This is a genomic window from Trueperaceae bacterium (assembly GCA_036381035.1).
Classification (GTDB): domain Bacteria; phylum Deinococcota; class Deinococci; order Deinococcales; family Trueperaceae; genus DASRWD01.
In genome coordinates, this window is record DASVDQ010000003.1 from 1 (window position 1) to 54,461 (window position 54,461).

The 54,461-nt window shown below is 73.2% G+C and carries 62 protein-coding genes; 29 read left to right on the forward strand and 33 right to left on the reverse strand.

Translation table 11 applies throughout. From position 1 onward, the window contains the following. Positions 1 to 110: 110 nt before the first annotated feature. The 6 genes from VF202_00120 to VF202_00145 form a co-directional block, all read right to left on the reverse strand. Positions 111 to 998, reverse strand: a complete 888-nt coding sequence (locus VF202_00120; protein HEX7038498.1) for a methyltransferase domain-containing protein — start codon at positions 996 to 998, stop codon at positions 111 to 113. After that, on the reverse strand, positions 998 to 1,561 hold the full coding sequence (locus tag VF202_00125) for an OsmC family protein (GenBank protein ID HEX7038499.1): 564 nt from the start codon (positions 1,559 to 1,561) through the stop codon (positions 998 to 1,000). The genes VF202_00120 and VF202_00125 overlap by 1 nt, the downstream gene beginning before the upstream one ends. 142 nt (positions 1,562 to 1,703) lie before the next feature. Then, entirely contained in the window at positions 1,704 to 1,964 is a 261-nt protein-coding gene (locus VF202_00130) for an Rdx family protein (protein ID HEX7038500.1), read from the reverse strand. A gap of 57 nt (positions 1,965 to 2,021) precedes the next feature. Continuing rightward, positions 2,022 to 4,079, reverse strand: coding sequence for an ATP-dependent zinc metalloprotease FtsH (gene ftsH, locus VF202_00135; protein ID HEX7038501.1), 2,058 nt, complete (start codon positions 4,077 to 4,079; stop codon positions 2,022 to 2,024). A 14-nt stretch (positions 4,080 to 4,093) separates the two neighbouring features. Next, on the reverse strand, positions 4,094 to 5,089 hold the full coding sequence (locus VF202_00140; protein HEX7038502.1) for a hypothetical protein: 996 nt from the start codon (positions 5,087 to 5,089) through the stop codon (positions 4,094 to 4,096). Then, positions 5,089 to 5,724, reverse strand: a complete 636-nt coding sequence (locus tag VF202_00145; protein ID HEX7038503.1) for a hypothetical protein — start codon at positions 5,722 to 5,724, stop codon at positions 5,089 to 5,091. Before VF202_00145 ends, VF202_00140 begins: the two co-directional genes overlap by 1 nt. A 27-nt stretch (positions 5,725 to 5,751) precedes the next feature. On the opposite strand from VF202_00145, the gene VF202_00150 reads away from it, so the two are divergent. Then, entirely contained in the window at positions 5,752 to 6,273 is a 522-nt protein-coding gene (locus VF202_00150) for a DUF1572 family protein (GenBank protein HEX7038504.1), read from the forward strand. Positions 6,274 to 6,355: 82 nt separating this feature from the next. On the opposite strand, the gene VF202_00155 is transcribed toward VF202_00150, so the two are convergent. From VF202_00155 to VF202_00165, 3 genes are read right to left on the reverse strand one after another with little or no spacing between them, the layout of a single operon-like run. Continuing rightward, entirely contained in the window at positions 6,356 to 6,709 is a 354-nt protein-coding gene (locus VF202_00155) for a hypothetical protein (protein ID HEX7038505.1), read from the reverse strand. Then, the gene (locus tag VF202_00160; protein HEX7038506.1) at positions 6,673 to 6,972 is read right to left on the reverse strand and encodes a hypothetical protein; all 300 of its coding nucleotides are present in this window, start codon (positions 6,970 to 6,972) and stop codon (positions 6,673 to 6,675) included. Before VF202_00160 ends, VF202_00155 begins: the two co-directional genes overlap by 37 nt. A 31-nt stretch (positions 6,973 to 7,003) precedes the next feature. Then, a complete protein-coding gene (locus tag VF202_00165) occupies positions 7,004 to 7,366 on the reverse strand; it encodes a hypothetical protein (protein ID HEX7038507.1) in 363 nt (120 codons plus the stop codon). A gap of 124 nt (positions 7,367 to 7,490) precedes the next feature. Here VF202_00165 and VF202_00170 point away from each other — a divergent pair, with 124 nt between their 5' ends. Further along, positions 7,491 to 9,350 carry an ABC transporter ATP-binding protein gene (locus tag VF202_00170; GenBank protein HEX7038508.1) on the forward strand — a complete coding sequence of 620 codons (1,860 nt, stop codon included), beginning with the start codon at positions 7,491 to 7,493 and terminating at the stop codon, positions 9,348 to 9,350. Positions 9,351 to 9,375: 25 nt separating this feature from the next. After that, the gene (locus VF202_00175) at positions 9,376 to 9,807 is read left to right on the forward strand and encodes an OsmC family peroxiredoxin (protein ID HEX7038509.1); all 432 of its coding nucleotides are present in this window, start codon (positions 9,376 to 9,378) and stop codon (positions 9,805 to 9,807) included. 111 nt (positions 9,808 to 9,918) lie between these two features. Here VF202_00175 and VF202_00180 read toward each other — a convergent pair whose 3' ends face one another. Together VF202_00180 and VF202_00185 are read right to left on the reverse strand one after the other, a co-directional pair. Beyond that, positions 9,919 to 10,398, reverse strand: coding sequence for a YbaN family protein (locus VF202_00180; GenBank protein HEX7038510.1), 480 nt, complete (start codon positions 10,396 to 10,398; stop codon positions 9,919 to 9,921). A 110-nt stretch (positions 10,399 to 10,508) separates the two neighbouring features. Next, a complete protein-coding gene (locus tag VF202_00185; protein ID HEX7038511.1) occupies positions 10,509 to 11,234 on the reverse strand; it encodes an aminotransferase class IV in 726 nt (241 codons plus the stop codon). A 179-nt stretch (positions 11,235 to 11,413) separates the two neighbouring features. Between VF202_00185 and VF202_00190 the strand changes: the two genes are divergently transcribed. Further along, on the forward strand, positions 11,414 to 11,641 hold the full coding sequence (locus VF202_00190; protein ID HEX7038512.1) for a cold-shock protein: 228 nt from the start codon (positions 11,414 to 11,416) through the stop codon (positions 11,639 to 11,641). Positions 11,642 to 11,662: 21 nt separating this feature from the next. On the opposite strand, the gene VF202_00195 is transcribed toward VF202_00190, so the two are convergent. Then, positions 11,663 to 12,265 (reverse strand): flavodoxin domain-containing protein, encoded by a 603-nt coding sequence (locus tag VF202_00195; GenBank protein ID HEX7038513.1) that lies wholly within the window; start codon positions 12,263 to 12,265, stop codon positions 11,663 to 11,665. Positions 12,266 to 12,340: 75 nt separating this feature from the next. Here VF202_00195 and VF202_00200 point away from each other — a divergent pair, with 75 nt between their 5' ends. Then, the gene (locus VF202_00200) at positions 12,341 to 12,898 is read left to right on the forward strand and encodes a gluconokinase (GenBank protein ID HEX7038514.1); all 558 of its coding nucleotides are present in this window, start codon (positions 12,341 to 12,343) and stop codon (positions 12,896 to 12,898) included. 64 nt (positions 12,899 to 12,962) lie between these two features. Here VF202_00200 and VF202_00205 read toward each other — a convergent pair whose 3' ends face one another. Next, entirely contained in the window at positions 12,963 to 13,262 is a 300-nt protein-coding gene (locus VF202_00205; protein ID HEX7038515.1) for an HU family DNA-binding protein, read from the reverse strand. Between the two features lie 298 nt (positions 13,263 to 13,560). Here VF202_00205 and rplU point away from each other — a divergent pair, with 298 nt between their 5' ends. The 14 genes from rplU (at position 13,561) to VF202_00275 (ending at position 25,605) form a co-directional block, all read left to right on the forward strand. Further along, positions 13,561 to 13,872, forward strand: a complete 312-nt coding sequence (gene rplU, locus VF202_00210; GenBank protein HEX7038516.1) for a 50S ribosomal protein L21 — start codon at positions 13,561 to 13,563, stop codon at positions 13,870 to 13,872. 12 nt (positions 13,873 to 13,884) lie between these two features. Then, positions 13,885 to 14,154, forward strand: a complete 270-nt coding sequence (gene rpmA, locus VF202_00215; GenBank protein HEX7038517.1) for a 50S ribosomal protein L27 — start codon at positions 13,885 to 13,887, stop codon at positions 14,152 to 14,154. Between the two features lie 93 nt (positions 14,155 to 14,247). Continuing rightward, entirely contained in the window at positions 14,248 to 15,534 is a 1,287-nt protein-coding gene (gene obgE, locus VF202_00220) for a GTPase ObgE (protein HEX7038518.1), read from the forward strand. Positions 15,535 to 15,698: 164 nt separating this feature from the next. Continuing rightward, positions 15,699 to 16,310 (forward strand): bis(5'-nucleosyl)-tetraphosphatase (symmetrical) YqeK, encoded by a 612-nt coding sequence (yqeK, locus tag VF202_00225; protein HEX7038519.1) that lies wholly within the window; start codon positions 15,699 to 15,701, stop codon positions 16,308 to 16,310. Continuing rightward, complete coding sequence (locus VF202_00230) at positions 16,294 to 17,583, forward strand: LCP family protein (protein HEX7038520.1); 1,290 nt, start codon at positions 16,294 to 16,296, stop codon at positions 17,581 to 17,583. The genes yqeK and VF202_00230 overlap by 17 nt, the downstream gene beginning before the upstream one ends. 25 nt (positions 17,584 to 17,608) lie before the next feature. After that, entirely contained in the window at positions 17,609 to 18,001 is a 393-nt protein-coding gene (rsfS, locus tag VF202_00235; protein HEX7038521.1) for a ribosome silencing factor, read from the forward strand. 8 nt (positions 18,002 to 18,009) lie between these two features. After that, positions 18,010 to 18,405, forward strand: coding sequence for a YraN family protein (locus tag VF202_00240; protein ID HEX7038522.1), 396 nt, complete (start codon positions 18,010 to 18,012; stop codon positions 18,403 to 18,405). A 79-nt stretch (positions 18,406 to 18,484) separates the two neighbouring features. After that, on the forward strand, positions 18,485 to 19,141 hold the full coding sequence (locus tag VF202_00245) for a phosphoribosylanthranilate isomerase (GenBank protein HEX7038523.1): 657 nt from the start codon (positions 18,485 to 18,487) through the stop codon (positions 19,139 to 19,141). Positions 19,142 to 19,522: 381 nt separating this feature from the next. Then, positions 19,523 to 19,828, forward strand: coding sequence for a hypothetical protein (locus tag VF202_00250; GenBank protein ID HEX7038524.1), 306 nt, complete (start codon positions 19,523 to 19,525; stop codon positions 19,826 to 19,828). After that, positions 19,825 to 21,450: an acyl-CoA carboxylase subunit beta gene (locus tag VF202_00255; protein ID HEX7038525.1), complete on the forward strand. Its 1,626-nt coding sequence runs from the start codon at positions 19,825 to 19,827 to the stop codon at positions 21,448 to 21,450. Before VF202_00250 ends, VF202_00255 begins: the two co-directional genes overlap by 4 nt. After that, positions 21,450 to 23,159, forward strand: a complete 1,710-nt coding sequence (locus VF202_00260) for a BatA domain-containing protein (GenBank protein ID HEX7038526.1) — start codon at positions 21,450 to 21,452, stop codon at positions 23,157 to 23,159. Before VF202_00255 ends, VF202_00260 begins: the two co-directional genes overlap by 1 nt. A gap of 110 nt (positions 23,160 to 23,269) precedes the next feature. Continuing rightward, positions 23,270 to 24,334, forward strand: a complete 1,065-nt coding sequence (gene rodA, locus VF202_00265) for a rod shape-determining protein RodA (GenBank protein ID HEX7038527.1) — start codon at positions 23,270 to 23,272, stop codon at positions 24,332 to 24,334. A 167-nt stretch (positions 24,335 to 24,501) separates the two neighbouring features. Further along, positions 24,502 to 24,879 carry an iron-sulfur cluster assembly protein gene (locus VF202_00270; GenBank protein HEX7038528.1) on the forward strand — a complete coding sequence of 126 codons (378 nt, stop codon included), beginning with the start codon at positions 24,502 to 24,504 and terminating at the stop codon, positions 24,877 to 24,879. 48 nt (positions 24,880 to 24,927) lie between these two features. Further along, positions 24,928 to 25,605, forward strand: coding sequence for a hypothetical protein (locus tag VF202_00275; GenBank protein ID HEX7038529.1), 678 nt, complete (start codon positions 24,928 to 24,930; stop codon positions 25,603 to 25,605). Here the strand turns inward: VF202_00275 and VF202_00280 are convergent. Then, a complete protein-coding gene (locus tag VF202_00280) occupies positions 25,574 to 26,032 on the reverse strand; it encodes a 23S rRNA (pseudouridine(1915)-N(3))-methyltransferase RlmH (GenBank protein ID HEX7038530.1) in 459 nt (152 codons plus the stop codon). The two genes, VF202_00275 and VF202_00280, sit on opposite strands and share 32 nt — an antisense overlap. Next, complete coding sequence (thyX, locus tag VF202_00285; GenBank protein ID HEX7038531.1) at positions 26,032 to 26,934, reverse strand: FAD-dependent thymidylate synthase; 903 nt, start codon at positions 26,932 to 26,934, stop codon at positions 26,032 to 26,034. Before thyX ends, VF202_00280 begins: the two co-directional genes overlap by 1 nt. Positions 26,935 to 27,361: 427 nt before the next feature. Between thyX and VF202_00290 the strand changes: the two genes are divergently transcribed. Next, positions 27,362 to 30,217, forward strand: a complete 2,856-nt coding sequence (locus VF202_00290; GenBank protein HEX7038532.1) for an S-layer homology domain-containing protein — start codon at positions 27,362 to 27,364, stop codon at positions 30,215 to 30,217. 166 nt (positions 30,218 to 30,383) lie between these two features. Here the strand turns inward: VF202_00290 and VF202_00295 are convergent, their stop codons facing one another. Further along, on the reverse strand, positions 30,384 to 31,274 hold the full coding sequence (locus tag VF202_00295) for a diacylglycerol kinase family protein (GenBank protein ID HEX7038533.1): 891 nt from the start codon (positions 31,272 to 31,274) through the stop codon (positions 30,384 to 30,386). Positions 31,275 to 31,347: 73 nt separating this feature from the next. On the opposite strand from VF202_00295, the gene VF202_00300 reads away from it, so the two are divergent. Both VF202_00300 and VF202_00305 read left to right on the forward strand, forming a co-directional pair. Further along, a complete protein-coding gene (locus tag VF202_00300) occupies positions 31,348 to 32,010 on the forward strand; it encodes a hypothetical protein (GenBank protein ID HEX7038534.1) in 663 nt (220 codons plus the stop codon). Positions 32,011 to 32,019: 9 nt separating this feature from the next. After that, positions 32,020 to 32,721 (forward strand): rhomboid family intramembrane serine protease, encoded by a 702-nt coding sequence (locus VF202_00305; protein HEX7038535.1) that lies wholly within the window; start codon positions 32,020 to 32,022, stop codon positions 32,719 to 32,721. 12 nt (positions 32,722 to 32,733) lie between these two features. On the opposite strand, the gene raiA is transcribed toward VF202_00305, so the two are convergent. After that, complete coding sequence (raiA, locus tag VF202_00310; GenBank protein ID HEX7038536.1) at positions 32,734 to 33,306, reverse strand: ribosome-associated translation inhibitor RaiA; 573 nt, start codon at positions 33,304 to 33,306, stop codon at positions 32,734 to 32,736. Positions 33,307 to 33,525: 219 nt separating this feature from the next. On the opposite strand from raiA, the gene VF202_00315 reads away from it, so the two are divergent. Continuing rightward, on the forward strand, positions 33,526 to 33,912 hold the full coding sequence (locus VF202_00315) for a helix-turn-helix domain-containing protein (protein HEX7038537.1): 387 nt from the start codon (positions 33,526 to 33,528) through the stop codon (positions 33,910 to 33,912). Positions 33,913 to 33,927: 15 nt separating this feature from the next. On the opposite strand, the gene VF202_00320 is transcribed toward VF202_00315, so the two are convergent. The 4 genes from VF202_00320 to VF202_00335 form a co-directional block, all read right to left on the reverse strand. Continuing rightward, positions 33,928 to 34,632 (reverse strand): response regulator, encoded by a 705-nt coding sequence (locus VF202_00320; GenBank protein ID HEX7038538.1) that lies wholly within the window; start codon positions 34,630 to 34,632, stop codon positions 33,928 to 33,930. 90 nt (positions 34,633 to 34,722) lie between these two features. Then, positions 34,723 to 34,959 (reverse strand): cell division topological specificity factor MinE, encoded by a 237-nt coding sequence (gene minE, locus VF202_00325; GenBank protein ID HEX7038539.1) that lies wholly within the window; start codon positions 34,957 to 34,959, stop codon positions 34,723 to 34,725. Then, positions 34,959 to 35,771: a septum site-determining protein MinD gene (gene minD / locus VF202_00330; GenBank protein HEX7038540.1), complete on the reverse strand. Its 813-nt coding sequence runs from the start codon at positions 35,769 to 35,771 to the stop codon at positions 34,959 to 34,961. Before minD ends, minE begins: the two co-directional genes overlap by 1 nt. A gap of 208 nt (positions 35,772 to 35,979) precedes the next feature. After that, entirely contained in the window at positions 35,980 to 38,226 is a 2,247-nt protein-coding gene (locus tag VF202_00335; GenBank protein HEX7038541.1) for a UvrD-helicase domain-containing protein, read from the reverse strand. 53 nt (positions 38,227 to 38,279) lie between these two features. On the opposite strand from VF202_00335, the gene VF202_00340 reads away from it, so the two are divergent. Continuing rightward, a complete protein-coding gene (locus VF202_00340) occupies positions 38,280 to 38,954 on the forward strand; it encodes an HAD family hydrolase (protein ID HEX7038542.1) in 675 nt (224 codons plus the stop codon). Here the strand turns inward: VF202_00340 and VF202_00345 are convergent. Further along, positions 38,942 to 39,178, reverse strand: a complete 237-nt coding sequence (locus VF202_00345) for a hypothetical protein (protein HEX7038543.1) — start codon at positions 39,176 to 39,178, stop codon at positions 38,942 to 38,944. The two genes, VF202_00340 and VF202_00345, sit on opposite strands and share 13 nt — an antisense overlap. Positions 39,179 to 39,225: 47 nt before the next feature. Between VF202_00345 and VF202_00350 the strand changes: the two genes are divergently transcribed. Continuing rightward, the gene (locus VF202_00350) at positions 39,226 to 39,627 is read left to right on the forward strand and encodes an NADH-quinone oxidoreductase subunit 15 (GenBank protein HEX7038544.1); all 402 of its coding nucleotides are present in this window, start codon (positions 39,226 to 39,228) and stop codon (positions 39,625 to 39,627) included. A 20-nt stretch (positions 39,628 to 39,647) separates the two neighbouring features. Here the strand turns inward: VF202_00350 and VF202_00355 are convergent, their stop codons facing one another. Both VF202_00355 and mnmD read right to left on the reverse strand, forming a co-directional pair. Continuing rightward, positions 39,648 to 40,655: an FAD-dependent oxidoreductase gene (locus tag VF202_00355; GenBank protein HEX7038545.1), complete on the reverse strand. Its 1,008-nt coding sequence runs from the start codon at positions 40,653 to 40,655 to the stop codon at positions 39,648 to 39,650. A gap of 14 nt (positions 40,656 to 40,669) precedes the next feature. Then, positions 40,670 to 41,368: a tRNA (5-methylaminomethyl-2-thiouridine)(34)-methyltransferase MnmD gene (mnmD, locus tag VF202_00360; protein ID HEX7038546.1), complete on the reverse strand. Its 699-nt coding sequence runs from the start codon at positions 41,366 to 41,368 to the stop codon at positions 40,670 to 40,672. A gap of 68 nt (positions 41,369 to 41,436) precedes the next feature. On the opposite strand from mnmD, the gene VF202_00365 reads away from it, so the two are divergent. Then, positions 41,437 to 42,498 carry a hypothetical protein gene (locus VF202_00365; protein ID HEX7038547.1) on the forward strand — a complete coding sequence of 354 codons (1,062 nt, stop codon included), beginning with the start codon at positions 41,437 to 41,439 and terminating at the stop codon, positions 42,496 to 42,498. A 69-nt stretch (positions 42,499 to 42,567) separates the two neighbouring features. Then, complete coding sequence (gene menC, locus VF202_00370) at positions 42,568 to 43,674, forward strand: o-succinylbenzoate synthase (protein ID HEX7038548.1); 1,107 nt, start codon at positions 42,568 to 42,570, stop codon at positions 43,672 to 43,674. A gap of 84 nt (positions 43,675 to 43,758) precedes the next feature. On the opposite strand, the gene VF202_00375 is transcribed toward menC, so the two are convergent. From VF202_00375 to uvrA, 9 genes are all read right to left on the reverse strand, one after another. Then, a complete protein-coding gene (locus tag VF202_00375) occupies positions 43,759 to 44,559 on the reverse strand; it encodes an inositol monophosphatase family protein (protein ID HEX7038549.1) in 801 nt (266 codons plus the stop codon). Further along, the gene (locus tag VF202_00380; protein ID HEX7038550.1) at positions 44,543 to 45,934 is read right to left on the reverse strand and encodes an NAD(P)/FAD-dependent oxidoreductase; all 1,392 of its coding nucleotides are present in this window, start codon (positions 45,932 to 45,934) and stop codon (positions 44,543 to 44,545) included. Before VF202_00380 ends, VF202_00375 begins: the two co-directional genes overlap by 17 nt. A 196-nt stretch (positions 45,935 to 46,130) precedes the next feature. After that, complete coding sequence (locus VF202_00385; protein ID HEX7038551.1) at positions 46,131 to 46,973, reverse strand: L-serine ammonia-lyase, iron-sulfur-dependent, subunit alpha; 843 nt, start codon at positions 46,971 to 46,973, stop codon at positions 46,131 to 46,133. Continuing rightward, positions 46,970 to 47,659 carry an L-serine ammonia-lyase, iron-sulfur-dependent subunit beta gene (sdaAB, locus tag VF202_00390; protein ID HEX7038552.1) on the reverse strand — a complete coding sequence of 230 codons (690 nt, stop codon included), beginning with the start codon at positions 47,657 to 47,659 and terminating at the stop codon, positions 46,970 to 46,972. Before sdaAB ends, VF202_00385 begins: the two co-directional genes overlap by 4 nt. 113 nt (positions 47,660 to 47,772) lie before the next feature. Further along, positions 47,773 to 48,066: an HU family DNA-binding protein gene (locus tag VF202_00395; GenBank protein HEX7038553.1), complete on the reverse strand. Its 294-nt coding sequence runs from the start codon at positions 48,064 to 48,066 to the stop codon at positions 47,773 to 47,775. Between the two features lie 81 nt (positions 48,067 to 48,147). Then, on the reverse strand, positions 48,148 to 48,750 hold the full coding sequence (locus VF202_00400) for a lysophospholipid acyltransferase family protein (GenBank protein HEX7038554.1): 603 nt from the start codon (positions 48,748 to 48,750) through the stop codon (positions 48,148 to 48,150). 20 nt (positions 48,751 to 48,770) lie between these two features. Next, a complete protein-coding gene (locus tag VF202_00405) occupies positions 48,771 to 49,706 on the reverse strand; it encodes a YhjD/YihY/BrkB family envelope integrity protein (GenBank protein HEX7038555.1) in 936 nt (311 codons plus the stop codon). 4 nt (positions 49,707 to 49,710) lie between these two features. Then, positions 49,711 to 50,199 carry a hypothetical protein gene (locus tag VF202_00410; GenBank protein HEX7038556.1) on the reverse strand — a complete coding sequence of 163 codons (489 nt, stop codon included), beginning with the start codon at positions 50,197 to 50,199 and terminating at the stop codon, positions 49,711 to 49,713. A gap of 45 nt (positions 50,200 to 50,244) precedes the next feature. After that, positions 50,245 to 53,136 (reverse strand): excinuclease ABC subunit UvrA, encoded by a 2,892-nt coding sequence (gene uvrA / locus VF202_00415; GenBank protein ID HEX7038557.1) that lies wholly within the window; start codon positions 53,134 to 53,136, stop codon positions 50,245 to 50,247. 242 nt (positions 53,137 to 53,378) lie between these two features. On the opposite strand from uvrA, the gene VF202_00420 reads away from it, so the two are divergent. Then, positions 53,379 to 53,732 carry a hypothetical protein gene (locus VF202_00420; protein HEX7038558.1) on the forward strand — a complete coding sequence of 118 codons (354 nt, stop codon included), beginning with the start codon at positions 53,379 to 53,381 and terminating at the stop codon, positions 53,730 to 53,732. Position 53,733: 1 nt separating this feature from the next. After that, entirely contained in the window at positions 53,734 to 54,414 is a 681-nt protein-coding gene (locus VF202_00425) for a metal-dependent hydrolase (GenBank protein HEX7038559.1), read from the forward strand. Positions 54,415 to 54,461: the final 47 nt, after the last annotated feature.

Below are 54,461 nucleotides of genomic sequence, written 5' to 3' on the forward strand. Positions count from 1 at the left end.
CCCAGGTCGGCGGCGGGGTCGGGGCGCACCGGCCGCTCGTCCACGGCTTCCAGGTACGCGATCGCCGCCTCCGCGGCCCGTCGCAGCAGCTCGTCCTGGCCCATGGGCGCCTAGCTCTCCTCGCGCTTGCGCGCCAGCACGGACACGCTCTTCACGCCGTAGCGCGCGCTGGCCGACCTCGCGCTGTCCGAGAGGAACTCGTAGCGGTTGCGCGCCACCGTCTCCACGCGCAGGCCGGCCGCCTCCATGCCCTCGCGGTACGCGTCCTGATGCGCCGCGCCGCCGATGCAGGACGCCCACAGGTCGGCGTTGCAGACGATCTTGGGGGTCAGCGGTACCTCGGTGACGATGTCGGCGACGGCGAGCCGCCCGCCGGGCCTCAGCACCCGCGCCGCCTCGGCGAACACGGCGGCCTTGTCGGGAGCCAGGTTGATCACGCCGTTCGACAGCACGGCGTCGAAGCGGGCGTCGGGGAAGGGCAGGGCCTCGATGCGGCCCTCGACGAAGCTGACCCAGGAGAGGCCAGCCGCGGCGCGCAGGCGCTCGGCCTTGTCGAGCTGCTCGCGGGTCATGTCCACCCCCACGACCCAGCCCTCCGGTCCCACCAGGAGCGCCGCGAGGAACGCGTCCATGCCCGACCCGCTCCCCATGTCGAGGACGCGCTCGCCCGGCTCGAGGTCCGCCAGGTGGAAGTGGTAGCCGACGCCGGCGAACGAGTCGACCGCCCCGGCGGGGAGCCGGTCGAGGAGCTCCGCCGGGTAGCCGAGCCGCTCCGCTAGGCGGCGCCCCACCTCGAAGTGGTAGGCGCCGCTTGGTTCCTCGGCCACGGCGCGGTACATCGCCTTGACCTTCGCCTCCAGCGCGGCCGTGTCCACCGTCGCGGCTCCGACCTCGGCGGCTGGAGCGGCGTCCGGCCGGGGGCCAGCGGGCGCGCCGTCGTCCGGGACGATGCCGGGCAAGGCTGCGCCCGAGTCGGCCGCGGCGGGGTCCCTGCGCATCACGCGACCTCGATCGCGGTCTCGACGGGCACAGGGTTCGCGAGGCAGTCCCTCACCGGAGACGTCTCCTGGACGTACCGGCTCAGCTCCTCGAGCTGGCGCCGTGTGGCGTTCGGCGACGACACCCTCGCCCTCGCCCTCACCGCAGTGAAGCCCGGCCGCGCGGCGGTCAGGCCGAGGAACGGGCGGACGTCCAGGTCGCCCTCGACGTCGATGTCGAGGCGTGTCAGCTCTATGCCCTTGGCGGCGGCGTTGGCGGCGAAGCCGACCGCGTAGCAGAAGGCCAGGGCCTGGAGCACGAGCTCGACCGCGTTCGGCCCAGCGTTGGCGCCGAGCAGCACGGGCGGCTCGTCCCCGTGCAGGACGAAGGGCTCGCCGCGGCTCTCGTCCTCGCGGCCGGCGTGCACGAAGCGGCGGACCTCGCCGACGTTGGCCGTGCCTCCGACCCAGGTGCTGCCGGCCCTGAACGTGAACTCGGCGAGGGATGGGTCCTCACCGATCGCCTGCACGGTCGCGACCAGTCGGCCGACGTCGATGCCGTTGCTCGCCGTGGAGGTCGTCATGGCTCCTCCCTTCGTCGGCGGCGTCCACCGCCGCGATGGGAGGCTAGGGACTCGGATGCCCGCTCGGCGAGGGTGGCGTCTACCTATCCGGGGAGCCACGGCCACCTAGGCGGTCGGGCCTGCCCGGACACAGCTTGACGGCCTAGGCCGCCGGCGCCCTGCGCTCGATCTCCTCCAGGACAGCCTCGAGCCGGAACTCGTCCGGCTTCCGGTAGACGACCTCGTCGTCGACGCTGATCACGAACACGCCGCCGTCGCCGGTCTTGAGCTTCACGCCCTCGACCCGCTGGCCGAAGCGCTCGAGGATGCTCCTCTGCACGTCCATCGCCCGCGGCAGGTGGCCGCAGGGGACGCAGTAGTGGATCGTGACCGTCGGTCGGGAGGTGGACGTGGCGTCGCTCATGGGTCGATTACAACCGCGCCCGGCTCGCGCCGGCAACGCCTGACGAACCCTCCGCCCCTACACCCCCTCCGGCGGCAGCTCCGGCACGTCCCGGTGCTCCACCTGGCGCGGGATGCCCGTGACCTCGAGGACCTGCTTCTCGTCGAGGGTCTCGTGCTCCATGAGCGCCGCCGCCAGCCTCTCCAGCTCGGTGCGGTGCGCGGTGAGCAGGCGCAGCGCCTCCCGGTAGCACTCGTCGACGATCTTCCTGGCCGCCTTGTCGACGGCCTCGGCGGTCGCCTCGCTGTAGGGCTTCTCGCGGGGCAGGGGGTCGCCGCCGCCGCCGAGGAACCTGCCCTCCTGGCCGGCGAGCGCCACGGGGCCCACGATGTCGCTCATGCCCCACCGCGTGACCATGCCGTAGGCCAGGCGCGTCACCTGCTGGAGGTCGTTCTCGGCGCCGGTGGTGCGGTCGCCGTAGACGAGCTCCTCGGCGGCGCGTCCGCCGAGCGCGCCGATGATGCGTCCGCGCAGGTAGCCCTCGGAGAAGTTGTAGCGGTCCTCCTCGGGCCGCTGGTACGTGACGCCGAGCGCCTGGCCGCGGGGCGTGATGGTCACGCGCGTCACGGGGTCCGCGCCGGGCACGACGAGGCCGAGGATCGCGTGCCCGGCCTCGTGGTAGGCGATGCGCTCGCGGTCCTCGCGCCGCAGGAGCAGCTTGCGCTCGGGGCCGAGGATGATCTTCTCGAGCGCGTCGTGGAAGTCGGCCTGGGAGACGGCGTCGCGCTCGCGCCGCGCGGCCAGCAATGCGGCCTCGTTCACGAGGTTGCGGAGGTCGGCCCCCACCAGGCCGGGCGTGATCGCCGCGACCTGCCCGAGGTCGACGTCCGGCGCCAGCGGCACCTCCCGCGTGTGCACCTTCAGGATCGCCTCGCGTCCGGCCCTGTCCGGCGGCAGCACGGTCACGCGCCTGTCGAAGCGACCCGCGCGCAGCAGCGCCGGGTCGAGGACCTCCGGCAGGTTCGTGGCGGCGAGGACGATCACGCCCTCCTTCGTGCTCATGCCGTCCATCTCGGTGAGGATCTGGTTGAGGGTCTGCTCCTGCTCGCTGCTGCCGCCGGAGAAGATCGCCCCGCCGCGGCGGCGTCCTATGGCGTCGAGCTCGTCGATGAACACGATCGCCGGCGCGGCCTTGCGCGCCTCGGCGAACATGTCGCGGACGCGCGCGGCGCCAACTCCCACGATCATCTCGACGAACTCCGAGGCGTTCATGGAGAAGAACGGCACGCCGGCCTCGCCGGCGACGGCCTTCGCGAGGAGCGTCTTGCCGGTGCCCGGCGGGCCGACGAGCAGCACGCCCTTGGGCGCCGTGCCGCCGAGGCGCGTGTACTTCTGCGGGTTCTTCAGGAAGTCGACGATCTCGACGAGCTCGTTCTCGGCCTCGTCGATGCCGGCGACGTCGTCGAAGGTGACCTTCACCTCGCCGGCGTCCACGCGCTTGGCGCGGCTCCGCCCCAGGCTCAGCGCGCCGCCAAGACCGCCCGGGCCCTCCGCCGAGGTCACCCGGCGCGTGAGCCACAGCAGGAGCCCGATCATCAGCAGGGCCGGGCCGAAGGAGATGAGCAGCGTCAGCAGCGGGCTGCGTGGCTCCGAGATCGGCTCGGCCTCGATCACGACGCCGCTCTCGAGGAGGAGCTCCTCCAGGCCGGGCCCGGCGAACGAGGGCAGCGTCGTCCTGAAGCGCGTGACCTCGAGCTCCTGGCTGACCTCCTGGCCCAGGAGCGTCCTGCCCTCCCTCGTCACGGCGACGGGCGAGGCGAACTCGCCCTCGATGACGTCGGCGCGCGTGGCCACGACCGTGACGTTGCCGGCGGCGACCTGCTCGCGGAACAGCGTGTAGGGCACCTCGACGGGCGCGCCCTCGGAGGGGAAGAACAGCGCGACCACGAGGTAGTTGAGGAGGAGCAGGGCGAGCGGGACCAGCCACCAGGAGCAGCCCGGCGGGAGGTAGGGCGGCCCGGCGCGCGGCGCGTCGCCCTCCGGCCCCACGGGCCGCCGGTCCCGCGGCGACCGCGCCCGGTCGGCGGGCGGGCCCAGCCACGGTCCGCCTGGCGAGCTCTCCTCCGCGGGCGGCATGAGACGACTCTAGGTCACTGTCGTGAACGCGTCACCAGTGGCCGGGCGCCGTCGGTAGCCTCGGCCCCGGGCGCGAGCGCGGCGAGGAAGCTCGCGACGATCGCGGTCGTGACCTCTTGGTGGCTGCGCCCGCCGTAGAACGCGTCGTCGTCGAGGTAGCTGCCCTTGCCGTTGTGCCGCATCGGCCCGGGGTCGACGGCCCGCAGGCGGCCGCTACGCCTCAGCCGCGCGAAGTGCGAGCGCGGCCAGACGCCCCACAGGCCCGGGAAGGCCAGGCGGCCGAGACGCGGCACGCGGTCGCGGCGCGACTCGATGTGGAGGACGCGCTCCAGCTCGAGCATGCCCGGCTCGTCGGCCATGACCCCGGCGAGCGAGACCAGGCTCAGCGGGGCGCCGAGGCGCCTCTTGAGGTAGGGCGTCGCGACGAGCGCCACCTGGGCGCCGCCGCTGTAGCCGACGAGGGCCACCGGCGTGCCGCTGTGGGGCACGTAGCCGGCGGCGAGGAGGGCGTCGACGATGGCGTCGGCGGCCGCGCGCCCGTAGAGCGCCGCGTAGCGGCTGTCGGACGCGACGAGCACCTGCAGGAGGTTGCGCGCGTTGATAGTGAAGGTGAGGACGGGTCGGCGGCCGCGCAGCTTCAGCTCGAGCATCCGGCGCCAGAACCGCGACAGCGGGCGGCCCTCGGTGAGGCCGCGCCGCGAGGGCGAGTAGGGCAGGACGTCGCCGAGGACGGCCGCGCGCGGCAGCGCCCTCTGGAGCCGCGCGAGGAAGCCCTGCACGTCGCGGTAGTTCACGTGCCCGGCCTTGGCGATGCCGTCGAGGTAGACGACGTAGAGGTCGGGGCCCGGCGCCTCGACCCTCCCGTCGCGGTGCCGTTCGGCGGCCGGCGCCGGGTGCCGGCGCTCCTCCTCGCCGAACCAGCCGGCCCACCAGCCCAGCGCCTCGAGGGGCGCCAGCAGGAGCGACACGGTCAGCGCCACCGCCACGAACGTGAGCGCGGCCAGGACCATCAGCCGGCCTCTTCGCCGTCCAGCGCCTGCTCGACCGCCTCCTGGGGCGTGGCCAGGCGCACGCCGGCCGTGAGCCACCGCAGACGGGTGGCCACGTAGACGAAGGGCCTGCCCACCGTCCGCTGCAGCACGGCCAGCAGCAGGGCCCCTAGGGCCACCGCGGCCAGGGCCTGGACGAGGCTCGCGCCCATGGTGGCGCGCACGCCGGCCAGCAGCGCCAGCACCGACCAGCCGTGCAGGACGAGCGCCAGCGGCTGGCCGAAGTAGGGGAGGAAGGCGAGGAAGCCGAGCATGCGCGGGGCGTACGCCACGCCCACCATGACCGTCACCGTCAGCAGCGGGACGTGGGGGCCTATCACCAGGTGCGCCACCGCGTAGACGCTGCCGGCCAGGAACAGGTAGGTGAAGGCGAAGATCAGGGCGGACACCAGCAGGCTGAGGACGAAGCGCCGCGGGCGCACGCGGTTCACGAACAGCACCACGCTCTCCCCGGCCGCCTCGGCGAGCCCGGCCAGCAGGACGATGGCGAGGGCGGCGGCGCCGGCGCGCGGCAGGCCGGGCACGGCGGCGAGCCGGTCGGCGGAGAGGGCGAAGGCCGCCAGCGCGGACTCGCGGAACGCATCGGCGAGCGCCATGGCGTGAGCTTAGGGCTACCATGGGACATGCCGGCACGAGACGAAACGCAGGACCGCGACGTGGGGGCACACTTCCTGACCGAGCTGCGCCAGGGCTTCGCGCGGCAGAAGGCCCAGGCCGAGCGGGTGTTCGCGCAGCTCGAGCCGCTAGACTGGCACGCGACCATCGACCCGCGCTCGAACTCGGTGGCCGTGCTCGTCCGTCACCTGGCGGGCAACCTGCGCTCCCGCTACACGGACTTCCTCACGACCGACGGCGAGAAGCCGGACAGGGACCGCGACGGCGAGTTCACGCCCACGTCGCTGAGCCCGTCCGAGCTGCTCGCGGAGTGGGACGCTGGCTGGGAGGCGCTGTTCTCGGCCACGGCCGACCTGACCCCCGCCGACCTCTTCGCCACCATCACGATCAGGGGACAGGAGCGCCTCGTCATCGACGCCCTGCTCGCCACCTACGACCACAACGCGCAGCACATCGGGCAGATCGTGCTGCTCGGCAAGCACCTGCGCGGCGACCGCTGGGAGTACCTCTCGATACCGCCGAAGCGTTGACGGCGCGTCCGCGCGTCTAGCGCGCCGGGGCGGCGGGTACGCCGCCCGCGCGGGCCGCCCGAGCCGCGTCCTTCTCGTCCGCTCAGGTGCCGGGCGCGCCCTTGCCGTCGCCGTCGAACAGGTCGGGGTAGCGGCGGCGCGCGACCTCCAGCGCGAGGGACACGGCCAGCGCGCCCAGGCCGGCGCCCTGGCCCCCGCCCCGCCTGACGAACCGCCGCGACACGTCGGCGAACGGCTTCGCTCGGGCGCGCCGGCGTCCCAGCAGCGCCAGCAGCGCGCCCACGCCGATCGCGCCGCCCACAGAGGCCAGCGGCGCCGACCTGATGCCCTGCTTCAGGAGCCGGCTCGGCTCGGCCTTCTCGGCCGCGACCCTGACCTTCAGCTTGGCGACCTCGACGGCTAGCTGGTCCGGCGCATCGCGCTGATCGCGAGCCACGCGGCACCTCCGAACAGCACCCAGACCGCGAGGCCGGTGACCGCCAGCGCCGCGGGCCTCACCAGGTAGTCGGCGAGGAGCTCGTAGAGCGCCCAGACGAGGAGCCCGGTGCCGACCGTCAGCATGCCGCCGGCCACCACCCCGACGACGACCATGCCGGCGACCGCCGCCGCCGTCCTCCTGGTGCCCGAAGCCAAGCGCTTGCCCTCGGCCTCGGCCAGCTCGACGAAGGCGATGCCTAGCTCGGCGAGGCCCCTAACCATCGACGCCCCCCTCGGGCCCGGTCACCCGTTGCTACCGGCGCGCCAGGAGCATGCCCACGACGAAGCCGACGCCGAGCGCCGTGAGGACCGAGGTCAGGGGACGTTCCCTCACCTGATGCTCGACCTCCTGGAGCGCCTCCTTGCCGGTCTCGCGCGCCCTCTGGGCGACCTCCTGGGCGCCGTGGCGGACCTTCTCCGCCAGGTGCTCGGCCTCCTGCGTGATCTTCTCGCGGGCCTGCGCGGTGGCTTCCTTGGCTGCGTCCATGATCGCCTGTATCCCTTCCCGCGCCGTGCGGGCGCTGCTCTCCGAGAGCGTCGTGACGTCGCCGCGCAGGGCGGCGAGGTCCTGCTTGAGCACGTTCAGCTCTCGCCTCAGGTCGGATGTGTCGGACAACCGCCTCACCTCCCGGTCTGCGACCCGCTGGGCCCGACCCGCTTCGCGTGAATGGAAGCTAGCACCCACTTCTGAGTCCACGATGCGAGCAGGATGCGCTCTCCCGGGCTGTACATTCCCGGGAGTGAGGAGCCCGCCCCGTCAGCCGCCCCCGCCCGTCGACCTGCGGGTCCACCTCCGCGACCTGGCGTCGACGCTGGGGCTGGTGTGGGAGGCGAGCCCCGGGCGCACCGTGGCGATCGTCGCGCTCAGCCTCGTGCAGGCGGGCCTGCCGGCGGCGAACATGTGGGTCGCCAAGCTGCTGCTCGACGCCGTGGCCGCGGCGGTCACGGGCGCCGCCGGCGGCGCGGACGAGGCGTTCCGCCGCCTGCTGGGTCTGCTCGGCGTGCAGGTCGCGGTCGTGGCGCTCGGGACCATCGTGGGCATCGTCCAGGGCGCCAACCGCGAGCTCCTCGGCGACACCCTGCAGAACCGCATCAGCCGCCGCATCCTCGCGAAGGCCGGCGAGCTCGAGCTGGCGCAGTTCGAGGACCCCACGGTCTACGACTCCCTGCAGAACGCCTACCGCGAGGTGGGCAGCCGGCCGCTGGGCGTGTTCTCGCAGGTGCTCACGCTCGGCCAGTCGCTCGTGACGCTCGGGTCGGTCAGCGCGCTGATGACCCAGCTCGGCTGGTCCGTGGTGCCGCTGGTGCTGCTCGCCTCGGTGCCGGCGGTGTGGGTGCAGTCGCGCTTCGGCACCGAGGGCTACCGGATGATCAGGCGTCAGGCGCAGGACGCCAGGCGGCAGAACTACCTCGGCAGCCTGCTCACGAACGACCAGGCCGTCAAGGAGATCAGGCTGTTCGGCTTCGGCGACTACCTCATGGAGCGCTGGCAGTCGTTCTACCTGAAGTTCAGGTACCAGCTCGTGTCGCTGATACGCCGGCGCAGCGCCTGGGGCCTGGCGGCGTCGCTGGCCTCGACGGGCCTGGTGGGCGCTGCCACCGCGGTCGTGCTGCGGCGCGCCGCGGCCGGCGCGATCACCGTGGGCGACTTCGGCCTCTTCATCCAGGGCATCGCGCAGCTCCAGCAGCAGTTCGCGAACCTGCTCTCCGGCATCTCGGGCATCTACCAGAACCTGCTCTACATGCGCAACCTCTACGAGTTCCTCGAGCTGCCCACGGCCGGGCACGACGTCGGCGAGACGTGGGCGGGCCCGATCGAGTCGATCGAGCTGCAGCACGTCTACTTCCGCTACCCGCTCACCGAGCGCGACGTGCTCGTGGACGTGAACGTGCGGGTCGAGAGGGGCCAGACCCTCGCCCTGGTGGGCGAGAACGGCGCCGGCAAGTCGACGCTCGTCAAGCTGATCACGTTCCTCTACCGGCCCACCTCGGGCCGCATCCTCGTCAACGGCCTCGACGCCTCGCGCTTCAGCCCCTCGAGCCTGCGCGCGGAGATGAGCACCGTGTTCCAGGACTTCGGGCAGTACCAGATGACGGTGCGGGAGAACATCGCCCTCGGCGACGTCGCGGCCGCCGCCGACGACCCCGCCGTGCAGGCCGCGGCCGAGCGCGCCGGCGCCGAGGGGTTCATCGACGCGCTGCCCGAGCGCTACGACAACATGTTGGGGCGCTGGTTCGAGGGCGGCAGGCAGCTCTCCGGCGGACAGTGGCAGCGCCTAGCGCTCGCCCGGCTCTACTTCCGCGGCGGGTCGGTGCTGATCTTCGACGAGCCCACGGCCGCCCTGGACGCCGACGCCGAGTTCGAGGTCATCGAGACCCTGCGGGCGCACGCCAGGGGCCGCATCACGATCATCGTCTCGCACCGCTTCTCCACCGTGCGCATGGCCGAGCGCATCGTGGTGCTGCAGGGCGGGCGGGTCGTCGAGCAGGGCTCGCACGACGAGCTGTTGGCCATGGACGGCGTCTACGCGCGCATGTTCCTCAGGCAGGCGCGCGGTTACCTTGAGGGGTACGACGAGCTGGAGCCGGAGGTCGGTTAGGCTCGTCCTCGGCTAGGAGGTTCCCATGTCGGTGACGACCAAGGCCAGCGCGCGCTGGGAAGGCGACCTGAGGGGCGGCAAGGGCACGATGCGCCTACCGAGCGGCGCCTTCGAGGGACCGTACACGTACCGCTCGCGCTTCGAGGTGGGCGCCAGCCGCGAGGAGGGCACGAACCCAGAGGAGCTCATCGCCGCGGCGCTGTCGGGCTGCTTCGCCATGTACCTGGCCAGCGTGCTGAGCAAGGACGGCCACACGCCGGAGAGCGTCGAGGCCGAGGCCGCGGTGGTCATGGAGCCGGGCAAGGGCATCGCGAGCGGGAACATCACGGTCGCCGTGAAGGCGCCGGGCCTCGACGACGCCACGCTGCAGGCGAAGGCGCGCGAGGCGGCGCGCGACTGCCCCGTCTCGAAGGCCCTGGCCGGGTTCGAGAAGACCGTGGAGGCCAGGCTGGCCTGAGGGGCCGGCCGACGGTCCGCCGCGCGGTAGGTCGGCGGGCATACGAGACGAACGCGCCCGGCGGTGATGCCGCCGGGCGTTCGCGTGGCCGCGGTGCGCCGCGAGCGCCGGTCAGGACTCCCTGGGCCGGGTGGGCAGCCGCAGCACGTAGTAGACGCCGTAGGCGGCCACGGCGGCGGTGAGCGCGACGGCCCACCACCGGCCCTTCAGGCCCCACACGACCATGCTGAACCCCGAGGCGGCGAGGATGACGGCGGGTATGACCACCTTCAGCCGCCGCGGCAGGCCCTTGCCGGCGCGGAAGTCGCGCACCCACGTCCCGAACACCCGGTGGTTCATCAGCCAGTTGTAGAAGCGGGGGCTCGACTGGGCGAAGAAGTACGCGGCGATGAGGATGAACACGGTGCCGGGCAGGCCCGGCAGGAGGTAGCCGGCCATGCCGAGCCCGAGGAAGACCACGCCCAGCAGGCGGTAGACGAGGCGCAGCGCCGGGTTCCTCACGACGCGCATCTCGTGCGAGTAGTCGACGAAGGGACGCGCGCCGGCCGCCTGAGCGGCGACGCTCGCGTCCCGAGCGGGTTCGGATCTCACGCCGGCCACTCTAACGCCGGCCCGTGCCGCGGCTTGGGCGCCGGCGAGCGGAGCGGCGCAACGGCGCGCGTCGGCGGGTCCGCCCGGCGGCGACGGGCCGCCGTTCGGCCCTAGGACAGCCGCACCGCGCCCGGCGCGACGCTCACGCGCCGCAGGCCGCGCACGGAGCTGCTGATCAGCACCACCGGCGCGCTCCTCAGGTCGTCCTCGGTGAGCACCGCCTCGCGCACGAGGCCGCGCTCGAGGAGCTCCTCGCGCAGCACGCCGGGCAGGGCGCCGCTCTCCAGCGGCGGGGTGAGGAGCTCGTCCGGCGTGCCGACGTAGACGGTCGCGATCGCGGCCTCCACGAGCTCGCCGCGGCCGTTGAGGAACGCCACGTCGGCGAGGCCGTGCGCGGGCGCGAACGAGCGGCCCAGCTCGTAGAGAGCCCTGTCCGAGGTCTTGTGGCGCCTGGCCGGGTCGCGCTCGTCGACGCGCTCGACGGCCAGGGCCAGCGGCGGCCAGGGACCGGCGCCGGCGAAGGCGACGGCGTCGGCCGGCTCGTCGGCGAAGCCCTGGGGGTAGGGAGGGTCGAGGGGCTCGGTCAGCACCTCGGGGTCGCCCGCCGCCGACAGCGAGAGGCGCACCCTCAGCGCGCGCTCCGCTCCGCCGACGGCCGCGCGCAGGGCGGCGAGCACGTCGTCGGCGCGCAGCGGCACGCCGGTGAACGCCGCCGAGCGCTGGAGCCTCGCCCAGTGCCTGCCCAGGCGCGCGAGGCCCGGCACCTCGCCGCCGAGGGGGACGAGGCTGGGGTCGTAGCGCATGGTCTCGTAGGGGGTGGCCCCGGGCGCGCTCACGGCAGAACGTTAACCGAACCGGGCCCCGCGCTCGCCCATGTCTCATCCGTCCTTGCAAACCTGTCGTTGGGCGCGTAGAGTGACCGCGTTCGAGACAACCCGAGGGATGTCCTGGACGGGGCCTCACGGCCCGAATCGAAATGGCCCACTGCCCGCAGTGGGCAGTTGGGAAATGCTACATGGCAACAGGTAGGGTCAAGTGGTTCAGCGGCGAGAAGGGCTTCGGCTTCATCGAGCAGGGCGGCGGTCAGCCGGACGTGTTCGTTCACTTCTCCGCCATCTCCGGTACGGGCTTCCGTAACCTCAACGAAGGCGACGAGGTCACCTTCGACGTCGAGCAGGGCAAGAAGGGCCTCCAGGCCGCCAACGTGGTCGTGACCACGCCGGCCTCCGGCGGTCGCTACTGACCTGTAGCTAGCGACATCGCTCTAGCGCGATGGGGCGCCCGGGAGACCGGGCGCCCCTCTCGTCATGCCCAGGGGTTCCGCGGGGGCGGCGCCGGCCAGGCCCGCCTCCGCCACCACGAGGTCCGCCCAGGCCACGACCCGCGCCGCCGTGAGCTCCGGCTCGTTGTCCTCGTCGATCGCCAGGCCCAGCAGCTCGTCGCCGCGCAGCGCCAGGGAGGCGGCGAAGGCGTAGCCGGCGGCGGGCCAGCGGCCCACCAGGCGCGCGCCCGTGCGCTCCAGCCGCTCGGCGGCGATGCCGACGGCGTCGAGGAACGTGTCGGGGTAGCCGAGCTGGTCGCCGACGCCGAAGAGCGCCAGCGCGGTGCCGCGCAGGTCGAGGGCCTCGAGCTCGGGGAGCCTGTTCTCGAGGTCGGGCGGCAGCTCGCCGAAGTTCCAGGTAGAGGTGCCGAGGACCACCAGGTCGTGACCGGGCAGGCCGGAGAGGTCCAGCGCGGCTAGGTCGATCGCCGTGACCGCGCGACCGAGCAGCGCCCCCAGCTCGGCGGCCACCAGCTCGGCCACGCGCGCCGTGGTCCCGAAGAGGGTGGCGTAGACGACGACGGCGCGCCCGGCGGCGGTGTCCACGGGCCGAAGCTACGCCCGGTAAGGCGGCGCGCGCCGCGACCCAGGTCAAGCAGGGCGGCGTACCATCGCCGCGGCATGGGGCCCGAGCCTGGGACCGACCACGAAGGCCGGCGCGCCTCGGCGCTCGTCGTCATGGGGGTGTCGGGGAGCGGCAAGTCCACGGTGGGGAGGCGCCTCGCCGCGGCGCTGGCCTGGGACTACCTCGACGCCGACGACTTCCACCCGCCCGCGAACGTGGCGCTCATGTCCGCGGGCCGGCCGCTCACGGATGCCCACAGGGACCCGTGGCTCTCCGCCCTCGCCGACGCCCTGGCCCGGCGGCTGGCGGAGGGCCGCGGCGTGGTGCTCGCCTGCAGCGCCCTGCGGCGCGCCCATCGCGACAGGCTGCGAGCGGCTGGCCCCGGCGTGGCGTTCCTCTACCTGCGCACCGACCCGGCGGCGGCCCGCGAGCGCGTCGCCGCGCGGACGGGCCACTTCTTCCCGGCCGCGCTCGTCGGCTCCCAGTTCGCGGCGCTCGAGGAGCCCGACCCCGCCGACGAGCCGGACGTCATCGTCGTCGACGCCGGCACGCCGCCGGAAGCCTTCACGCGCGTGTGGGCGGCGCGGCGGCTCGCCGAGCTGGCTGGCTCCTAGGTCGGGGCCGCGCCGGTGGCGCCGATGGGCCCGCGCGTCGCCAGCCTCGAGCGGCTACCCGCCGCTAGCGGCGGGAGGAGACGCGGTCCTTGAGGCTCTTGCCGGCCTTGAAGGCGGGGTAGTTGCTGGCGGGGATGCGGATGCGCTCCTTGGTGCCCGGCCGCACGCCCGAGCGGGCCTTGCGGGAGCGGACCTCGAAGCTGCCGAAGCCGGTGAGGGTGACCTTGTTGCCGCGGGCGATCTCCGACATCATCGTGTCCAGGAGCGCGTCGACGGTCTCCTTGACGGCCTTGCGCGACAGCTTCGTGGCGTTGACGACTTCACCGACGAGGTCCGCCTTGCTGACTGTCTTGGATCTGGCCATGTCCTACCCCTCCCTTTCCTACGGCTGAGTTGGCCGAGTATAGGACATGCGTCGCCTGAGAGTAGCGTGTCCCACGGGACGTTCGGCGGAACGGACCCGGCCGACAACACCGTTGACCGTCGGCGTGAGCCGGCCATGAGGTGGGGGGCGCCGTACTGAGAGGTGGGGGGCGCCGTACTGAGCCTTCAGCCGGTGCTCCGAGCAGGGCGCTCACCCGAGGTTGTGCAGCGGGGCCCGTGGGGCTTATACTCTCTTTTCGGCGTCTCGGCCCGCCGGGCCGTGACCGTTCCCGGAGGTCATGCAGATGTTCGCTATCGTGGAATCGGGCGGTAAGCAGTACCGCGTAGCCGAGGGTGACGTGCTCCGGCTCGAGAAGCTTGACGCCGAGGCCGGCACCACGGTGGAACTGCCCGTCCTGTTGCTCGGCAGCGACGATGTCAAGGTCGGCACCCCCACCGTGGAGGGCGCGAAGGTCACGGCCGAGGTCATCGGCCACGGACGCGGCGACAAGCTACACGTCTACAAGTTCAGGGCGAAGACCAACTACCGGCGCCACATCGGGCACCGGCAGAGCTACACCGAGGTGCGCATCACCAAGGTCGAGGGCTGAGGAGGGCCGGACATGGCTCACAAGAAGGGCGTAGGCAGCTCGAAGAACGGCCGCGACAGCCACTCGAAGCGTCTCGGCGTCAAGCGGTTCGACGGACAGTTCGTCCCGGCGGGCAGCATCCTGGTCCGCCAGCGCGGCACGAAGTTCAAGCCCGGCCAGAACGTCGGCCTGGGCCGCGACTTCACGCTCTTCGCGCTGCGGGACGGCACGGTGCGCTTCGCCGACAAGGGCGCCAAGGGCCGGTTCGTCAGCGTCGAGGCGCCGGAGGCGGCCGCCGGCTGAGGCGGGCTCGGGGCCGAGGCGGGCCCCGCAAGAGGCTTGACACGCGGGCGCGGCCCTCGACAGGGGGCCGCGCCGTTCGTCAGGGGTGGCGCGATGCCGTTCAGGGACGTGCTCGACATCACGGTGCAGGGCGGCAAGGGCGGCGACGGCGGCCTGTCGTTCCTGCGCCTGAAGTACGTGCCCAAGGGCGGACCCGACGGCGGCCACGGAGGCGACGGCGGCTCCGTCTACCTGCGGGCCGTCGACGACATCACCTCCCTCGACAAGCTCGTGGGGCGCACGACGTTCAGGGCCGGCACCGGCGGTCAGGGCGAGGGCAGGGAGCGAGCCGGCAGGGCGGGCGCCGACGTCTACATCGACGTGCCGGTGGGCACGCGGGCCACCGACCGCGACACCGGCGAGGTCGTCGCCGACCTGGTGGAGGTGGGGCAGACCGCGGTCGTGGCCAGGGGAGGCAAGGGCGGCCGCGGCAACGCGTCCTTCGCCACCGCCACGCGGCGCACGCCACGCTTCGCCGAGCGCGGCACACCTGGCGAGAGCCGCCGCCTGCGGCTCGAGCTCATGGTCATCGCCGACGTCGGCCTCGTCGGCTACCCGAACGCCGGCAAGTCGAGCCTCCTCGCCGCGCTCTCCAGCGCCCGTCCGGCGATCGCCGACTACCCGTTCACGACGCTGTCGCCGAACCTCGGCGTGGTCGAGCGCGGGCACGAGCGCCTCACCATGGCCGACATCCCGGGGATCATCGAGGACGCGCACCTCGGCAAGGGGCTGGGCCTCGACTTCCTGAGGCACGTGTCGCGCACCCGCCTGCTCGCGTTCGTCGTCGACTCCTCCCAGGACCCCGCGGACGCCCTGCGCGCCCTGCGCCGCGAGCTGAGGGAGTACGACCCCGCGCTGCTCGACCGCCCGGCGCTGCTGGCGGCGAACAAGGTCGACCTCGTGGACGACGCGGAGCGCGCGCGCCTCGAGCGGGAGCTGACGCGCTCCGGCCTGCCCGTGGTCTTCGCCTCCGCGACGCAGGGCACGGGCCTGGAGGACCTCAAGGACGCGCTGTTCGACCTCCTGCCGCCGCGGCCGCAGGGCGTCGCGCCCGTACGGGGTCCGCGCCCGGCCGCGGAGCCGCCGCGCGTGAGGCGCCATCCGAGCGGGGAGGGCTGGGTCGTGACCGGCACCGAGGTCGAGGCGCTCGTCTCGCGCTTCGACCCCACGAACCGCGATGCCGTCGCCTACCTGCAGCAGCACTTCCGCGCGCTGGGCATCGACAGGCTCCTGAAACGGGCCGGCGCCAGGACGGGCGACGAGGTGCACATCGGCGAGGCCACGTTCGACTACCTAGCCGAGGACGAGCCGGCGGGCGAGGCCGAGGCGGAGGGGGCCTAGCGCGGGTTCCGGGAGCCGAGGGCGGGACGGCGGGCGGGGCCGAGGGGGAGACGGCCGCGGACGCGAGGGTCCGGGCACGTGCCGTTCGGGACGCTGGACCCTCATGCGGGCGTGATAGCTTCTCCGCAGGTTCGCCCGGGGGGCGAGGCGGACGCCATCAGTTCATGACCGAGAACGCGATCGTCGAGAGCACCCAGCACGAGTTCACCAGCGCCGCAGCGCGGGCCCTGTTGGGCCGCGTGGAGGAGCTGGTGACGCCGGAGCGCCTGGCTCACGTGCGCCGGGTGGCCGACCTGGCGCTGCGGATAGGCCGCAGCAACGGCTTCTCGCTCGAGGACCTCGAGAGGGTCGAGCTCGCCGCGCTGCTCCACGACGCCGCGCGCGACATGACCGACGAGCAGCTGCTGGGCCTGGTGAGCCCGCGCAACGCCGTCGAGGCGTCGCACCCGCTGGCGATGCACGGGCGGGCCGCTCGCCGCCTCGCCGAGGGGTGGGGCGTCACCGACGAGGTCGTACTCGGTGCCGTCGAGGGCCACGTCTTCGGCGTCGAGGCCGGCGACCGCGTGGGCGCGGCGCTCTACGTCGCCGACGTCTCGGAGCCCGGACGCGGGGTCAACGACGATGTCCGCGAGCTGGCCATGACCGACCTGTGGGCCGCGTACGCGCGCGCCGTGGCGGCGAAGGTCGAGTACCTGCGCCGGACGGGCAAGGAGATCCACCCCGCCACGCTGCGGGCGTACGAGTCGCTGCAGGGACGCGATGCGCGCCAGGGCTAGGCTCGTCACCCTCCTCGGCGTGCTCGTCGCGCTCGCCGGCCTGGCCGGCTACTGGCTGACGCGCGACGTGCAGCGCGGCGCTCTCTCCGAGGACCAGCGCCGGCTCCTCGGCCTGGACGAGGACGACTTCCACGCCAGCTTCGTCGTCGCCGGGCGCGACATCCACATCGCCTACGACCGGTCGGACCCGGTCTACGACGACGAGGGCAACATCGTCGCCTGGCGGCCGGTGAACCTGCAGACCAGCACGCTCGGCACGAACACCGACACGATCCTCTACGTGAACGTCCAGAACGACGACATCACGCTCATCGCCATCCCGCGCGACACCTTCCTCGCCGACCTCGACTACCGGATCAACGGCGTCTACGCCCGGCGCGGGGCCGAGGGCCTGCGCAGCCGCGTCGAGGCGATCCTCGGCGTGCCCGTCGACTACTACGCGATCGTCAGCCTCGACATCTTCCAGAACCTCGTTGACGCGCTGGGCGGCGTCACCGTCGACGTCCCGTACCGCATGTACCACCGCGACAACGCGGGCGGGCTGCTCATCGACTTCCAGCCGGGTCCGCGGCACATGAACGGCGAGGAGGCGAGCCTCTTCATCAGGTACCGCAGCACCCTGCGCGGCGACATCGACAGGATCGACAACGTCAAGCGGCTGGCCTACGCGATGCTGCAGCGCGTCAAGGAGATGAACGTCCGCGCCGTCACGCTGGTGCCTAGCCTCGTCGAGACGTTCCTTGACGACGTCGAGACGAACGCCAGCCCCGCCCTGCTGCGGCAGCTCGCGGCGCGCGTGCCGAACCTGCGGCTGGCCACCACGGCCACGCTCCCCGTCTCCGAGAGGGAGGGCTCGACGGCCGTCTTCTACGACCCCGCCGAGGTCCGCGCGTTCATGGCGCAGACGTTCGGCGGCGTGGCGCGCGACTTCAGCGAGCCCCCCGAGCAGGGCCTGCTCGTCACCGACCGCTCCGGCGTGCCGGGGCTGGGCCGCGTGTACGTCGACGCGCTGGTCGCGGCCGGCGTGCCCGAGGAGCTCATCACGCTGCGGGAGGGCGACGGCGCCGAGCCGGGCCCCACGCGGCTGCTGGCGACGCTCGACGCGTGGTCGGACGCCGACTACTACGCCGAGCTGCTGCACGCCAGCAAGCAGCAGGTCGACCGCATGGACCCGTACGACGGGCGGAGCGTGAAGCTCGAGCTGGTGCTGGGCTCGGACGCCGCCGAGCGGATCGACCACGACGAGGCCGTCATGGCCAGCGTCGCCCACTAGGCGCGGCGACGGGAGCGGAGGAGCGTTGGCAGCGACAACCGAGACCGGGGCCGAGGCCGTGGCCGCCACCGAGGGGGGCGTCCCGAGCGAGGTCCAGACGATAGTGGACGCGCTCGACGACAAGCGCGCCGTCGACATCGCCGTGCTCGACCTGCGGGAGGCGTCCGAGTCCCTCGACTGGTTCGTCATCGCCTCGGGCGAGTCGACGCTGCAACTCCAGGCGATGGAGGAGAGCGTCCGCGAGCGCATGAAGGCGGCCGGCCACCTCCCCAGGGGCGTCGAGGGGCCGTCCAACCGCTGGGTGCTCATCGACTACGGCACCGTCATCGTTCACGTCATGAGCCCCGAAGCGCGCGAGTTCTACGACCTGGAGGGACTGTGGGCCGACGCGAACCGGGTCGAGGTGGTCCCGAGCTGACCGGCGCTATGGCGGCGGGGGCGGGGACCGACCGTGCCGCGCCCGGAGCCGCCGCGGCCGCCCCGAGGCACTGGGCCGAGGAGCTCGCCGAGCGCGCCCTCGTGGGCCGGGGCTACGAGGTGCTGAGGCGGAACTACCGCCTGCGGGGCGGGGAGATCGACCTCGTCTGCCGGGCGCCGGACGGCACCGTGGTCTTCGTCGAGGTGCGCCAGCGGCGCTCGGCCGACCACGGCGGCGCGGGCGAGTCGCTGTCGGCGGCCAAGCTGCGGCGGGTGCGCCGTGCGGCCGCCCGCTTCCTCGCCTTCGAGCTCGGGCGGCCCGACGCGCCCGCGCGCTTCGACGCCGTGCTCGTCGCGGGCGACGGCCCGAGAACCGTGATCAGCCACGTGGAGGACGCCTTCTGATGGCCGCGGTGCCGAGCCGATCGAAGTGGGGCCGGGCGGCCGGCGCCGGAGGCGGGCCCATGCGGGAGAGGTCGACCTGATGGGCGGGCGGGCACGGCCGGTGAAGGTGAAGGTCTGCGGGCTCACCAGGCCGGAGGACGCCCTGGCGGCGGAGGAGCTGGGCGTAGACGCCATCGGCCTGGTCTTCGCCGAGTCGCGGCGTCGCGTCGACGAGGCCGCCGCGCGCGAGGTGGTCTCCGCCGTCGGCCCGTTCGTCGTCAAGGTGGGCGTGTTCCGCGACCAACCGCTGGACGAGGTGCTGCGGCTCGTCTCGCGCCTGCGCCTCGACGCCGTGCAGCTGCACGGCGCCGAGGACGTCGCCTACGCCGCCGCCGTGCGCGAGGCGGCCGCCGTGGTGCGCGCCGTCTCCGCCGAGGGGGCCCCCACGCCCGAGGCGCTCGACGGCTACCCCGCCGACGCCTTCATGCTCGACGCCCGCGAGCCGGGCTCTGGTCGGGCGTTCGACTGGGAAGGCGCCGCCGCCTGGCGCGGCCACCCGCGCCTCGTCGTCGCGGGCGGCCTCACGCCGCGCAACGTCGTGTCCGCGATCAGGGCGCTCGCGCCCTACGCCGTGGACGTCAGCTCCGGCGTCGAGTCCGCTCCCGGCGTGAAGGACCGGAGGCTCATGGCCGCCTTCGTGCGGGCGGCGCGGTCGGTGGTAATCCACAGCCCGGCCGGGCGGACCGCGGCGGGCTGAGGCAGGCCGCGCCGCGTTCGCTGCGGCGGCGACGAGGGTGCCGGAGTTATCCACAAACAGGGTCGATTCTCCGCAGGTCTGTGGACAAGGCGGCGGGCTCCGGAGAAGGTCGCGGGCAGGACGCGCCGAAACGGCGAGTGCCGTCCAGGACGGCATCTTCTCGGGCGCCCCGACGCGCCGTCGGCAATATCAGAACGGGCGCCGCCTGTCAATAGACACACTTATCCACAGCGGCGCGGGTGCGCCGCGGAGGCCGTCCGGCACGGGTCGGGGCGCCCCGCCGATGTACGCTGCTAGCCACACGCCAGGCGCCCGGGCACGCCGCCGGGCGAGACCCACCGCCGGCGCGTCCCCACGCCGGTCCGAGGAGGCTGTGAGCGCATGCAGACCGTGAACATCGCTACCGCCCGCCGCTTCTCGCTCGCCGAGGTGCAGGTAGGCCGGCTGCTGCAGGTCGGCGGCCTGACCTGCGAGCTCGTCTGCTTCGAGGCCGGCCAGTCGTGGCAGGGCCGGCAGGGCGAGGCGGTCGTCTACCAGGTGCTGGAAGGCGAGGCGCTGGTCAGGTCGGGCGACGCCACCGAGCGCGTGGGGAAGGGGCGGCTGGTGGCCCTCGAGGGCGGCGAGGAGCACGCGCTGGAGAACGCCGGCGGCGGGCTGCTCGTGGTCCTCGCCGTGCGGAGCGCGTGAGCAGGGCGGCGCTCCCCGGCTGGGCCGACGCGGTGAGGCTGCTCGACGAGCAGCGCGCGCTGATCGCCAGGGGCGGCGGGGAGCGCGCGGTGGAGCGGCAGCACGCCAAGGGGCGGCTCACCGCCAGGGAGCGCATCGCCAGGCTCGTCGACGACGAGGCGGGGGCGTTCCAGGAGCTCATGGCCTTCGCCGGGTGGGAGCTCTACCCGGAGGCCGGCGGCGCGCCCTGCGGCGGGGTGATCACCGGCCTCGGCCGCATCCACGGACGCGACTGGATGATCATCGCCAACGACGCCACCGTGAAGGCGGGGGCGTTCTTCCCGATCACGGCGAAGAAGGTCATCCGCGCGCAGACGATCGCGCTGGAGAACCGCCTGCCTACCGTCTACCTCGTCGACTCGGCCGGGGTCTACCTGCCGATGCAGGACGAGATCTTCCCCGATCAGGACGACTTCGGACGCGTCTTCTACCTGAACGCGCGCATGAGCGCCCTCGGCGTCCCCCAGCTCGCGGCGATCATGGGCAACTGCGTGGCCGGCGGCGCCTACCTGCCGGTGATGTGCGACAAGCTCGTCATGACGGACGGCTCCGGGCTCTACCTGGCCGGGCCCGCGCTGGTGAAGGCCGCGATAGGCCAGGACGTGAGCTCCGAGGAGCTGGGCGGCGCGGCGATGCACGCCGAGGTGTCCGGCACCGTCGACTACCGCGAGCCCGACGACGAGGCCGCGCTGGAGCGCCTGCGCAGCCTCGCGTCCGGCTACGCCCGGCCCCACCCGGCGCCGTGGGCGCGCGACCGCGTCGAACCGGCGCCGCCGGCCGAGGACCCGGCGGGGCTCGAGGAGCTGCTCCCCGCCGAGGGCGGCGCCAGGTCGTACGAGGTCAGGGAGGTGCTCGCCCGGCTGCTGGACGCCGGACCCTTCGACGAGTACAAGGCCGACTACGGCGAGACGCTCGTGTGCGGCAACGGCCGCCTCGGCGGCTACCCCGTGGGCATCGTCGCGAACCAGAAGCGCGTGATCAGGAAGCGGGGACGCATCGAGATCGGCGGGGTGATCTACGGTGACGCCGCCGACAAGGCCGCCCGCTTCGTGCTGAACTGCAACCAGGCGGGCGTGCCGATCATCTTCCTGCACGACGTCAACGGCTTCATGGTGGGCCGCGACAGCGAGCGGGAGGGCATCATCCGCCGCGGCGCCAAGCTCGTGAACGCCGTGTCCAACAGCGTCGTGCCGCGCATCAGCGCGATCCTGGGCGGCTCGTACGGGGCCGGGCACTACGCGATGAGCGGCAAGGCGTTCGCGCCGCGCTTCATCTTCGCCCTGCCCAGCGCCCGCTACGCCGTGATGGGCGGTCAGCAGGCCGCCAGCACGCTGCTCGACATCCAGGCCGCGCAGCTCAGGCGCCAGGGCAGGGAGGTGGACGGCGAGGCGCTCGATGAGCTGCGGCGTGAGGTCGCGTCCCGCTACGACGAGGCGCTCGACATCCGCTACGCCGCGGCCCGCCTGTGGGTCGACGAGGTCGTGGCCCCGCGCGAGCTGCGCGACGTGCTGATACGCGCCCTCGAGGCCTGCGCTTGCGCGCCCGTCGCCGAGTCGTTCCCGCTGGGGGTGTTCCAGGTCTGATGTCGCTCACCTTCGGCAGCCCCGCCTTCCTCTGGCTCCTGGCGGCCCTGCCCGTCGTGGTGCTGCTCCACTTCCTGCGGGCGCGCAGGCTGCGCCACGAGGTGTCGGCGCTGTTCCTGTGGGAGCGCGCCACGCAGGCGGCGTCGCGCAGGCGCCGCATCAAGCCCTCCTGGCTGCTCCTCGTCCAGCTGCTGTTCACCGCGCTCGCCGCCCTCGCCCTGGCGCGCCCGGCGCTCGTCGCGGGCCAGGCGCCCGACCGCGTCGTCGTCATCGACGCCTCGGCCTCGATGGCCGCGGCGTCCGGCGAGGCCTCGACGCGCCTCGACCTCGCCCGCGACCTGGCCCGCGACCTGTCCCGCGGCGCCGGCCGCGTCGCCCTCGTGCGTGCCGGGGTCGAGCCGACGCTGATCGCCCCGCTGGAGGCGGGCGCGGCCGAGCGGGAGGAGGCCATCGCGTCGCTGGTCGCCGGCGACGCCTCCGCGGACATCGACGGTGCGCTCGACCTCGCCGCGGACCTGCTGCCGGGCGCCGAGGTCCACGTGATCACCGACCAGCGTCTGTCGCTCGGCGCGGCGCGCGTGCACGCCGTGGGCGACGAGGCGCAGAACGTCGGCATCAGCGCCTTCACCGTCGGCGTCGGGCAGGTGTTCGTCGGCGTGGTGGCGAGCGGCCCGCGGCCCGTGCAGACGCGCGTGGTCCTCGAGAGGGACGGCGAGGAGCTGGCCTCCTCCGACGTCCTGGTGCCGGCCGACGGGGTCGGGACCGTCACGTTCCCGCTGCCCGACCTCTCCGGCGTGATCGCGGCGCGCCTCGACGGGCCGCCCGACGCGCTGCCGCTCGACGACGTCGCCTACGCCGGCAGCAGGCCGGTCGCGGTCGTCACCGACGACACGCACGGCGCCGCCACGCGGGCGCTCGAGGCGGTGCCGGCGGCCGAGGTCTCCTACAGCCGCGGCGCGGCGTTCCTGGCGGCCGACCTGCGGGTGCTCACCTCGGGGCTGCCGCCCGCCGCGCCGGGCCCCTACGTCTCCTTCGCCGCGCCCGCGCAGGAGCCCGAGTACGCCGTGATCCGCGACTTCGACAGGGCCCACCCACTCCTGCGCTTCGCCGACCTCTCCGAGGTCGTCGTCGGCCTCGACCCGGGCAGGGAGCCGTGGCCGGCGGAGGAGGAGGGGTGGCGCGTCCTCGCGCGCACCGCCGACCTGACGCCGGTGATCAGGGTCAGGGAGGAGGAGCCGTTGGCGCTGGAGTTCGCGTTCCACCCCAGCCAGACGGACCTGACGCTGAGGCCAGCCTTCCCCGCGCTGTTCGCGAACGTGGTGGCCGCCCTGGGCACCACGGCCAGCGCGCGGCTGGGCGAGGCGGTCGGGGACCTCGGGCCCTGGTTCGAGCCCGGCGTCTACGAGCAGGATGACGGGCGCGTCGTCATGGCCTCGCTGCTCTCGGCCGGCGAGTCGCGTCTGCCCGCCGAAGCCGGGGCGGAGGCGGACCGGGCCCCGCCGGCAGGGGAGCCGGAGGCGGCGGGAGCGCGGGAGCCGGACGCGGAGGCTTCGCCGGCCGCGGAGGCTCCGCCGGCCCCGCGTCGCGCCGGCGCCGCGCCGCCCGAGGGCGCCGCGCCCACGCCCGTCGCCGTGGTGCTCTCGGCCCTCGCGCTCGCCGCCCTGCTCGCCGAGTGGGTGCTGCGCCGCACGCGCTTCGCGGCGAGCTGACCGGTGCGCCGGGTCGGCACGCCCGGCGCTGCCCGACGCCGCTCACGGCGCCCGCCGGAACGGGAACCGCGCCACTCTGCCGCCGGGATCGCCCTGGTTAGACTGCCCGCGTGACCCGCGCCGACCTCGGGCTGCCGCTCGTCACCGCCCTCGTGCTGGCCATGGGCCTGGCGACGCTGAACAGCGCGGCGGCGGGCGGCGGGCAGTTCGAGCGTCAGCTCGCCTTCCTGGGCGGCGGCGTGCTGCTGTGCGCCGCCGTGCTCTGGATCGGCAAGGTGCGCATCGTCCGCTTCACGCCGCACCTCTACGTCCTCAGCATCGGGCTCCTCGTCCTCGTCCAGCTCATCGGGCGCGAGGTGAACGGCGCGAAGTCGTGGCTCTACGTAGGGCCCCTGCCAGGCTTCCAGCCGAGCGAGCTGGCGAAGATCGCCCTCATACTCGCCCTGGCCTCGGCGATGCACGAGCGCCCCATACGCGGTCTCCTCGACTACCTGCGCATCGGCGCCCTCGCCGGTCCTCCCGTGGCGCTGGTGCTGGTGGAGCCCGACCTGGGCTCGGCGCTGGTGATCGCGATGATCGCGGCGGGCATGGTGCTGGTGCGGGGGGTGCCGTGGCGCCAGCTCGTGCTCATCGTGCTGGCCGTCGTGATCGCCACCCCCACGGTCGTCCTGCCGAACCTGGCCGACCACCAGCGCGCCCGCCTGCTGTCGTTCCTCGACCCCGAGGCCGACGCCAAGGGCAGCGGCTACCAGATCATCCAGGCGACGATCGCCGTCGGCTCCGGCGGCCTGTTCGGCAAGGGCTACAAGCAGGGCACGCAGGGCCAGCTCGGCTTCATCCCAGAGCAGCACACCGACTTCATCTTCCCCGTGCTGGCCGAGGAGGGCGGCTTCGTCGCGTCGGTGACGCTGCTGATCCTCTACGGGCTGCTGTTCTGGCGGCTGGTGTCGATGGCGTCGGAGTGCCCGTTCGAGCGCGACCAGCTCATCATCGTGGGGGTCGTCGTGCTCATCGGCTTCCAGGTGCTCGTGAACATCGGCGTCGCGCTGGGCCTCGCGCCCGTCACGGGCATCACGCTCCCGCTCGTCTCCTACGGCGGCACGAGCCTCCTCTCGACCCTCCTGGCGCTGGCGATCGCGTTCACGGTGCACCGCGACCGCTACGCCGAGTGGTGAGTCGAGGCGCCGGCACCCGAGCACGCGCGCGGCCGGGGCGCGGGGCGCGTCTGGAGCGGGTGGTCCGGGACTCTCGCTGGGAGTGACGCGCTCGCACGGCGCCAGGCGTGCCCGGCGCCGCTCCACCGCTACGCCGCGCCGCGAGGCCCTCTGATAACGTCGGTGCCATGAGCGACACCGGGCAGACAGCCCCAGCCGCGGCGCCCGACCCCGCCACGCCGGGCGGCAAGGAGGCGATCCGCGCCCAGGTCCTCGAGGCGCTGAAGGTCGTGCGCGACCCCGAGATCCCCGTCAACGTCGTCGACCTGGGCCTCGTCTACACGGTCGACATCGACGACGCCGGCAACGTCGGCATCGAGATGACGCTGACGAGCATGGGCTGCCCCGTCCAGGACCTCATACAGGCCGACGCCGAGCTGGCCGTCATGAAGGTCGACGGCGTCAACTCGGTGACGGTCGACTTCGTCTGGTCGCCGCCGTGGAGCCCGCAGAAGATGACGGAGGACGGCAAGCGCCAGATGCGCATGTTCGGCTTCAACGTCTGACCCGGGCGCCGCCGCGCGCGGCCGCCCCGACCCGGTATCTTCCTACCCATGTTCTTCCAGAGGCGGCGCCGCACCGACGCGCGCGCCGAGGGCTGGCTGGCGCTGGCGAAGGAGCTCGAGCTAGCGCCGTGGGACGACCTCGCCGGGCGCCTGCAGGACCAGCTCGGCCTCGGGCCCGGCGAGGTGGCGCCCGTGTACGCGCTGTCGCGTCCGGGGCAGCCCCGGCTCGTGCTCTTCGACCAGGCGCGCGAGCGCATCGGCCCGGCCGGGCGCGTGACGGGCCTCAGGAGCTGCGTGCTGGTGCGCGCCGAGCCGGTGGTCGCGCTCGTCTCGATGCGGGTGACGGAGCGCCTCGGGAAGGCGATGGAGCTGATCGAGGCCGGGCGCACGGGCGGCGAGCGCGTGGAGACCGGCGTGGACCCCGACTTCGACGGCCGCCTGGCCGTCTACGCGCGCGACGCCGCGGGGGCCAGGGCGCTCCTGACGGCGCCGGTGCGCGAGCTGCTCCGGCGGCTGCTGTGCTCCGGGCCCTCCGCGGCGGAGGCGCCGCCGGCGCGGGGGCGCGTGGCGCCCGTCGTGGTGATCGGCGGCCGTAACGTGCTGCTCACGCTCGAGGAGCCGGAGCCCGTGGGCTTCGACCGGCTGGCGGCCGCGGCCGCCGACATGCTCGGCCTCTACGCCGCGCTCACCGCCGCTACGCCCGATGGTACGGGTGACCGGACCTGAGGGCCTCGACCCGGTAGAGCTGCTCCAGCAGCACCACGCGCGCCAGGTCGTGCGGCAGGGTCAGCCGGGAGAGGGCGAGGGCGCCGTGCGCCGCCGCGCGCAGCTCCGCCCCGTGGCCGTCGGGACCGCCGAGGAACAGGGTGAGGCGGCTGACGCCGGCGCGCTCGAGCCCGGTGACCCTCTCCGCCAGCTCCGCCGTCGTGAGCTGCTCGCCCCGCTCGTCGAGCAGCAGGAGGTGTCCGTCGGCGTGCCGCAGCGACTCGGCGGCGTGGCGCGACCTGGCCTCCGGCGGACCCAGCGCGGAGCGGTCCTTCACCTCGACGACCTCGAGCGCCGCCAGGCCGCGCAGCAGCCGCGCGTAGCGCTCGGCGGCTTCCGCCAGCGGCCCGCGCTTGAGCGAGCCGACCGCGACGAGCCGGTAGCGCACTACCTGGCTTCGCCGGGTACCGGGCTCCGCTCCTCGACCCGGGGCAGGTCCTTCTCCGTGAGGCCCAGCTTCGCGAGGAGCTCGGCGCGCCGCGACCGGCGCATGCCGGAGCGGGCGAGCGCGGACGCGAGCGCGGCCCTGTCGAGCGCCGCGACGACGGCGGCGAGCTCGGTGCGCGAGAGCGACCGAGCGTGCAGCACGTGCTCCTCGAACGCCTGGTAGGCCAGGGGGCAGACGGCCCTCACCACGGTCGCGACGGCGTCCCCGTAGGCGCGGATCTCGTACTGCGCGTGCCAGTCCATGCGCAGGCGCAGGAAGTGGAAGAGGTTGTTGAGGTCGATCTGCCAGTACATCTCCGTGTAGAGGGAGAGCGGCAGGTTGATGCGGGCGAGCTCGCGCGCGACGTCGTGCTCCAGCAGGCCCTCGTACTCCTCGTAGGCGCGCGCCTGACCGCCGGCGAGGACGTCGAGCACGCGCTCCTGCAGCTCGGGCGGCACCTCCCGGGAGTCCCCGCCCTGCTTGTTCGCCTTGCTCTGGAGCCTCACCTCGTGGCGCCGGGGCACGTAGAACTCGTCCCTCATCACGCTGTAGCGGCCGCTGATCTCGTTGAGCCGCGCCGTGCGGTGCCGGATCCACTGGCGCGCCACGAAGATGGGCATCTTGACGTGGAAGGTGAAGATCACCTGCTCGAACGGGCTGGTGTGCTGGTGCCGCAGGAGGTAGTCGATGAGAGCGGCGTCCTCGCGGACGGTCTTCGTCCCCTGCCCGTACGACACGCGCGCCGCCTGGACGATCCTGTCGTCGCCCCCCAGGTAGTCGACGAGGCGCACGAAACCGTGGTCCAGGACGGCGATGGGCTTGTCGAGGAGCTCCTCGGCTGCGGGCACGACGACTCTCGCCATGCCGGGACTGTAGCAGTCCGGTGACGGAGGGTACCCCGCCCGCCCGCGCGGGGTGCGCGCCCCGGCTCGCTGGGGCGGGCGACCCACCCGCCGACGCCCACGGCCGAAAGATGAGAAGTGGATGAGTAGCGACCTTCACATGGGGACTTTGGTCCCTTGCGCATGGGCATCCTGGGCTCTCATCGGACCTTCACGGCGTTGACATGAGTCGTACCGTGTGGTCTACTCTGGGTCGGACTCTCTCGGGTCCTGGGCCGCAGCGAAAGGAGGTGCACCTACTTGAACCGGCCCCGGAGCGTGGGGGTCACCGATGACACTTCCAGCGGATGGTCAGGGCGCGGCGAGGAAACACGGAAACTCCCGGGCCCCCTTGACGTGAGAAGCGCATCGGGTTCATGCAATGTCATCAGTTCAAGGGGTAAACCACATGAAGAAGCTCGCAGTAACGCTCTTGGCAGCAGTGCTGGCGAGCGGCGCTTTCGCCCAGGCTTCGTTCCCGGACATCCCGGCGAACCACTGGGCCGGCGACGCCGTCGACCGCATCGCTGACCTAGGCATCGTCATCGGCTTCCCCGACGGGACGTTCCGTGGTAACGAGGCCTTCACCCGTTACCAGGCCGCCCTCGTGGTCAGCCGACTCCTCGACGTGTTGAGCGAGAACCTGGACGCTGCCCTGGCTCTGTCGCGGGCCGACATCGAGTCGCTGCGCAACGCGGTCCAGGAGCTCTCGTCCGACCTCTCCGCCCAGGGCGTACGCCTCTCCTCGGCTGAGTCCGCCATCGCGGGCCTGTCCGACGAGGTCTCCGCCCAGGGCGAGCGTCTCTCCTCGGCTGAGTCCGCCATCGCGGGTCTCTCCGACGAGGTCGCCGCCACCGCGGCTCGCCTCGACGAGCTCGAAGCGCGCCTGAGCGAAGCGGGCGGCGTCGATCCGGCGGTCCTCCGTGACCTCCAGAACCAGATCGCGTCGCAGCGCGTCGCCATCGACACGGCGCAGGCCCAGGCCGACGCCGCCGCCGCGCGCGCGGACGAGGCCTACAGCCTCGCCAACCAGGCCAACACCCAGGCCACCCAGAACGCCGAGCAGATCGCGGCGCTCAACCGCCTGGCCCAGGTCCTGAGCGAGCGCATCGACGACCTCGAGTCCGCCCTCGGCGAGGTCGGCGGTCCCGTCGCCCCGAGCGACAACGCCGCCCTGTCCGACGCCATCGAGCGGAACCGCAGCGACATCGCCAACCTGCGCGAGTTCGTCATCCTCCTGAACCGCAACCAGGTCGCCCTGCGCGACCGCGTCGCGGCGCTGGAGGCCAGCGACGCCGAGCAGAGCGCCGCCATCGCGGCCCTCGAGGACCGCGTCACCGCGCTCGAGGAGAACCCGCTCGGCATCACGGGCAGCATCTCGGTCAGCTACTTCGTCGGCCGCGTGCTGGGCAACCCGTTCGACGTCGACCGCGTCTACGGCCTGAACAACGAGCGCGACATGGGCGCCTCGGTGTTCTCGTCCGGCGCTGCCGAGCTCGACGGCGACTCCAGCTCCTCGTCCAACTACCGGACGGAGGTCGGCGAGGTCGCGCAGGACCGCCACGACATCGAGCAGACCTCGGGCACCGCCTCGGCGACGCTGAGCCTCACCTTCAGTGCGGGCTCCACGTTCGACGGCGCCGGCAGCCCGAACGCGCTCAACTCGTTCGAGGCCGTCCTGGTCATCGACATCGAGTCGCAGGACTTCGACACGAACGGCGGCAACTTCGGCCAGCCGATCAACCTGTTCCGCATCGACGAGTTCACGACGACGTTCTCGCCCATCGGCGCCGCCCCGCTGACCTTCCAGTTCGGCACCGACGTCGAGACCGGCTTCACCCCGTACGTCGTGGCCACCGATGACCCCGGCTTCGTCGCCACCGTGGCGGACGTCGACTTCCTCAGCTTCGTCGACCCGACGCTCACGGTCGTCTACACGACGCCGGCCCAGGACACCTACCTGCGCGGCGCGCGCCTGACGCTCTCGCCCTTCGAGGGCGTGACGCTGGGCGGCAGCTTCGCTCAGCAGGCCGAGAACGCCGCCGACAAGGACGACGTCCTCGCCGACAACGTCACCACGACCGTGTGGGGCGTCGACGGCAGCGTCAGCCTCAGCGTGTTCGACCTCGGCTTCGAGTGGGCCAACGGCAGCAGCACGAACCCGGCCCTCACGGCCGAGAGCGTCCTGTACGCCACCCTCGACGTCGACACGGCCGGCGCCGGCATCCCGATCCTCTCGTCGCTCGGTGCCAACTACCGCAGCATCGGCGACCAGTGGACGGCCAACGGCTACAACCTCGGCGCCGACGACGGCGGCTTCCCCTTCGCCGAGGACCAGACCGGCTTCGGCGTGAACGCCAGCCTGGCGCTCTTCATCCTCGACCTCGACGCCTACTTCGACTCCTACGGCACGACCGCTGGCGACAGCGTGACGGCCTTCGGCGTCGACGCCAGCGCCGACCTGTTCGCCGGCTTCAGCCTCGGTGGCTTCTTCCACCAGGCCTCGGTGAACGGCACGGTCGTGGACGACGTCCGCACGTTCATCGACGGCAACGAGAACCCGGTGGCTCTCGCCGGCGCCGATGTCGAGCGCGACGACAACTTCAACACCGGCTTCGGCGTCTCGCTCACGCACGACGGCGACGCCGAGAACGCGCTGGTGCACGGGCTGAACCTCGAGGCGAGCTACTCGCAGCTCGACGCCGACTTCAGCCGCACGCTGCTCGAGGTGAACGCCGACATGGACCTCACGGTCTCGATCGTGACGGTCACCCCGTACGTCGGCTACACCATGGACAACGACTCCGACACGCTCAGCGACGACTACACGGAGCTGCGCGTCGGCGCCGGCCTGTCCACCGAGCCGCTCAACGTCTACACGCAGCCGAGCCTGGTCGGCGCGGTCAACTACCGCACCGCCAACTACAGCGACGCCCAGACCTTCACGGCGACGGAGCTGCAGTGGAGCGTGGGACTGGTCCTGAACCAGTTCATCTTCGACCACAGCACCCTGACCGCGAAGTACGGCTCCTGGACCGGCACGAACATCAACAACGCCACCAACACCCGTGGCGCTGGCGACTTCGCGACGGACATCAGCGGCGGCGACGTGGCCGGTACCGGCACCCAGAGCACCTCGGGCTACGAGGTCATCTGGAACTACTTCGACCTCGAGTTCGCCTACGGCGTGTACCAGAACGACAACAACGGTGTCGGCTCGTCCGCCCAGGCCTTCTCGATCGCTTACACGGTCGACCTCCAGTAAGTCGACCGCGGCCTAGCGCCGCAGCGAACCGGAGACCCCGCCCACCCGGGCGGGGTCTCCTCTTGGCGTGACGGCCGCGCGGACACCCGAGCCACCGAGACGCGCCGGCAGCCGGGTCCGCCGGGGCGGCTGCCTCGGCCGGGCTCCAGGGGCGGGCCGCGCGGCCCTAGGCGACGACCGTGAGCCCGCCCGGCTCCAGCTCTACGACGTAGCTCCGCCCCTGACCGGCCGACTCACCGTCGGCGTGGCCGTACCTAGGCACCGACCACTCCACGCTGAGGCTGCGCCCGCGGTGCAGGGCGACGCGGGGGTGCGAGAGGTGGGTGCCCCGCATCACGCGGGGGAGGAGGGCCAGCGTGCCGCCCGTGCTCAGGTCTCCGGCCACGACGACGTCGAGCAGGCCGTCGTCGACGCTGGCCACGGGGGCGAAGCGGAAGCTGCCGCCGGTGCGCGGACCGTTCTGCGCGGCGACCAGCAGCGAGCGCCCGGCGAACACGACCCGTCCGTCGACGCGCACCTCCGCCTCGGCGGGCCTGGCGCCGCCTAGGCTCGACAGGACCGCGTAGAGGTAGGCGGCGGGGCCCTTGAGGAAGGCCGGGGCGCTCGAGAGCCGGTGGGCGACGTGGGCGTCGAGGCCGGTGCCGAAGGCGTTCACGAACGGCGCGCCGTTCACGAAGGCGAGGTCAACGCGGCGGCGCTCGCCGGCGGCCAGGCGCGCCACGGAGGCGGCCACGTCCCCGCGCGCGAGGCCCAGGGCGTGGGCGAAGTCGTCGCCGGAGCCGAGGGGCACGACGCCGAGCGCGCGGCTGCGGACCCGCCGGGCGCCCTCGGCGCACAGCAGCCCCGTCACCACCTCGTGCACGGTGCCGTCGCCGCCCGCGGCGACGACGGTGGCGCCGGGCGGGGCGTCCGCGGCCAGCGCGGTGGCGTGGCCCGGACCGCTCGTCACGTGCAGCGCGTGCTCGAGGCCGGCGGCGTCGAGGAGGCGCAGGAGGTCGCCCAGCGCGGCGCGGGCGGCGCCGCGCCCCGCCACGGGGTTGAACACCACGTGGTGCACGGCGGATTCTACCGCCGCCCTCGACGCGGTGGACGCCGCGGCCGGCGCCGCCCTCGGCCGCTAGACTGGCGCCATGCTCACCACAGCGGACCTGTTCGACCTGGAGCGCGTGCCCGGCGAGCTGCGGCACCTGCTCGACGAGGAGCTGCCGTGGCGCGTCCTGGCGCGGTTGGACGAGTTCGGCGACGCGCTCGTCACGGAAGCCGGCGACGTCCATCCCACCGCGGTCGTCGACGGGCCGCTGTACATGGGCCGGGGCGCCAGGGTCGGGCCGCACGCCTACCTCACGGGCCCCGTCTACTTGGCCGACGGCGCCGAGGTGGGCCACGGCGCGCGGCTGCGGGGGCCGGTGGTGCTGGGGCCGGGCGCGGCGGTGGGCCACGCCAGCGAGGTCAAGCGCTCGCTGCTCCTCGGCGGCGCCAAGGCGCCCCACTTCAACTACGTGGGCGACAGCGTCGTCGGCCACGACGTGAACCTGGGCGCGGGGGTGAAGGTCGCGAACTTCAAGGCCTTCGGGGACGAGGTGCGCTCCGGCGGCGTGGGCACGGGCCTGCGCAAGTTCGGCGCGGCGATCGGCGACGGCGTCTCGATCGGCTGCAACGCCGTCCTCGCTCCGGGCACGCTCGTCGGCAGGCGCTGCGTGATCTACCACGGCGCCACGGTGCGCGGCGAGGTGCCGGCCGCCACGGTCGTCAAGCTGAGGCAGCACCACGAGACCGCACCGTTCGAGGGCTGACGCCGGCCGATGATCCCGCTGCGGGACGCGAACCCGGCGCACGGCCGGCCGTACCTGACGTGGGCGATCGTCGCCGCCAACGTGCTCGTGTTCCTCTACATGGGCAGCATCGGCGACTTCTTCACGCTGCTCGGCTTCGTCGCCGACTTCGGCTTCGTGCCCGCGGAGTTCGTCCGCTCACCCGGCGACTCGCTGCTCAGCCTCTTCACCAGCCTCTTCCTGCACGGGGGCTGGGCCCACCTGCTGTCGAACATGGTGTTCCTCGTCGTGTTCGGCGACAACGTCGAGGACCGCTTCGGCCGCGTGGGGTTCCTGTTCTTCTACCTGCTCGGCGGCGCCGTCGCGACCCTGACCCACACGCTCTTCGCCGGTCCCTCCCCGGTGCCGCTCGTGGGGGCCTCCGGCGCGATCAGCGCGGTGCTGGGCGCCTACATCGCCCTCTTCCCGCGCCAGCAGGTGCTCACGTTCGTGCCGCCGCTGTTCCTCCCCTGGCTGGCGCTGTCGCTGCTGGCGAGGGTGCCGCGGTTCTTCCTGTTCTGGCTGCCCGCCTGGGTGTTCATCGGCTACTGGGCACTGCTGCAGCTCCTCGAGGCCGGCGCCTCGCTGCGCCTGCCCGCCGGCGAGGGCGGCGTGGCGTGGTGGGCGCACGTGGGCGGCTTCGTCTTCGGCCTGGTGTGGACGAACGTCGTCGCGCGCGGGCGGCGGCGCTGACGTCCGGGTCGCTCAGCCCTGCGCGGGCTCGATGAGGCCGTAGTCGCCGTCGCGGCGGCGGTAGATGACGCTGATCAGGTCGGTGTCGACGTTGTGGAAGACGAAGAACGTGTGCCCCAGCGCCTCCATCTGCAGGGCCGCGTCCTCCGGCGCCATCGGCCGCAAGACGTGCCTCTTGACCCTGACGATGCGGGGGCTCTCGTCCGGCTCCTCGCCCTCCGCCTCCTCGTCGCCCGCGCCGGCGGGCCCGGCGTCCGGCGGCGGCGGGGCGGCCTCCTGGCGCCTGGCGAGCAGCCTGCCCTTGAAGCGCTTGAGCTGCCTGTCGAGCTTGTCGACGACGAGGTCGATGGCGGCGTAGGTGTCCTGCGCGCGCTCCTCGGCGCGGATGATGCCGTTGGGCAGGTTCACCTGCACCTCGACCGTCGCCGGGTTGGCCGCGTCCTCCTTGGTGTCGAAGGACATGACGACGCTGGCGTCGACGATCTGGTCGGAGACCCGGTCGAGCTTGGCCAGCTTCTCCTCGGCGTAGGTGCGCATGGCGTCGGTGACCTCGAGGTTGCGGCCGACAAGCTTGTAGATGTTCATGGCGCTCCCTTCGGTCGCTCCCGAGGGCAGCCGCGCCCCCGGGAAGTGAGTCTACCACCGGCCCCGCGGACGCCCCAGGGCCAGAGCTCCCTGGCGGAGGGGTTGTCGGCTGTGCTAGACGGCGTTCCTGGCGTTGGTGGTACAGTCTTCCCGGTGGCCCCGCGAGAGCGCAGCAGGACGGCTAACGGCGGGTCGCACGCGGCCGGTGACGGTCGCGTCGTGGCCGGGTCGCAGGCGTCCTCCGAGCGCCCGGTCCGCAACGGCAGGCCCGGTGCGGAGCGCGACCTCAGGCGCTGCGCGGCGGGGGAGGGCATCGAGGTCCTCCAGGAGAAGTGGGTGCTCCACATCGTCCACGCCCTGCTCGACGGGCCCAAGGGCTTCAACGAGCTGGGCCGCATCGTCGGCGGCTGCAACCCCACCACGCTGACCCAGCGCCTCTCGAGGCTCGAGGAGCTGGGCGTGCTGCACAAGGAGCCCGGCCGCGCCGGCGGGCGCTGCAGCTACTCGCTCACCGAGGCCGGCCTGGGCCTCGAGCGCGTCATCGCCGCCATAAGGAGCTGGGCCGCGGCGCACCTGCGCAACGGCTCGCACGTCAGGGACGCCTAGGCCTAGGACGCGGTCCTAGCGCCGGCGGCCGAAGAGACCGCGCCGTGAGCGCTTCAGCTCCTCGACCTCCGCGCGCAGCCTGTCGTTCTGGTCCTGCAGGGCCAGGAGTCGCTGCTTGAGCTTGGCGTTCTCGCCGCGCAGGCGCTCGATCTCCTCGGCCTCACCCCCCGGAGCCCGCGGAGCGGGGCGGGCGCCCTGCGCCTGGCCGTCCTGGCCCGGCGCGGCGGGCCTCGCGGCGCCGCCCGCCTGGCGCGCGTCGAGCTCCTTCAGTGACTCCTCGATCACGGCGGTGTCGTGCTTCACGCGGGCCGGCGCGCGGGCCTGCCTCAGCTCGGCGGCGAGGATCAGGCGCGTCGCGCGTTCCCGCAGCGCCTTGTCGCCCAGCGGCTTGGGCACGAGCAGGTCGACGCCGGCGTCCTCGGCCGCCGCCCTCACTTCCTCCGGCACGCCGAAGGCCTCGCCCGGGTCCACGGTCACGATCACGGGCACGTGCTGCAGGCGCGCCACGAGCTTCAGGCGCTTGCACACCTCGGTGCCCGCCATGCCGGGGAGCTCGTACGCCAGCACCACCAGGGCCGGCGTGTTCGTCCTGAGGAACTCGAGCGCCTGCTTCGCGCTCTCGACCTGGGCGATCGTGCTCTCCCCGTCGGAGAGCAGGAGGTCGAGGAGCTGCCTCTGTCCCGGGTCTGGGTCGGCGATGAGGTACTGCCGGGAGCCCATCCGGCCCGAGGGTAGCAGACGGGCCGCTCACGCCCCACTAGGTCGTCACGCCGCGCCCGCGGCGTGCTGCGGACCCGTCGGTGGCTGCCCTCAGGCCCCCTTGACGGGGAGGTTCGCGATCAGCACCATGCGCTCGCCCTGCTGCTCGACGCGCACGTCGTAGTCGGCGTCGGCGGCGGGGAAGTGCTTCTTGATCACCGACAGCAGCTCCCGCTTGAGGTCCTCCATGCTGCCGGGCGAGAGCTTCGCCCTGTCGTAGGTGAGGACCAGCTTGAGCCGCTCCTTGAGCTCGTCCTTGGAGCGGCGGCGCCGGAACAGGCCGAACATCACGCGCCCCCGAACAGGCGCCTCAGCCCGGCCAGGAAGCCGCCCTGCGGCTCGAAGCTGGGGTAGGGCACGTCCTCGCCCTTGATGCGTCTGGCGATGTCGCGGAAGGCCGTGCCGGCCCCGAGCTTGCCGCCCCCGTCCTCGAGCGACGCGGGGTTGCCCACGTTCGTCGAGACGATGATCCTCTCGTCCTCCGGCACGATGCCGATGAGCTTGACGCCGAGGATCTCGAGGACGTCCTCGACCTCGAGCATGTCGCCGCGCTTGACCATCTCCGGCCGCAGCCTGTTGATGACCAGCCGCACCTCGGGGATCTCGCGCGCCTCGAGCAGGCCGATGATGCGGTCGGCGTCGCGGACGCTGGAGACCTCGGGGTTCACGACGACGAGCGCGCCGTCGGCGGCGCTGGCGGCGGTCTGGAAGCCCGACTCGATGCCGGCCGGGCTGTCGATGAGGACGCGGTCGAAGCCCTCGTCCTCCAGCAGGGTGCGCACGGTCTCCTTCATGCGCGCCTCTGATAGCGCGCTCTTGTCGCGCGTCTGCGAGGCCGCCAGCAGGAAGAGGCTGTCGACGCGCTTGTCGCGGATCAGGGCCTGCTTCAGCTTGCAGCGCCCCTCGAACACGTCGATGAGGTCGTAGACGACCCGACCCTCGAGCCCCATGACGACGTCGAGGTTGCGCAGTCCGACGTCGGTGTCGATGACGCAGACCTTCTCACCGAGGCGCGCCAGTGCGGCCCCGACGTTGGCCGTGGTCGTCGTCTTGCCGACGCCACCCTTGCCAGACGTCACCACGATGGCTTTGGCGTTCACTCTGTGGTCCCTCCTCCAGGAACCGGCGCCGGGCTCCCAGGCGCCGCCCTCGGCCTCCCAAGGGACAGGGTTCGCGGGACTATACCATCCAGGAGGGGCCGAACCCGGAGCGGCTCGGCCCGTCTCCCTCGCCTCCCGGCGGCCCGCGCACGCCGGCGTCGGCGGTCGCCGACAGGCGGCCGAGCCGCCCCAACCGCCGCGCGGACGCTCAGGCCCTCGCCAGGCTGGCGTACTTCAGCAGCAGGCGCTTGGCGCCGGCCGACTCGAAGACCACCGTGATCTCGGTGCGGGCCCCCTCGCCGGAGAGGCCGACGACCGTGCCCGTGCCGAACTTCGGGTGCCTCACCCTCTCGCCGCCGCGGAACGTGGGGAGCGACCCGGCGTCGCCGGACCCCCGCAGGCTCGACTGGGGCAGGACCGGCGGACGCCAGACGTCGCGTCCGAACTTCGAGCGCGACCCGGCCGTCGCGAGCTCCTGGCCGAAGACGTCGGTCTCGACGACGTGGTCGCGGGGGATGTCCTCGAGGAAGCGGCTGGGCCGCGTCGGCTCCGTGCGGCCGAACGCCAGGCGCGACTCGGCGTGGACGAGGTAGAGCTCGTCCTGGGCGCGCGTGATGCCCACGTAGAGCAGCCGCCGCTCCTCCTCGAGCTCCTGCAGGCTGCCCGTGGCGCTGCGGTGCGGGATCAGGTTCTCCTCCAGACCGATGAGGAAGACCACGGGGAACTCGAGCCCTTTGGCGTTGTGGAGGGTCATGAGCGTGACCGCATCGTCCTCCACCTCGCCGTTCACGGCCTTCACCGCCCTGTCGTCGACGCTGGCGAGCAGCGCCGCCTCGTCGAGGAAGTCGGCGATGCTGCCCTGGTGCTCCTCCTGCCACTCGGTGACGGCCGAGACGAGCTCGTCGAGGTTCTCCAGGCGGGCCTCGGCCTCGTGCGTGCCCTCGCGGCGCAGGGCGTCGGCGTAGCCGGTCTGGTCGATGACGGACGCCAGGAACGCGGCGGCGGGCAGCTCGTCGGCCTGGCGCGAGAGGTCGTCCATCAGCTCCACGAACTCGGCGGCGCGCTTCACGGCCGGCGTGCCGGGCACGACCTCGGCGGCGCGGCGCAGCGCCTCCGAGAAGGGGACGCCCTTGCGGTCCGCCCAGGCGACGAGGCGCTGCTCGGTGGTGCCGCCGATGCCGCGCTTGGGCCGACCGAGGACGCGGCGCCAGGAGACGTCGTCGGCGGGGTTGAGGGCCGCGCGCGCGTAGGAGAGGACGTCCTTGACCTCGCGCCTGTCGTAGAAGCCGACGCCGCCGACGATGCGGGCCGGGATGCTGGCGCGCCTCAGCGCCTCCTCGATCACGCGCGACTGCGAGTTCGTCCGGTACAGCACGGCGAAGGCCTGGTAGGGCAGGCCCAGCTCGGCCTTGCGGCGCTCGATCGTGCGGGCCACGAAGTCGGCCTCGGCGCGGTGATCGGCGGCGCGGTAGAGCCTGACCTTCTCGCCCCCGTCCTTGACCGGCCTCAGCTCCTTCTCGAGGCGGCCCTGGTTCTGCCTGATCACGGCGTTCGCGACGGCGAGCACGCTGCCCACCGAGCGGTAGTTCAGCTCGAGCCTGTAGACCTGGGCGTCGGGGTGGTCGCGGCGGAAGTCGAGGATGTTGCGCACGTCGGCGCCGCGGAAGGCGTAGATGCTCTGGTCGGGGTCGCCCACGACCATGAGGTTGCCGTAGGTCTCGGCGAGCTGCTGCGTGAGGCGGTACTGGGCGGCGTTGGTGTCCTGGTACTCGTCGACGTGGATGAACACGGCGCGCTGCTGCACGCGCTGCAGGACGTCGGGGTGCTCGTCGAAGAGCTGCACGGTGCGGCCGAGGATGTCGTTGAAGTCGACGGCGTTGGCGGCGGCGAGGCGCTCCTGGTAGCGGGCGTAGACGTCGGCGACGGCCTCGAGGGGCAGCCCCGCGACGATCCGCCCCCAGGCGCGCTCCCCCTCCTCCCGCAGGCGCGACGGGCTCCACAGGTTCGACTTCGCCCTGTCGATCAGCGAGCGGAACGTGCGGGGGTTGGCGTCGGCCATGCCGGAGAGGCCGCTCAGCACTTCCTTGAGGAGGTCGAGCTGGTCGCCGTCGTCGTAGATCGCGAAGCCGGGCCTGAGGCCGATGCGCTCCCCGTAGGTGCGCAGGATCCGCAGGCAGGCGGAGTGGAACGTCGAGACCCACAGGTCCCTGGCCGGCTCGCCGATGAGGCCCGCCACGCGCTCCTTCAGCTCGCCGGCCGCCTTGTTCGTGAACGTCACTGCCAGCACCTGCTGGGGCAGGACGTCGTGCTCGGCGAGCAGGTAGGCGATGCGGTGCACGACGGTGCGGGTCTTGCCCGACCCGGCTCCCGCGAGCACGAGGGCCGGCCCCTGGAAGTGGGTCACGGCGGCGCGTTGTTCCTCGTTCAGGGGTGCTAGCAGCTCGTCGACGGGCACGGCGGTCCAGCATACCGCGGGCCCGGAGCCCCGAGACGTTAGGCTGTGCCCCGGTGATCAGGGCTGTCTGCTTCGACCTCGACGGCACGCTCGGCGGCTACGCCGGCGACTTCGGCGGCCTGATGGCCATGGCGCGCACCGAGCTCGGGCTCGAGAGGTGCGACATGAACCGGTTCACCTCCATCGTCCAGCAGGAGCTGACGAGCGACGGGCCCCTCGACCTCACCACGGCGCTGGAGCGCACGCTCGAGAGGCTCGAGCAGCGACCGCCGCCCGGGCTCGAGGACGTGGCGGCGTCGATCACGGCCCGCTACGCCTCGGAGGTGCGCCCGGCGCCGGGCGCGGCGCAGCTCCTCGAGCACCTCGACGGCTCCGGCGTGAGGCTCGGCCTCGTCACGAACGGGCCGGTGGACATGCAGCGGGCCGCGCTGGGGGCCCTCGGCTTCGAGAAGCGCTTCCGCGTCGTGATCGTCTCCGGCGACAGGGACGTGGCCGCGCGCAAGCCGTCGCGGCGCGTGTTCGGCCTGGCCTGCACGGGGCTCGAGACCCTCCCGGAGGAGACGCTGATGGTGGGCGACGACCCCGTCGTCGACGTGCGGGGCGCGCTCGACTACGGCATGCAGGCGGTGCTCGTAGGCTCCGACCGCGACGGCAGGGAGCTCGGCGTCGCGTCGGTGGGCGGCATGGAGCCGCTGGCGGCCCTCCTCAGGTCGCGCTACGGCCTGTAGGACGACGCCGGCGGCCGGGGAGAGGTGCGTGCGGCCGCGGGGCAGAGGTAGGGCACGCCGTCGCGCTCCGGCACCGCCCGCCCGCGGGGCGGCGCGAGCGACCCGTCGCGGCGGCAGACCCAGGTCGCCTCGTCGCCCGGCTCGAGCGTCACGCCGGGGCGGTACTCGCGCGCCACGGGGTCGCAGGCCCGGCAGGCGTCGACCGGCGGCGGTTCTACGGCCACGGGCCCCGGCGGTGAGCCGGCCGCGGGCTCTGCGCTAGACTCGCCGCATGGACGAGAGGCAGGTCGCCTTCTACCGCGCCTGGGCCGAGATGCTCGAGTGGATGAGGGAGTACGCCGCCAGCCGCGAGGGCGCCGCCTTCACGAAGGAGTCCGACTTCCCGGACTACATCTACAGGATGGAGAGGCCCTACGACCTGCCCACGACGATCATGGTGGCGAGCCTCTCCGACCCCGCGACGGGCCTGCCGGTGCTGATGGCGAACGCCAGCCCCCGGCACGCCGTGTTCAAGGAGGTCGTCCTGCACCCGTACGACAGCCACGTCTACCGCAAGCTGACGCTGGCGCCGGACGGGAGCGGGCTCGCCGAGGGTCGCCGCAGGTTCACGCGGGACATGCTCTTCGCGCTCGCCGACGACCTCTTCGGGGTGGGCGAGCCCGTGGCCGGCTGAGACGTGGCCTCGACCGCGCCTCAGGGCGCGGTCAGCGTGTCCGCCAGGCGCGCCGACAGGTCGGCGGCGCAGAGGAAGCCGCGCCCCGCCAGGGCGCCGTAGTAGGTGACGGCGGAGGAGAGGCGGCGCACCACCGGCCTCCCGGAACGCCGACGCGCCCTCACCCCGAACCAGACGGCCTCGAGCTCGGCGCCCGCCAGGGCGGGCACCGCCCAGGCCGCGGCGTCGCGCAGGCCGAGGGCGGCGGACCGGAGCTCGTCGTCGGGCGGGCGCTCGGGCGCCAGCGAGCCGCCCGTGACGACGGCTCGGCCGGCCGCGAGCACCGCGTTCACCGCCCCCGCCAGGGGCGGCAGGTCCAGCTCGGCGGCGTCGTCCGGCAGGCGCAGCAGCGCGGCCACGCCGCCCTCGACGACAAGGCGGGGCAGGCGGCAGCCCGGCGGGGCGGGCGAGGCGCCGGGGCAGAGCACGACGCGGCGCGCATGCAGCGGCCCCGCCGACGTGGTCACGACGGCGCCGCCCGGCGCGGCCGCCACGCCCGTGGCCTCGACCCCGCGCAGCAGCTCGGCGCCGCGGCTCGCGGACGCCGACGCCAGCGCTGCCAGGAGCCTCTCCGGCGCGACCCAGCCGCCGCGCGGAGCGAGCAGCGCCCCGTGGGGCGCGTGCACGCCGTCCGGGACCTCGTCGGGGGCCAGCCAGCGCGTGCCGTCCCCCGCCGCGGCGGCCACCTCCCGCCACAGGGCCGCCTGCCGCGGGCTCGGCGCCACGCGCAGCACGCCGGTCGCGCGTGCGCCGGGGTCCAGCCCCTCCTCCTCCAGCGTGCGCGCCAGGCGCCAGAACGCCTCCAGACCCGCCAGGTCGGTCGGCCTCGCCCGCGCCGTGCGCCCGCGGTAGGGGTTGAGGAGGGCCGCCGGCACCGCGGAGGCCCCGGCGGGCGCCGCGGTCCTCTCGACGAGCGTCACGTGGGCGCCGCGACGCGACAGCTCGTGCGCCAGAGTCAGGCCGGCGACGCCGCCCCCGACGACGATCACGTCACGGCGGCGGCTCAGGACGGCCTCTCCGCCACCAGGGACTCGCGCTTGCCCCCGGGCGGGCCCGGCGCCTTGCTCACGAACGCCCCGGCCGCGGCCAGGCGCCGCCGCACCTCGCCGCTGACGCTGTAGCTCACCAGGCGCCCGCCCGGCCGCAGGGCCCGCACGAGGAGCGCGAGGAGCTCCTCCTCCCAGGCCTCGGGGTTCGCGCGGGGGCTGAACGGGTCGAGGTAGACGGCGTCGAAGGCGCCCGTCGGCAGGCTCGGCGCCACCTCCGCGGCGTCGCCGACGACTAGCTCCAGCTCCACCCTCCCCGCGGAGAACCCGTGGCTGCCCGCGCTCGGACGCCCCCCGAGGCCGGCGAGCCAGGCGTTCAGCGACGCCGGGACCGCACAGGGCGCCAGCAGCTCGCCGTAGCGGAGCTCCGTGACCACCGCCGCGGGCAGCGGGTCGCGCTCCACGGACACGTAGCGGAGGGCGGCGCCGGCTCGCGCGGCGGCGCACGCGGTCACGAGGAAGTTGAGGCCCGTGCCGAAGCCCACCTCGAGCACGGCGGCGCGCCCGCGCTCCAGCAGCAACTTCGCCACGCCCGAGGCGCCGAGGAAGACGTGCCTGGCCTCGGTGAGGGCGCCGCGCCGCGAGCGGTAGGTCTCGCCGTAGCGCTCGCTCGCCAGCGTGAGAGACCCGTCCAGCGTCGTTAGTGGCCCCACCATGTCACTCTAAGGTCGTCCCCGGTAAGCTGACATGTCGCGGCCGAGGAGACGGCGACGCTTGAGGCGGCATGGCCGAGGTCTGGGACCAGTCAGTGCTGGCGCTGCGGCGGCTCTACGAGATCGTCGTCGCGGCGGCGTCGCGCGTGAGCCTCGACCCGGCGACGTGGGGCCGCGACGCCTACCTGGTCCTCGCCGGCGCGGCGCTCCTCCTCGCCCTGCTGGTCTCCCTGCGGTGGCGCGGCCGGCGGCGCGCCAGGGGCCCGCAGTTCCTGCTGACGAACGGCGTCGTCGCGCTGCTCGGCCAGCACGACCCGGCGGCCGCCGCCGACGGCGGGCCGCGCCGCCCCGCCCACCTCGTGGCGCCGGCGGAAGCCGACATGCAGCTCCGCGTGACGTTCAACAACCTCAACCCGTACCCGGTCCAGCTCCTCGAGGTCGCCCTGACGACGGGGGGCGGGCGTCTGCCGGTGGTCGCCGACGCCTCTGCGGTGGTGCCGCCCAACGGCGCCGTCGACGTGGTGGCCGACGTCCGCGACCTGCCCGGCGAGCGCGGCACGCTGCAGATGTTCGTGTTCGCCACGAAGGCCCGGCCGCAGAACCTGCGCGTCACCGTGCCGCTGGAGTGGGAGCCGTGGAACCTGCGTTACCGGGTGAGGGCGACGCGGCAGCGCGTCGACGCCTCGCGCGGCACCGCCTCGGAGCAGGTGACCCGCATGCAGCGCGCCGCGGCCCGACGCGCGGCGGCCAGGGCACGCCTCGACGCGGCCGCCCGCGCGCTGCGCCGCTGGCTGGGCGAGACGGTGGGCGCCCTGGCGGAGCGCCGGCGCGAGGCGGCCCGTGCCCGGCGCGAGGCGGCCCGTGCCCGGCGCGAGGCGGCGCGGGCGGCCAGCGAGGCGGCGGCGCGCGCGGGCGCGGTGGACGGCGAGCCCGGCGGACCGTTCGCGGTGCCGCTGCCGCCCAGCCGTCGCCACGAGCCAGGGGCGCGGCCGCAGCGGCTGCACCACGAGGACGAGGCGCCGGAGACCGGGGACTCGCGCCCGGCGGACGCCGTCGCCGTCGGCGAGCCGCGCGCCGAGGAGCCGGCCGAGGAGCGCCCGCGCCCTCGCCTGGAGTTCCCCGACGAGTTCTAGCCCCCCTGGCCGGCGTCCGGGAGCCGGCCGCCCGTGCGGCGTGGTTATGCTCGGTGCCCGGAGGCCGTGATGAAGATCGAGAGCGTCGAGCTGCGCGAGGTACGTGCCGACCTCAGGTTCAGGTTCGAGACCAGCTTCGGGGTCGAGAGGGACCTCACGAAGGTCGTCCTCGTGCTCCGTTCCGGGGGGCTGGAGGGCTACGGCGAGGTCACGGCCGGCAACGTGCCCGGCTACAGCTACGAGACGAGCGCGACCGCCTGGGCGGCGCTGTCCGAGTACGTGCTGCCGCAGGTGGTGGGGCGCGACTTCGCGACCCCGGCGCAGCTCCTCGACGCCGTCAGGCGCGTGCGCGGCCACAACATGGCCGTCGGAGCGCTGGAGTGCGCGTTCTGGGACCTGCAGGCGAAGGCCGCCGGCCTCCCCCTGTGGCAGCTCCTGGGCGGCGTGAGGACGAGCATCGCGGTCGGCGCCTCTCTCGGCATACAGCCGACGGTCGAGGAGACCGTCGAGGTGGCGCAGCGGCACGCCGCCGAGGGCTACCGCCGCCTCAAGTTCAAGATCAAGCCCGGCTGGGACGTGGAGCCGCTGCGGGCCGTGCGCGAGGCTCTGCCTGACATGCCGATGACCGTCGATGCCAACAGCGCCTACTCCCTCACCGACGCCCGCGTGTTCGCGGCCCTCGACGAGCTGCGCCTCGACTACATCGAGCAGCCCCTCTCCCACGACGACCTCGTCGACCACGCCGCGCTGCAGTCGCGCCTCGCCACGCCGGTCTGCCTCGACGAGTCGGTGCACTCGGCCGCCGACGCCCGCAAGGCGCTAGCGCTCGGCGCCTGCCGCGTCATCAACGTCAAGGTCGGGCGCGTCCGCGGCCTCCTGGAGGCGCGCCGCCTGCACGACGTGGCCATGGCCTTCGGGGCTCCGGTGTGGTGCGGCGGCATGCTCGAGCTGGGCATCGGGCGCGCGCTGAACCTCCACCTGAGCACGCTGCCGAACTTCACGCTCCCCGGCGACACCGCCAGCGCCACGCGCTACTGGGGCGACGAGGACATCGTCGAGGAGCGCCTCGATGCCGTGGACGGCGTGCAGTCGCTGCCGGCCAGCGGTCCCGGCCTGGGCGTGACGCTGCGCCGCGACCTCATCGAGCGCAAGACCGTGCGGGTCCTGGAGGTCTGAGGGCGTCCCGCGGGGGACGAGGGCGCCGCGGACCGACCGGCGGTGCACCGGCCGCGGCGGCGCGCGACGGGGCGCCGCGCCGACTCACATGCGCGCCAGCACCGTGTCGAGCCGCAGCAGGTCGAGCAGGGCGGCGTGGACGTGGCCGTTGCTGGCGACCAGCACGCGATCGCCCAGGCGGTACGGGGCACCGCCGTCGCCGGTGACGGTGCCGCCGGCCTCGCGCACGATCAGCACGCCGGCGGCGACGTCCCAGGGGTTGAGGCCGAGCTCCCAGAAGCCGTCGATGCGCCCGCTGGCGACGTAGCAGATGTCGAGGGCGGCCGAGCCGGGCCTGCGCACGGACCTCACCCGCGGCAGGACGCGGGCGAAGACCTCGAGGTTGAGGTTGATGCGGTCATCGACGTAGGCGAAGCCCGTCGCCAGGAGCGCCTGCCTGAGCTGGGAGGTGGCGGTGACGGCGAGCGGCCGGCCGTTGAGCGTCGCGCCGCCGCCCCTCGTGGCCGCGAAGAGCTCGTCCCGCTCGGGGTCGTAGACGACGCCCACGATCACCTCGCCGTCGGCCTCGAGGGCTATCGAGACGCTGTAGAAGGGGAAGCCGTGGGCGTAGTTGACGGTGCCGTCGAGCGGGTCGACGATCCAGCGCATGCTGCCGTCGGCCTCCTGGCCCAGCTCCTCGCCCACGACGGCGTGACCCGGGTGCTCCTCGGCGATGACGGCCCTGATCCGCTCCTCGCACAGCCTGTCGACGCGGGTGACGAGGTCGATGTCGGACGACTTCGTCGTGACCCCCAGGTCGGTGCCGCGCTCGGCCAGCTGGATCGCGGCCGCCTCCCGCGCGGCCCTGATCGCCGTGCGCAGGTAGGCGTCAGTGTCCGGCGCCATGCCCCGCCCCCACGGGCACGCGCTCCTCGTGGACGGGCGGGCGCTCCCACTCGTCTCGCCGGGCTTCCCCGGGCGAGGCCTCGGCGCGCAGGGTCTCGAAGCCGCGCCCCGGTCCCATCCGCAGGATCAGGCGGGCGTGGCGGTCGTAGGTGAAGAAGTTGTAGGCCCAGCTGATGACCGCCGAGAGGCGGTTGCGGAACCCGGGCAGGTAGATCAGGTGGAGGAAGAGCCAGCCGAGCCAGCCGAGGAAGCCGCGCAAGCGCAGCCCCAGGAAGACCCGCGACAGCTCGGCGATGCCGGCGCTGCGGCCGATGATCGCCATGTTGCCGAGGTCGCGGTAGACGAACGGCTCGGCCTGCCGGCCCTGCAGGCGCCTGACGATCGAGCGGGCGGCGTGCTTGCCGCCCTGGATCGCGACCTGGGCGACCTGCGGCAGCAGCTTGCCCTCGGCGTCCTTCGCGCCGGCCAGGTCGCCGACGACGAAGACCTCCGGGTGGCCGGGCAGGCTCAGGTCGGGCTCGACGGCGACGCGGAAGCCGCGCTCGAGCTCGGCCTCCAGCCCCTCGCCGAGCGGGTCTCCGCGCACGCCTGCCGCCCAGATGACGGTCTGGCAGGGGATGAACTCGCCGGACCTCAGGGTGACGCCGTCGGCGCTGACGTCGACGACGGCCGAGCGCAGGCGCACGTCGACGCCGCGGCGCCTGAGCACGCGCTCGGCGTAGCGGCGGCTCGACTCGCCGAAGGTCGGGAGCACCTCGGGGCCCATCTCGATGAGCACCACGCGCGCCACGCGCAGGTCGAGCTCCGGGTACTCGGCGGGCAGCACGCGCTGGAACAGCTCGACGAGCGCGCCGGCCATCTCGACGCCCGTCGGTCCGGCGCCGACGATCACGAACGTCAGCGCGCCGTCGTCGATGGCCCGCGGGTCCACCGCGGCCCTCTCGAAGCGCGAGAGGATGTGGCTCCGCAGCTTGACGGCCTTGTCGAGGTCCTTCAAGGCGAAGGCGTGCTCGCGCACGCCCGGCGTGCCGAAGTCGTTGTAGACGGCGCCGTTCGCGAGGATCAGGTAGTCGTACGGCAGCCTCTCGCCGCCCTCCAGCTCGACCTCCTTGGCGTCCTCGTCGACCCTCGTGACCAGCCCCATGCGGAAGCGCACGTTGGGCTGGCTCCTGAACACGCTGCGCACCTGGTGCGCGATGTCGCCGGCGTCGAGCGCGGCCGTGGCCACCTGGTAGAGCAGCGGCTGGAACGTGTGGTAGTTGTGCGCGTCGACGAGCAGGACGTCCACCGGGGCGTGCCTGAGGGCCTTGGCGGCGTACAGCCCGCCGAACCCCGCGCCGACGATGATGACCCGTGGCCTGGCCTGTGCCTGCATGAGCGCTCCTCACCCCGCCATGCGGGCGGCGCCAAGACCCGCGGGCGGCGGGACCTATGTCCCTCGTGAAAGATAGTACAAGCTCGCGCGGCGGACTGGCGCGGCCGGGCGACGTAAGGGGAGCCGGGGCCGCGGTCCCGGTGGCAGCGCCGCGCCGCGGCGGCCCAAGGGCGGGCGGGCCCGCGGGCCCGTCGGTCTAGCGCGCCATCTCCAGCGCGATGCGCCTGCCCGTGGGGGTGTCGGCGATGCCGCCCTCGCCGGTCTCGCGCAGCTCGGGGGGCAGCAGCCGGCCGACGGAGGCCATCGCCAGCACGACCTCGTCGGGCGGGATCACGGACTCGATGCCGGCCAGCGCCAGCTGGGCCGAGGCGACGGCGTGCACGGCGTAGAAGGCGTTGCGCGACACGCACGGGACCTCGACGTAGCCGCCCACGGGGTCGCAGACCAGCCCGATCGTGTTCATCAGCGCCATCGCCGCCGCGTGGACGCAGGCGCGTGCGCTGCCGCCGAGGAGCTCGGTGACGGCCGCCGCCGCCATCGCCGCGCTCGAGCCGATCTCGGCCTGGCACCCCCCGGTGGAGCCGGCGATGAACATGTGCTTGCCGATGACCTCGGCTACGCCCGCGGCGAGGACCAGGGGCATCACCAGCTCCTCGTCGCCGCGGCCGAGGTGGTCGGCGACGCCGATCAGCGCGCCGGGCACGGTGCCGGCGCTGCCGGCGGTCGGCGCCGCGACGATGCGGCCCATGCGCGCGTTCTCCTCGTTCACGGCCATCGCGTACGCCTGCACGCGCTTGAGGAGGGGGGAGCCGAGGACGTCGGGCGCCCGGTCGAGCTGGTTGGCGTTCCAGCCCACCATGCCCGTGCGGCTCGGCTCGCGCGAGGCCAGGCCGCGCCTTATGGCGTCGCGCATCTCGCCCAGGCGGGCGAGCATCGCGGCCTTGAGACGCTCGGCGGCGGCCGCGTCGTCGCCGACCTCCTCGCGGAGCACGAACTCCGAGGCCGGCCCGGGCGCTTCGGCGATGTCCTGCAGCCTCACGAAGGCGCCTCGGCGGCGAACGGTCCCTGCATGACCTCGGGCAGGGCGCGCAGCCAGGTCACGTAGGGCAGGTTGGTGAGGTAGTCGAGCGCGTACTGGTCGAGGCGCTTGTCGATCTCCACGGACATGAGCGCCAGGCCGCCGCGGCGCTCGCGCGCCGAGAAGATCGAGCCGATGTTGCCCTCGTCGTCGGCCACGACCCGCGCCACGCGGGCGATGACGCCCGGCTGGTCCTTGTGGAGCACGAGGAGCGTGTAGTACGAGCCCGAGAACCTGGCGTCGAGGCCGTTGACCCGCGAGACCTGCACGAGGCCGCCGCCGAGGCTGGAGCCGAGCAGCGAGACGCTCTCGCCGTCGGCCTCGGCCTCGACGAGCACCGTGTTCGGGTGGACGTCGCCCAGGTCGGCGGCCGCGAACTCGAACTGAAGGCCCTCCGCGCGCGCCAGGTCGAAGGCGTCGCGTATGCGCGGGTCGTCGGGGAAGGCGCCGCAGAGGCCCGCCACCAGGGCCAGCTCGGTGCCGTGCCCGCGGGCCGTCTTCGCGAACGAGCCGTGCAGGACGAAGCGCGCCCGGCGCGGCCGGGCGAGCAGGCAGTGGCGGGCGAGCAGCGCGATGCGGCAGGCGCCGGCGGTGTGAGAGCTCGACGGGCCGACCATCACGGGGCCTATCTGGTCCAGGAGGGCCACGTCAAGAGTCTAGCGCCGGGGTCGTCCGCCGCCCGTCCGCGCCGCACGTTCGGTGCAACGCACGAAGCGGCCCGCTCGCGCGAGCGGGCCGCTGGCTGTTCGACGTGCCGGCGTCAGCGGCGGACGCGGTCCTTGAGGCCCTTGCCGGGCTTGAAGGCCGGGTACTTGCTGGCCGGGATCTTGATCTTCTCTGTCGTCCCCGGCCGGACGCCGGTGCGCGACTTGCGCTGGCGGACCTCGAACGTGCCGAAACCAGTGAGCTGGACCTTCGATCCCGAGTCGAGGGCCTTGCTGATCTGGTCGAGCATGGCGTCCATGATGTCCTTGACGTCCTTCTTCTTGAGGCCCTTGGACTCGGCGACCTTGCTGACAAGGTCGGCCTTCGAGACGGTCTTCGCCTTCGCCATCGGCATCCTCCTCGATTTCGTAGATCAGCTAGGCGCACTCTAGCAGAGGCCCGTTATACCCGCAAGTGAAGAATCGCAGTCTCAGACGGGCTTCTGCCGGTCCGCGGGCAGCAGGGAGGCGATGCGTCGCTCCGTCTCGGCCGTCAGGGACCGCGCGGCCTCGCGGCCCTTGCCCACGGGCTGTATCGGCTCCCCGAAGGCGACGCGGAACGACCGCCCCTCGCGCCAGACGGCCGCCGGCGCGATCGGCGCTCCGGCCGCCAGCGCCAGGTAGGCGGCGCCGTCGAGCGCCTCGGCGTCGCCCGCGTTGCGGGTCCCCTGTATGAACACGCCGATCGCCCTGCCGGCGCGCAGGCGCCTGAGCGCCTCCTTGATCGCGCCCACGTCGCTGCGGCTGCGGTCGACGGGGAACGCGCCGAGACCGCGCAGGAAGGCCGCGGCCAGGGGGGTGGAGAACAGCTCGACCTTGGCCATGAAGTCGAGGGGCCGGGGGATCGCGACGCCGACGATGGGCGGGTCCCAGGCGCTGAAGTGGTTGCAGGCGACGACCAGCGGGCCCTCGCGCGGCACGAGCTCGGCGCCCTTCACGCGCAGGCCGCGGAACAGGCGGGCGTAGGCACCCACGACCACGTAGGCGAGCCGGTGGAAGTAGCGGGGGGAGAAGATGCGCTCCAGCAGCGTCACGGACGACATCGTACCGGCCCTCAGCCGGGCTCGGCGGCGGGCCTGGCGCCGGCGTGACGCCGCCGCGCCGTGGCCGTGACCTCGGCGGCCACGGCGGCGCCCACGAGGAGGATCAGCAGCGCGAGGTAGAGCCACAGGAGCACGGCCAGCAGGCTCGTGATCACGCCGTAGACGAGGTTGAAGCGCTCGGGGCTGAAGGTCAGGAGCAGCCCGGAGCGGACGACCTGGATGCCCACGGCGGCGACGACGCCCCCGGACAGCGCGCCCAGCCAGGTGCTGCCCCGCCGCGGCAGGAAGCGGAACGCCAGCGTGAGCCCGGCCGTCGACGTCACGAAGCGGAGGAGGCCGACGTCGAGGAGGGGCACGAGCGGTCCGCCGCCGGGGTCGTAGCCGAGGCTGCCGCCGAGGCGCGCCAGGAGCTCCTTCGCCGCCGCGAGCGCCGCGCCGCCGACCACCTCCACGGCCACCACGAGCGCCACGCAGGCGACCAGCAGGAAGGAGACCAGCCGCTTGCGCCAGAAGCCGCGCCGCTCGTCGACCTCGAAGACGACCTCGAGCGCGTGCTGCAGCGACATGAAGAAGTTCGAGCTGGCCCAGACGAGCACGACGATCGACACGGCGGAGCCGATGAGGGCGCCGCGCCCGAGGTCGCTGACGACGATGTCGAAGCTGCTGGCCACCAGCGCCTCGGCGTCCACCTGGATCGGCAGCGCCTCGGCCAGCAGGTGCACGAGGGCCTCGCGGTACTGCGCCAGCAGCTCGGGACGGCGGGAGAGGAAGAGGGCCAGCCAGCCCGCCAGCAGCAGGAGCAGGGGGCCCAGCGAGAAGGCGGCGTAGTAGGCGAGGGAGGCGGCCAGCATCTGCAGCCGCGACTCCTCGTAGCGGACGTAGACGCGCCGCAGGAAGTCCCAGGCCGAGCGGAGCCACCCCTCGCGCCACGCGCCGGGGCGGCTCACGGCCTCAGGTTCTCGTCGCCCTGCGCCGGTCCACCAGCAGCGCCAGCAGCACGCCCGCCACGCCGACGAGGAGGTGCAGCAGCACCCACGTGCGCTCCGGGACCGACCACGGCAGGCTCACCTCGAACAGCTCCTGGGTGGAGAGCTGCCAGGCCACGAACGCGGGCGCCACGAGCAGCAGCGGCGAGACCGCCACGGCCGGCAGGCGCCACGCGAACTCGAGGCCGAGCATCGCCAGCAGGTTGCCGGCCAGCACGATCGGGAGCATCACGAGCCAGTCGCCGGTGCCCTGCACCAGGCCCAGCGGCGGGGCGATGAGGGCCGTGAGGTAGGCCGCCGGCATGCCCGCGCCGGCGAACGCCAGGTAGGCGCACAGCGCCACGCCGGCGCTGCGGAAGACCGTCGGCGCCGGCGCCACGGCGATCACCACGGCCGCCAGGAAGAGGAACAGGCCGATGAACAGGCGCTGGGGCATGGGCGCTGCCCTGATCACGCCGCGGCTCCCTCGGTCCGGCGCCCGGTCATGGCGTCATCGTACCTACGCGACCCGCGCCGCGCGGCCGTTCTTCCTCTCGCGGCCCGCCTCGACCCGCGCCCTGATCTCGGGCACCTTGAGCAGGAACCTGCCGGTGGCGCTCGCCGGGTTCGCGGCCACGTCCTCCGGCGTGCCCTCGGCGACGATCGTGCCGCCGCGCGCGCCGCCGTCCGGCCCAAGGTCGATGATCCAGTCGGCGGTCTTGATGACGTCGATGTTGTGCTCGATCACGACGAGCGTGTTGCCGCCCTCGACGAGGCGGTGCAGGACGTCGAGGAGCTTGCGCGTGTCCTCGAAGTGGAGGCCGGTGGTGGGCTCGTCGAGGATGTAGACCGTCTGGCCGGTGCTGCGCCGGCCCAGCTCCGAGGCTAGCTTCACGCGCTGCGCCTCGCCGCCCGACAGCGTCGGGGACGGCTGGCCGATGCGGATGTAGCCGAGGCCGACGTCCTTCATGAGCTTGAGCTTGCGCGCGATGGCCGGGATGTTCTCGAAGAACTCGAGGCCCTCGTCGACGGTCATGTTCAGCACGTCGGCGATCGACTTGCCGCGGATCTTCACCTCGAGGGTCTCGCGGTTGTAGCGGGCGCCCTTGCACACCTCGCAGGGGACGTAGATGTCGGGGAGGAAGTACATCTCGACCTTGACGGTGCCGTCGCCCTTGCACGCCTCGCAGCGCCCGCCCTTGACGTTGAACGAGAAGCGGCCGGCCTTGTAGCCGCGCTTGCGCGCCTCGGGGGCGCGGGTGAAGAGGTCGCGGATCTCGGTGAAGATGCCCGTGTAGGTGGCGGGGTTCGAGCGCGGCGTGCGGCCGATCGGGCTCTGGTCGATCTCGATGACCTTGTCGACGTGCTCGACGCCGGTGATGCGGCGGTGCGCGCCCGGCGTCGCCTTGGCGCGGTGCAGGGTCTTGGCCAGCGAGGCCCTGAGGATCGAGTGCACGAGCGTCGACTTGCCCGAGCCGGAGGCGCCCGTCACGCAGGTGAGGGTGCCGAGCGGTATGGCCACGTCGATGTCCTTGAGGTTGTGCTCGCGCGCGCCCTCGATCACGAGCCTCTTGCCGTTGCCCTCGCGGCGACGCTCGGGCACGGCGATCTTCTTCTCGCCGCGGAGGTAGGCCGCGGTGAGCGACGAGTCGTGGCGCATCAGCTCGTCGGGCGAGCCCTGCGCCACGACGCGGCCCCCGTGCACGCCGGCTCCGGGCCCCAGGTCGACGATGTAGTCGGCGGAGCGCATCGTCACCTCGTCGTGCTCGACGACGATGAGGGTGTTGCCGAGGTCGCGCAGCGACAGCAGCGTGCGCAGCAGACGCTCGTTGTCGCGCGGGTGCAGGCCGATGGACGGCTCGTCGAGGACGTAGAGCACGCCGGTGAGCCCGCTGCCCACCTGGGTGGCCAGGCGGATGCGCTGCGCCTCGCCGCCCGAGAGCGTGTTGGCGCTGCGGTCGAGGGAGAGGTAGTCGAGCCCGACGTCCTCGAGGAAGCCGAGGCGCGAGGTGATCTCGCGCAGGATCGGCTGCGCGACCTGCCCAGCGGCGCCGTCGAGGCGCAGCGTCGAGAAGAACGTGCGTCCCTCGAGCACCGTCAGGGCGCTCAGCTCGGCGATGTTGCGCCCCGCGACGGTCACGGCCAGCACCTCGGGCTTGTAGCGGCTGCCCTGGCAGGCCGGGCAGGGGACCAGCGACATGAACTCCTCGAGGCGCTCGCGCGCGAAGTCGCTGTTCGCCTCCTTGAGGCGCCGCTCGAGGTTCGGGATCACGCCCTCGAAGTCGGCCTTGAAGCGCATGGTCTCGCGCCCGCCGCGCGTGTAGACGACCTCGATGGGCTTGTCGGAGCCGTAGAGGACCGTCCGCCTCGCCTCCTCAGGCAGGTCCTTCCAGGGCGTCTGCAGGTCGAAGCCCATGTGGTCCGCCAGGGCCCGCAGGCGGTCCCAGTAGAAGACCTTCCCGCCCTCGGAGCGGCTGCCGGTCCAGGGGGCGATGGCGCCGCGCGAGATCGAGAGCGTGTCGTCCGGCACCACGAGGTCGGGGTCGAACTGCTGCAGGAAGCCCAGGCCGGAGCAGTTCGTGCAGGCCCCGTAGGGGGAGTTGAAGGAGAACGTGCGCGGCTCCAGCTCCTCGAGGAACGTGCCGTGCTCGGGGCAGGCGAACTTCTCGCTGAACAGCTCGTCGACGCCGCTGTCGGGGAAGAGCACCCGCAGCAGCCCCTCGCCCTTGCCCAGCGCCAGCTCGACGGACTCGGCCAGGCGCGACCTGTCCTCCTCCGACACCTTCACGCGGTCGATGACGACCTCGATGTCGTGCTTCTCGAAGCGCTCGAGGTCGGCCTCCATGGCCTGGTCGAGGGTCTGCACCTCGCCGTCGACGCGCACGCGGGTGTAGCCCTCCTTCTTCAGCTCGGCGAAGAGCTTCCTGTACTCGCCCTTGCGTCCGCGCACGACCGGCGCCAGCACGTAGGCGCGCTCGCCGGCGAAGCGCTTGACGAGCCGCTCGACGATCTCGGAGGCGGACTGGCGCGTGATCTCGCGTCCGCACACCGGGCAGTGCGGCACACCCACGCGGGCGAAGAGCAGGCGCAGGTAGTCGTGGATCTCGGTGACGGTGCCCACGGTCGACCGCGGGTTGTGGCTCGTCGTCTTCTGGTCGATCGAGATCGCGGGGGACAGGCCCTCGATCGCGTCGACGTCGGGCTTGTCCATGATGCCGAGGAACTGGCGGGCGTAGGCCGACAGGCTCTCGACGTAGCGCCTCTGCCCCTCGGCGTAGATGGTGTCGAAGGCGAGGGTCGACTTGCCAGAGCCGGAGACGCCGGTGAACACGATGAACTTGTTGCGGGGGAGCGTGATCGTGACGTCCTTGAGGTTGTGCTCGCGTGCCCCGCGAACGGTGAGGTCTTGCAACGCTCCTCCTAGCGGCCCCTGGGGACCGGGGTCGAGCAGTTCGGAAGAAGGACCGCGGCGGCCGCGGCCGGGCCAGCGGCGCCCATGCGCCACCGTCGCGCCGGTACAGCCGGGCGCTACCGAGGCAACGTGACAGTCTAACAGAGCGGCGCAGGACGCTGGTACATTGTTCGGTACTCCCAGGCCGGGCCTGGGGCGCCGGCCGGCCGGCCGGCGCGACTCGACGAGGAGCGGAGGGCCCTATGTACACAGCCAGCATCGACCGCGAGCCCACCGCCGGAACTGTCGACAACGAGCGCACGCTCGGCCTCTTCGGCCTGATCTTCGGCGTTCTCGGCGGCGGCGCGGTGTTCTTCTTCTGGACGATCGGGCGCGTGCAGCTGCACACCCGCAACGGCGGGATCATCAACGAGCTCGGCCTCGAGGGCCTGTGGCTGCACCTCCACAACGCCTACGCCTTCGTCATGATCGGCTGCTTCCTGCTCGCCGCCGTCCTCTACTGGGGCCTGCGGCGCTACAAGGAGGCCGCCGGCGTGGCGGCCATTCCCGTGACCGGCGCGGTCCTCTACTACCTCGCGCTGGTCGCGCTGCGCTGAGGTGCGGGTCACCTACCTGGGCCACGCAGCCGTCCACATAGAGACCTCCGGGGGCGACGTCCTCATCGACCCCTTCCTCTCGGGCAACCCGCGCGCGGGCGCCCGCCCCGAGGAGGTCACGACTGAACTCGTGGTCCTCACCCACGCCCACGGCGACCACTGGGGCGACACCGAGGCCATCGCGAAGCGCACGGGCGCCACCGTGGTCGGCAGCGCCGAGCTGGCCACCTACGCCAGGAAGCGCGGCCTGAAGGCGCACGGCATGAACGTGGGCGGCAAGCACGCCTTCCCGCAGGGCACGGTCCGCTACACGCCCGCGCTGCACTCGAACTCGCTGCCGGACGGCACCTACGCCGGCATGCCCATGGGCGTGGTCATCGAGGCCGACGGCGTGAAGGTCTACCACGCCGGTGACACCGCCTACTTCTCCGACATGACGCGGATCGGCGCCCTGGGCATCGACCTCGCCCTGCTGCCCATCGGCGACAACTTCACGATGGGCCCGGAGGACGCCATCGACGCCGTGAAGGCGATCGCCCCCAAGGTCGTCGTGCCCATCCACTACAAGACGTTCCCGGTGCTGCTGCAGGACGCCAGCTCGTTCGCCGAGGCCGTGAGGACCGGCACGAGCGCGACCTGCCTGGTGCTGGAGCCGGGCGAGAGCACCGAGGTCGTGCCCTGAGGGCCGGGGCGTCGGCCGGTGGCGACGCGCCGCCGCGTCCCTGGCCC

Bases quoted from the DNA above. Each gene is read 5' to 3' on its own strand.
- VF202_00140 (HEX7038502.1), bottom strand. From the start codon at position 5,089: ATGGTCCTGGCCGCGCTCACGTTCGTGGCGGTGGCGCTGACCGTGTCG.
- VF202_00245 (HEX7038523.1), top strand. From the start codon at position 18,485: ATGGGCGGGCGGGCACGGCCGGTGAAGGTGAAGGTCTGCGGGCTCACC.
- mnmD (HEX7038546.1), bottom strand. From the start codon at position 41,368: ATGGTGGGGCCACTAACGACGCTGGACGGGTCTCTCACGCTGGCGAGC.
- VF202_00190 (HEX7038512.1), top strand. From the start codon at position 11,414: ATGGCAACAGGTAGGGTCAAGTGGTTCAGCGGCGAGAAGGGCTTCGGC.
- VF202_00350 (HEX7038544.1), top strand. From the start codon at position 39,226: ATGGACGAGAGGCAGGTCGCCTTCTACCGCGCCTGGGCCGAGATGCTC.
- VF202_00290 (HEX7038532.1), top strand. From the start codon at position 27,362: ATGAAGAAGCTCGCAGTAACGCTCTTGGCAGCAGTGCTGGCGAGCGGC.
- VF202_00305 (HEX7038535.1), top strand. From the start codon at position 32,020: ATGATCCCGCTGCGGGACGCGAACCCGGCGCACGGCCGGCCGTACCTG.
- rplU (HEX7038516.1), top strand. From the start codon at position 13,561: ATGCAGATGTTCGCTATCGTGGAATCGGGCGGTAAGCAGTACCGCGTA.
- VF202_00125 (HEX7038499.1), bottom strand. From the start codon at position 1,561: ATGACGACCTCCACGGCGAGCAACGGCATCGACGTCGGCCGACTGGTC.
- VF202_00250 (HEX7038524.1), top strand. From the start codon at position 19,523: ATGCAGACCGTGAACATCGCTACCGCCCGCCGCTTCTCGCTCGCCGAG.
- VF202_00380 (HEX7038550.1), bottom strand. From the start codon at position 45,934: ATGCAGGCACAGGCCAGGCCACGGGTCATCATCGTCGGCGCGGGGTTC.
- VF202_00375 (HEX7038549.1), bottom strand. From the start codon at position 44,559: ATGGCGCCGGACACTGACGCCTACCTGCGCACGGCGATCAGGGCCGCG.
- VF202_00120 (HEX7038498.1), bottom strand. From the start codon at position 998: ATGCGCAGGGACCCCGCCGCGGCCGACTCGGGCGCAGCCTTGCCCGGC.
- obgE (HEX7038518.1), top strand. From the start codon at position 14,248: ATGCCGTTCAGGGACGTGCTCGACATCACGGTGCAGGGCGGCAAGGGC.
- VF202_00395 (HEX7038553.1), bottom strand. From the start codon at position 48,066: ATGGCGAAGGCGAAGACCGTCTCGAAGGCCGACCTTGTCAGCAAGGTC.
- VF202_00275 (HEX7038529.1), top strand. From the start codon at position 24,928: ATGTTCTTCCAGAGGCGGCGCCGCACCGACGCGCGCGCCGAGGGCTGG.
- VF202_00200 (HEX7038514.1), top strand. From the start codon at position 12,341: ATGGGGCCCGAGCCTGGGACCGACCACGAAGGCCGGCGCGCCTCGGCG.
- VF202_00270 (HEX7038528.1), top strand. From the start codon at position 24,502: ATGAGCGACACCGGGCAGACAGCCCCAGCCGCGGCGCCCGACCCCGCC.
- VF202_00130 (HEX7038500.1), bottom strand. From the start codon at position 1,964: ATGAGCGACGCCACGTCCACCTCCCGACCGACGGTCACGATCCACTAC.
- VF202_00230 (HEX7038520.1), top strand. From the start codon at position 16,294: ATGCGCGCCAGGGCTAGGCTCGTCACCCTCCTCGGCGTGCTCGTCGCG.
- VF202_00240 (HEX7038522.1), top strand. From the start codon at position 18,010: ATGGCGGCGGGGGCGGGGACCGACCGTGCCGCGCCCGGAGCCGCCGCG.
- VF202_00160 (HEX7038506.1), bottom strand. From the start codon at position 6,972: ATGGTTAGGGGCCTCGCCGAGCTAGGCATCGCCTTCGTCGAGCTGGCC.
- VF202_00365 (HEX7038547.1), top strand. From the start codon at position 41,437: ATGGCCGAGGTCTGGGACCAGTCAGTGCTGGCGCTGCGGCGGCTCTAC.
- minE (HEX7038539.1), bottom strand. From the start codon at position 34,959: ATGTTCGGCCTGTTCCGGCGCCGCCGCTCCAAGGACGAGCTCAAGGAG.
- VF202_00205 (HEX7038515.1), bottom strand. From the start codon at position 13,262: ATGGCCAGATCCAAGACAGTCAGCAAGGCGGACCTCGTCGGTGAAGTC.
- thyX (HEX7038531.1), bottom strand. From the start codon at position 26,934: ATGGCGAGAGTCGTCGTGCCCGCAGCCGAGGAGCTCCTCGACAAGCCC.
- menC (HEX7038548.1), top strand. From the start codon at position 42,568: ATGAAGATCGAGAGCGTCGAGCTGCGCGAGGTACGTGCCGACCTCAGG.
- VF202_00320 (HEX7038538.1), bottom strand. From the start codon at position 34,632: ATGGGCTCCCGGCAGTACCTCATCGCCGACCCAGACCCGGGACAGAGG.
- ftsH (HEX7038501.1), bottom strand. From the start codon at position 4,079: ATGCCGCCCGCGGAGGAGAGCTCGCCAGGCGGACCGTGGCTGGGCCCG.
- yqeK (HEX7038519.1), top strand. From the start codon at position 15,699: ATGACCGAGAACGCGATCGTCGAGAGCACCCAGCACGAGTTCACCAGC.
- VF202_00420 (HEX7038558.1), top strand. From the start codon at position 53,379: ATGTACACAGCCAGCATCGACCGCGAGCCCACCGCCGGAACTGTCGAC.
- VF202_00260 (HEX7038526.1), top strand. From the start codon at position 21,450: ATGTCGCTCACCTTCGGCAGCCCCGCCTTCCTCTGGCTCCTGGCGGCC.
- VF202_00175 (HEX7038509.1), top strand. From the start codon at position 9,376: ATGTCGGTGACGACCAAGGCCAGCGCGCGCTGGGAAGGCGACCTGAGG.
- VF202_00145 (HEX7038503.1), bottom strand. From the start codon at position 5,724: ATGGCGCTCGCCGATGCGTTCCGCGAGTCCGCGCTGGCGGCCTTCGCC.
- VF202_00300 (HEX7038534.1), top strand. From the start codon at position 31,348: ATGCTCACCACAGCGGACCTGTTCGACCTGGAGCGCGTGCCCGGCGAG.
- VF202_00150 (HEX7038504.1), top strand. From the start codon at position 5,752: ATGCCGGCACGAGACGAAACGCAGGACCGCGACGTGGGGGCACACTTC.
- raiA (HEX7038536.1), bottom strand. From the start codon at position 33,306: ATGAACATCTACAAGCTTGTCGGCCGCAACCTCGAGGTCACCGACGCC.
- rpmA (HEX7038517.1), top strand. From the start codon at position 13,885: ATGGCTCACAAGAAGGGCGTAGGCAGCTCGAAGAACGGCCGCGACAGC.